51 protein-coding genes (2 of these 51 only partly in view) are annotated in these 56,852 nt (G+C 58.4%); 27 read left to right on the top strand and 24 right to left on the bottom strand.

Features of this window, described 5'->3' with window-relative positions; genetic code table 11:
- The 3 genes from ACO07T_RS10240 to ACO07T_RS10230 form a co-directional block, all read right to left on the bottom strand.
- Positions 1-1,432, bottom strand: the 5' portion of a protein-coding gene (locus ACO07T_RS10240) for an acetate--CoA ligase family protein (protein WP_422049313.1). Its footprint begins 596 nt before the window's first position; the window shows 1,432 of its 2,028 coding nt (coding positions 1-1,432); the start codon lies at positions 1,430-1,432; the stop codon falls past the left edge of the window.
- 241 nt (positions 1,433-1,673) lie between these two features.
- On the bottom strand, positions 1,674-1,949 hold the full coding sequence (locus ACO07T_RS10235; protein WP_422049312.1) for a SelT/SelW/SelH family protein: 276 nt from the start codon (positions 1,947-1,949) through the stop codon (positions 1,674-1,676).
- Positions 1,950-2,015: 66 nt separating this feature from the next.
- Positions 2,016-3,176, bottom strand: a complete 1,161-nt coding sequence (locus ACO07T_RS10230; protein ID WP_422049311.1) for an acyl-CoA dehydrogenase family protein — start codon at positions 3,174-3,176, stop codon at positions 2,016-2,018.
- A 78-nt stretch (positions 3,177-3,254) separates the two neighbouring features.
- Here ACO07T_RS10230 and ACO07T_RS10225 point away from each other — a divergent pair, with 78 nt between their 5' ends.
- Complete coding sequence (locus ACO07T_RS10225) at positions 3,255-4,199, top strand: GlxA family transcriptional regulator (protein WP_422049310.1); 945 nt, start codon at positions 3,255-3,257, stop codon at positions 4,197-4,199.
- On the opposite strand, the gene ACO07T_RS10220 is transcribed toward ACO07T_RS10225, so the two are convergent.
- Positions 4,200-5,195: a sterol desaturase family protein gene (locus ACO07T_RS10220; protein ID WP_422049309.1), complete on the bottom strand. Its 996-nt coding sequence runs from the start codon at positions 5,193-5,195 to the stop codon at positions 4,200-4,202. It lies immediately after the preceding gene.
- A gap of 30 nt (positions 5,196-5,225) precedes the next feature.
- The gene (locus ACO07T_RS10215; RefSeq protein WP_209085307.1) at positions 5,226-5,981 is read right to left on the bottom strand and encodes a class II aldolase and adducin N-terminal domain-containing protein; all 756 of its coding nucleotides are present in this window, start codon (positions 5,979-5,981) and stop codon (positions 5,226-5,228) included.
- Positions 5,982-6,172: 191 nt separating this feature from the next.
- Here ACO07T_RS10215 and ade point away from each other — a divergent pair, with 191 nt between their 5' ends.
- From ade to ACO07T_RS10200, 3 genes are all read left to right on the top strand, one after another.
- A complete protein-coding gene (gene ade, locus ACO07T_RS10210; protein ID WP_422049308.1) occupies positions 6,173-7,981 on the top strand; it encodes an adenine deaminase in 1,809 nt (602 codons plus the stop codon).
- Positions 7,978-9,456 (top strand): AMP nucleosidase, encoded by a 1,479-nt coding sequence (locus ACO07T_RS10205; protein WP_422049307.1) that lies wholly within the window; start codon positions 7,978-7,980, stop codon positions 9,454-9,456. The genes ade and ACO07T_RS10205 overlap by 4 nt, the downstream gene beginning before the upstream one ends.
- 132 nt (positions 9,457-9,588) lie before the next feature.
- Positions 9,589-9,876, top strand: a complete 288-nt coding sequence (locus ACO07T_RS10200) for an HU family DNA-binding protein (protein WP_209058508.1) — start codon at positions 9,589-9,591, stop codon at positions 9,874-9,876.
- Positions 9,877-9,962: 86 nt separating this feature from the next.
- Here the strand turns inward: ACO07T_RS10200 and cysK are convergent, their stop codons facing one another.
- Complete coding sequence (cysK, locus tag ACO07T_RS10195) at positions 9,963-11,027, bottom strand: cysteine synthase A (protein WP_422049306.1); 1,065 nt, start codon at positions 11,025-11,027, stop codon at positions 9,963-9,965.
- Positions 11,028-11,439: 412 nt separating this feature from the next.
- Here cysK and ACO07T_RS10190 point away from each other — a divergent pair, with 412 nt between their 5' ends.
- The 3 genes from ACO07T_RS10190 to ACO07T_RS10180 are packed head-to-tail and all read left to right on the top strand — an operon-like array spanning position 11,440 to position 13,663.
- Positions 11,440-12,144, top strand: a complete 705-nt coding sequence (locus ACO07T_RS10190; RefSeq protein WP_209058514.1) for an ABC transporter permease — start codon at positions 11,440-11,442, stop codon at positions 12,142-12,144.
- On the top strand, positions 12,138-12,857 hold the full coding sequence (locus tag ACO07T_RS10185; RefSeq protein WP_422049305.1) for an ATP-binding cassette domain-containing protein: 720 nt from the start codon (positions 12,138-12,140) through the stop codon (positions 12,855-12,857). Before ACO07T_RS10190 ends, ACO07T_RS10185 begins: the two co-directional genes overlap by 7 nt.
- Positions 12,854-13,663, top strand: coding sequence for a substrate-binding domain-containing protein (locus ACO07T_RS10180; RefSeq protein WP_422049304.1), 810 nt, complete (start codon positions 12,854-12,856; stop codon positions 13,661-13,663). The genes ACO07T_RS10185 and ACO07T_RS10180 overlap by 4 nt, the downstream gene beginning before the upstream one ends.
- A gap of 20 nt (positions 13,664-13,683) precedes the next feature.
- Here ACO07T_RS10180 and ACO07T_RS10175 read toward each other — a convergent pair whose 3' ends face one another.
- Genes ACO07T_RS10175 through ACO07T_RS10160 form a run of 4 tightly spaced genes read right to left on the bottom strand, consistent with a single transcriptional unit; the run spans position 13,684 to position 16,156 of the window.
- A complete protein-coding gene (locus ACO07T_RS10175; protein ID WP_209058520.1) occupies positions 13,684-14,169 on the bottom strand; it encodes a DUF6505 family protein in 486 nt (161 codons plus the stop codon).
- Positions 14,169-14,894, bottom strand: a complete 726-nt coding sequence (locus tag ACO07T_RS10170; RefSeq protein ID WP_422049303.1) for a biotin/lipoate--protein ligase family protein — start codon at positions 14,892-14,894, stop codon at positions 14,169-14,171. Before ACO07T_RS10170 ends, ACO07T_RS10175 begins: the two co-directional genes overlap by 1 nt.
- Entirely contained in the window at positions 14,891-15,955 is a 1,065-nt protein-coding gene (gene apbC / locus ACO07T_RS10165; RefSeq protein ID WP_422049302.1) for an iron-sulfur cluster carrier protein ApbC, read from the bottom strand. Before apbC ends, ACO07T_RS10170 begins: the two co-directional genes overlap by 4 nt.
- On the bottom strand, positions 15,956-16,156 hold the full coding sequence (locus ACO07T_RS10160; RefSeq protein ID WP_422049301.1) for a DUF6494 family protein: 201 nt from the start codon (positions 16,154-16,156) through the stop codon (positions 15,956-15,958).
- Between the two features lie 92 nt (positions 16,157-16,248).
- On the opposite strand from ACO07T_RS10160, the gene ACO07T_RS10155 reads away from it, so the two are divergent.
- The gene (locus tag ACO07T_RS10155) at positions 16,249-16,998 is read left to right on the top strand and encodes a hypothetical protein (RefSeq protein ID WP_422049300.1); all 750 of its coding nucleotides are present in this window, start codon (positions 16,249-16,251) and stop codon (positions 16,996-16,998) included.
- On the opposite strand, the gene ACO07T_RS10150 is transcribed toward ACO07T_RS10155, so the two are convergent.
- Positions 16,992-18,965, bottom strand: a complete 1,974-nt coding sequence (locus ACO07T_RS10150; protein WP_422049299.1) for a 4Fe-4S binding protein — start codon at positions 18,963-18,965, stop codon at positions 16,992-16,994. The genes ACO07T_RS10155 and ACO07T_RS10150 overlap by 7 nt on opposite strands.
- Before the next feature lie 323 nt (positions 18,966-19,288).
- On the opposite strand from ACO07T_RS10150, the gene ACO07T_RS10145 reads away from it, so the two are divergent.
- The 11 genes from ACO07T_RS10145 to ACO07T_RS10095 all read left to right on the top strand — a co-directional run bounded on the left by ACO07T_RS10145 (position 19,289) and on the right by ACO07T_RS10095 (position 31,139).
- Complete coding sequence (locus ACO07T_RS10145; RefSeq protein ID WP_422049298.1) at positions 19,289-19,846, top strand: DUF3305 domain-containing protein; 558 nt, start codon at positions 19,289-19,291, stop codon at positions 19,844-19,846.
- The gene (locus tag ACO07T_RS10140; protein WP_422049297.1) at positions 19,843-20,526 is read left to right on the top strand and encodes a DUF3306 domain-containing protein; all 684 of its coding nucleotides are present in this window, start codon (positions 19,843-19,845) and stop codon (positions 20,524-20,526) included. The genes ACO07T_RS10145 and ACO07T_RS10140 overlap by 4 nt, the downstream gene beginning before the upstream one ends.
- A complete protein-coding gene (locus tag ACO07T_RS10135; protein ID WP_422049296.1) occupies positions 20,523-21,131 on the top strand; it encodes a TorD/DmsD family molecular chaperone in 609 nt (202 codons plus the stop codon). The genes ACO07T_RS10140 and ACO07T_RS10135 overlap by 4 nt, the downstream gene beginning before the upstream one ends.
- A gap of 49 nt (positions 21,132-21,180) precedes the next feature.
- Positions 21,181-21,372, top strand: coding sequence for a ubiquinol-cytochrome c reductase iron-sulfur subunit N-terminal domain-containing protein (locus ACO07T_RS10130; protein ID WP_422049295.1), 192 nt, complete (start codon positions 21,181-21,183; stop codon positions 21,370-21,372).
- 105 nt (positions 21,373-21,477) lie between these two features.
- Positions 21,478-24,372, top strand: a complete 2,895-nt coding sequence (locus tag ACO07T_RS10125) for a formate dehydrogenase subunit alpha (protein ID WP_209058540.1) — start codon at positions 21,478-21,480, stop codon at positions 24,370-24,372.
- A 12-nt stretch (positions 24,373-24,384) separates the two neighbouring features.
- A complete protein-coding gene (gene fdh3B / locus ACO07T_RS10120; protein ID WP_209058542.1) occupies positions 24,385-24,978 on the top strand; it encodes a formate dehydrogenase FDH3 subunit beta in 594 nt (197 codons plus the stop codon).
- Positions 24,979-25,098: 120 nt separating this feature from the next.
- Positions 25,099-26,295, top strand: coding sequence for a formate dehydrogenase subunit gamma (locus ACO07T_RS10115; RefSeq protein WP_422049294.1), 1,197 nt, complete (start codon positions 25,099-25,101; stop codon positions 26,293-26,295).
- A gap of 2 nt (positions 26,296-26,297) precedes the next feature.
- A complete protein-coding gene (locus ACO07T_RS10110) occupies positions 26,298-27,593 on the top strand; it encodes a c-type cytochrome (protein ID WP_422049293.1) in 1,296 nt (431 codons plus the stop codon).
- Between the two features lie 4 nt (positions 27,594-27,597).
- Positions 27,598-27,723: a hypothetical protein gene (locus ACO07T_RS10105; protein WP_280637703.1), complete on the top strand. Its 126-nt coding sequence runs from the start codon at positions 27,598-27,600 to the stop codon at positions 27,721-27,723.
- Positions 27,724-27,727: 4 nt separating this feature from the next.
- Positions 27,728-29,110 carry a sigma-54-dependent transcriptional regulator gene (locus tag ACO07T_RS10100; RefSeq protein WP_209058548.1) on the top strand — a complete coding sequence of 461 codons (1,383 nt, stop codon included), beginning with the start codon at positions 27,728-27,730 and terminating at the stop codon, positions 29,108-29,110.
- On the top strand, positions 29,103-31,139 hold the full coding sequence (locus tag ACO07T_RS10095) for a sensor histidine kinase (RefSeq protein WP_422049292.1): 2,037 nt from the start codon (positions 29,103-29,105) through the stop codon (positions 31,137-31,139). The genes ACO07T_RS10100 and ACO07T_RS10095 overlap by 8 nt, the downstream gene beginning before the upstream one ends.
- 6 nt (positions 31,140-31,145) lie before the next feature.
- Here ACO07T_RS10095 and ACO07T_RS10090 read toward each other — a convergent pair whose 3' ends face one another.
- Positions 31,146-32,816 (bottom strand): sulfatase-like hydrolase/transferase, encoded by a 1,671-nt coding sequence (locus ACO07T_RS10090; protein ID WP_422049291.1) that lies wholly within the window; start codon positions 32,814-32,816, stop codon positions 31,146-31,148.
- Between the two features lie 201 nt (positions 32,817-33,017).
- On the opposite strand from ACO07T_RS10090, the gene ACO07T_RS10085 reads away from it, so the two are divergent.
- Positions 33,018-34,736 carry a cyclic peptide export ABC transporter gene (locus ACO07T_RS10085; RefSeq protein ID WP_422049290.1) on the top strand — a complete coding sequence of 573 codons (1,719 nt, stop codon included), beginning with the start codon at positions 33,018-33,020 and terminating at the stop codon, positions 34,734-34,736.
- Positions 34,733-35,521 carry a hypothetical protein gene (locus ACO07T_RS10080; protein ID WP_422049289.1) on the top strand — a complete coding sequence of 263 codons (789 nt, stop codon included), beginning with the start codon at positions 34,733-34,735 and terminating at the stop codon, positions 35,519-35,521. Before ACO07T_RS10085 ends, ACO07T_RS10080 begins: the two co-directional genes overlap by 4 nt.
- Here ACO07T_RS10080 and ACO07T_RS10075 read toward each other — a convergent pair.
- From ACO07T_RS10075 to ACO07T_RS10030, 10 genes are all read right to left on the bottom strand, one after another.
- Positions 35,491-36,108, bottom strand: a complete 618-nt coding sequence (locus tag ACO07T_RS10075) for a CDP-alcohol phosphatidyltransferase family protein (RefSeq protein ID WP_422049288.1) — start codon at positions 36,106-36,108, stop codon at positions 35,491-35,493. The genes ACO07T_RS10080 and ACO07T_RS10075 overlap by 31 nt on opposite strands.
- Positions 36,109-36,118: 10 nt before the next feature.
- The gene (locus tag ACO07T_RS10070) at positions 36,119-37,639 is read right to left on the bottom strand and encodes a xylulokinase (protein ID WP_422049287.1); all 1,521 of its coding nucleotides are present in this window, start codon (positions 37,637-37,639) and stop codon (positions 36,119-36,121) included.
- A gap of 122 nt (positions 37,640-37,761) precedes the next feature.
- Entirely contained in the window at positions 37,762-38,886 is a 1,125-nt protein-coding gene (locus ACO07T_RS10065) for a glycosyltransferase family 4 protein (protein ID WP_422049286.1), read from the bottom strand.
- A complete protein-coding gene (locus ACO07T_RS10060; protein ID WP_422049285.1) occupies positions 38,883-40,031 on the bottom strand; it encodes an LptF/LptG family permease in 1,149 nt (382 codons plus the stop codon). Before ACO07T_RS10060 ends, ACO07T_RS10065 begins: the two co-directional genes overlap by 4 nt.
- Entirely contained in the window at positions 40,028-41,164 is a 1,137-nt protein-coding gene (locus ACO07T_RS10055; RefSeq protein ID WP_422049284.1) for an LptF/LptG family permease, read from the bottom strand. The genes ACO07T_RS10060 and ACO07T_RS10055 overlap by 4 nt, the downstream gene beginning before the upstream one ends.
- Positions 41,165-41,204: 40 nt before the next feature.
- On the bottom strand, positions 41,205-42,083 hold the full coding sequence (locus tag ACO07T_RS10050) for a phosphatidate cytidylyltransferase (RefSeq protein ID WP_422049283.1): 879 nt from the start codon (positions 42,081-42,083) through the stop codon (positions 41,205-41,207).
- The gene (locus tag ACO07T_RS10045; RefSeq protein ID WP_422049282.1) at positions 42,080-42,877 is read right to left on the bottom strand and encodes an SDR family oxidoreductase; all 798 of its coding nucleotides are present in this window, start codon (positions 42,875-42,877) and stop codon (positions 42,080-42,082) included. The genes ACO07T_RS10050 and ACO07T_RS10045 overlap by 4 nt, the downstream gene beginning before the upstream one ends.
- Positions 42,877-43,986 carry an inositol-3-phosphate synthase gene (locus ACO07T_RS10040; RefSeq protein WP_422049281.1) on the bottom strand — a complete coding sequence of 370 codons (1,110 nt, stop codon included), beginning with the start codon at positions 43,984-43,986 and terminating at the stop codon, positions 42,877-42,879. Before ACO07T_RS10040 ends, ACO07T_RS10045 begins: the two co-directional genes overlap by 1 nt.
- Complete coding sequence (locus ACO07T_RS10035; protein WP_422049280.1) at positions 43,983-44,651, bottom strand: DUF4833 domain-containing protein; 669 nt, start codon at positions 44,649-44,651, stop codon at positions 43,983-43,985. The genes ACO07T_RS10040 and ACO07T_RS10035 overlap by 4 nt, the downstream gene beginning before the upstream one ends.
- Positions 44,652-44,655: 4 nt before the next feature.
- The gene (locus ACO07T_RS10030; RefSeq protein ID WP_422049279.1) at positions 44,656-45,882 is read right to left on the bottom strand and encodes an aminotransferase class I/II-fold pyridoxal phosphate-dependent enzyme; all 1,227 of its coding nucleotides are present in this window, start codon (positions 45,880-45,882) and stop codon (positions 44,656-44,658) included.
- Between the two features lie 312 nt (positions 45,883-46,194).
- Here ACO07T_RS10030 and ACO07T_RS10025 point away from each other — a divergent pair, with 312 nt between their 5' ends.
- Genes ACO07T_RS10025 through ACO07T_RS10010 form a run of 4 tightly spaced genes read left to right on the top strand, consistent with a single transcriptional unit; the run spans position 46,195 to position 52,056 of the window.
- The gene (locus ACO07T_RS10025) at positions 46,195-47,973 is read left to right on the top strand and encodes a dipeptide ABC transporter ATP-binding protein (protein WP_422049278.1); all 1,779 of its coding nucleotides are present in this window, start codon (positions 46,195-46,197) and stop codon (positions 47,971-47,973) included.
- The gene (locus ACO07T_RS10020; RefSeq protein ID WP_422049277.1) at positions 47,966-49,870 is read left to right on the top strand and encodes an ABC transporter substrate-binding protein; all 1,905 of its coding nucleotides are present in this window, start codon (positions 47,966-47,968) and stop codon (positions 49,868-49,870) included. The genes ACO07T_RS10025 and ACO07T_RS10020 overlap by 8 nt, the downstream gene beginning before the upstream one ends.
- Before the next feature lie 9 nt (positions 49,871-49,879).
- On the top strand, positions 49,880-50,908 hold the full coding sequence (locus ACO07T_RS10015) for an ABC transporter permease (protein ID WP_422049276.1): 1,029 nt from the start codon (positions 49,880-49,882) through the stop codon (positions 50,906-50,908).
- Entirely contained in the window at positions 50,905-52,056 is a 1,152-nt protein-coding gene (locus ACO07T_RS10010; protein ID WP_209058584.1) for an ABC transporter permease, read from the top strand. Before ACO07T_RS10015 ends, ACO07T_RS10010 begins: the two co-directional genes overlap by 4 nt.
- Before the next feature lie 58 nt (positions 52,057-52,114).
- Here the strand turns inward: ACO07T_RS10010 and ACO07T_RS10005 are convergent, their stop codons facing one another.
- Positions 52,115-52,579, bottom strand: coding sequence for a J domain-containing protein (locus ACO07T_RS10005; protein ID WP_422049275.1), 465 nt, complete (start codon positions 52,577-52,579; stop codon positions 52,115-52,117).
- A gap of 129 nt (positions 52,580-52,708) precedes the next feature.
- The gene (locus ACO07T_RS10000) at positions 52,709-55,183 is read right to left on the bottom strand and encodes a mechanosensitive ion channel family protein (RefSeq protein ID WP_422049274.1); all 2,475 of its coding nucleotides are present in this window, start codon (positions 55,181-55,183) and stop codon (positions 52,709-52,711) included.
- A 157-nt stretch (positions 55,184-55,340) separates the two neighbouring features.
- Here ACO07T_RS10000 and ACO07T_RS09995 point away from each other — a divergent pair, with 157 nt between their 5' ends.
- Both ACO07T_RS09995 and ACO07T_RS09990 read left to right on the top strand, forming a co-directional pair.
- Positions 55,341-56,657 carry a nucleotide sugar dehydrogenase gene (locus ACO07T_RS09995; RefSeq protein WP_422049273.1) on the top strand — a complete coding sequence of 439 codons (1,317 nt, stop codon included), beginning with the start codon at positions 55,341-55,343 and terminating at the stop codon, positions 56,655-56,657.
- Positions 56,658-56,693: 36 nt separating this feature from the next.
- On the top strand, positions 56,694-56,852 hold the 5' end (the start) of the coding sequence (locus ACO07T_RS09990) for a glycosyltransferase family protein (protein WP_422049272.1). 1,065 nt of this gene lie beyond the right edge of the window; 159 of the gene's 1,224 nt are visible here — the first part of the coding sequence; it begins with the start codon at positions 56,694-56,696; its stop codon lies beyond the right edge, outside the window.

Here is a 56,852-nt window from a genome sequence, read left to right as displayed (position 1 = left end):
GCTTTGCTTCCACTTCACTGAGCACGGTGGCATTTGATGGTGCGCCTGGCAGTGCGAGAGGGAGGGGTTCTGGGGCAGTTATGCTGGCCGCCGCATCTGTTGCTGCGAGCGCTTCGTGCAGGCCAAAAAAAGGCACTACTTTACCTGAAATCAGCTCATTTGCCACGTCAGGGGGCATGAGTTCCGGCAGGCTTGCGACCACGGAGATGGGACATCCTGTGCGTTTGCGTGCGCCAATGGCTGCTGCGGTTGCGCAGTCCCAATCCGTGCGGTTTTCATGCGGGTAGTCGACCACTGTGAACGTCATGGCGGTGTCGGGTGCCATCATCGCGGCCCAGGCGCGTGTCATCGCCGCTTCGTCGCGCCAGATGTAGGTGTGATAGTCCAGTGGATTGGCGAGCGCGACCATGGGGCCAAGCACATCGCGCAGCTCTTGGATTTGGCTTTGCGTGAGCGGGGCGAAGCGCAGATTTGTGCCAAGCGCGGTGTCGGCCATCAGGCTGGCCTCGCCGCCCGAACAGCTGATCGAGGCAATGTTGCGCCCTTTCGGTACGCCGACCATATGCAGGAGCTTGAGGGTTTCGAGAAACACGGGAAGCTCTGTCACACGGGCAAAGCCAAGGCGCGACAACAAAGCGCGTGCGCCGGCGTCACTTCCGGCCAAGGAAGCGGTGTGGGAGATGGTTGCAGCCTGTGCTTCGTCGCTGGCCCCCACTTTGAGGGCGACGACGGGGACGTCTTTTTTATAGGCCTTGTGCGCAAAGGTCTCCCAGGCGCGCAGATCGGTGAAACCCTCGATATGCAGGCCAATCGCGGTGACGCGTGGGTCATCCAGAAAAGCAGAGGCAATTTCCGCCTGATTGAGCTGCGCCATGTTTCCGCAGGTGGCGACATAGGCGATGGGCAGGCCGCGGCGCTGGTTGGTGAGATTGATGGCGATGTTTGAGCTTTGTGTGAGGATGGCCACGCCCTTGTCGACAGGGCGGCAACCGTGTTGGTCGGGCCAAAGCGCGGCGCCATCCAGCGCGTTGATAAGCCCGTAGCAGTTGGGGCCAAGAATGGGCATATCGCCTGCGGCCGTGATCAGCGCGTCCTGAAGGTTGGCTCCTGTGGCGTCCTCAGACGCGGCCTCGGAAAAGCCAGAGGCAAAACAGACCGCGCCGCCTGCACCGCGACTGGCGAGCTCGGCAACCGCTTGGATGGTGGCGTGGCGATTGATGCCAATGAAGGTGGCGTCAGGTGGTACTGGGAGGGCAGCGATTTCAGTGTAGGCAGGCAGGCCCAACACAGACTCGGCTTTGGGATGGACCGGCCAGATATCTCCGGAGAAGCCAATGTTCTCACATTGGCGAATGACCTCAGCACACCAAGCGCCGCCGCCGATCACGGCAATAGATTTCGGGCGGATCAGCCTTGAGAGATCGCGGGTCATGATACCGCCCTCTCGCACTGACTTTTGGCCTCCGGCGGGGATATTTGCAGCAAGAGGAAGTAAGGTTTTGTTAACCAGTTTTGCGCAGATTTTTGGGGCGGTACAGGCTGGGAAGCCGATGACCGTGCAAGGGGAAGCCCGAGAGGGGCTTTCTGGAGGGGGTGGCCGCGCGTCGCCCCCTTTCCTCTTGCTCTAAATATCCCGGGGGTGCGGGGGCTGGCCCCCGCTGCAGCAGTTGCCTCTAGCGATCCGAGTGGCCGAGATCCCTTTCCGGTTCGATCACATCGCGCAGGCGTTGTTTCAGCTCTTTGGCTTCCGGGAAACTTCCGTCGCGTTTGCGATCCCATAGGATCGTGCCATCCACAGTGATCTTGAAGGTGCCCGGCACTTCGGCTGGTGCGATGGTCACGCCGCCGAGGGTTTCGCCAAATGTCTGCAACAGTTCCTGCGCCATCCAGCCGGCGCGCAGAAGCCATTTGCAGCCCACGCAATAAGTGATTGTGACGACAGGTTTCATGTGGCTTTCCCCTCGGATCTTTTCCGAGGTTGTGCCGCAGCCGCGAAGGTAACACAACGCTTTCCATCATGCGCCGAGTGGCCGCAGAAGATCGCGGCTGATGATGTGGCGCTGGATTTCGCTGGTGCCATCCCAGATGCGTTCCACACGCGCGTCGCGCCAGAAACGCTCGATTGGGAAGTCATCCATCAGACCCATGCCGCCAAAGATCTGCAGGGTGGTGTCGGTGACACGGGCAAGCGCCTCTGAGGCATAGAGTTTGGCGGAGGCGATTTCGCGGTTCGACGGCAGGTTGTTGTCCAGACGCCAGGCCGCAGAAAGGGTGAGCCAGTCGGCAGCATCGATTTCGGTGATCATATCGGCGATCTGAAAGCTGACGCCTTGGAATTTGCCGATGGGTTGGCCGAATTGTTTGCGCTCAGACGCATAGTTTAAGGCATAATCAAAACAGCGGCGGGCGCGGCCCACGGAGAAGGCGGCAACGGTGAGACGGGTGGCGTAGAGCCATTCGTTCATCACGGCAAAACCGCCATCGACCTCGCCAAGGACCTGCGCATTTGGCAGGCGGCAGTCATCAAAGGATAGGATGTAGTTTTTGTAGCCCTTGTGACTGACGGAATTGTAGCCCTCGCGCACATCAAAGCCGGGCGTGCCGCGATCCACGAGGAAGGTGGTGATGCGCTTTTTGGGGCCTTTGGGCGTGTCATCGACGCCGGTGGCGATGAAGACGATGAAGAAATCCGCATGTTCTGCGCCGGAGATGAAATGTTTGGAGCCGTTGATGACCCAATCCTCTCCGTCGCGCTGGGCCTGACACTTCATGCCGCGCACGTCGGAGCCTGCATCAGGCTCTGTCATGGCCAAAGCGTCCATTTTTTCGCCGCGCACAGCGGGCAGAAGATAGCGTTCGCGCTGCTCGTCGTTGCAGGCCATCAGGATGTTTTGCGGGCGGCCAAAGAAATGGGTGAGCGCCATGGAGCCGCGGCCCAGTTCGCGCTCAACCAGTGTGAAATCCAGATGAGACAGTCCGGCGCCGCCGACCTCTTCAGGGAAGTTGCAGGCGTAAAAGCCAAGGTCGATGCACTTCTGTTTGATCTCCTCGCCGAGCTCATGTGGCACCTGACCCGTGCGTTCGACCTCCGCCTCATGGGGATAGATCTCGTTCTCCACAAAGCTGCGGACGGTGGAGACAATCATCTCCTGTTCTTCGGTCAGGCCAAATTGCATGTGCCACGCTCCAATCCTGTTTCGCAGAAATCGTCCTTTGGCTTGACGGAGAGTATCATGCAGAAATATCCCTGAATCATGCGAATTTGGGAAAATCATCACGCCGCAGCGCAGAGGGTCGGGGTTCTGCTGTTTGATGGATTTTCCAATCACTGCCTTGCCAATGCGATTGAGCCTATGCGTGCGGCCAATATGCTTTCCGGCAAGGCGCTGTTTCTGTGGCAGTTTTTCTCTCTGGAAGGGGAGCCGGTGGAGAGCTCCTCTGGCCTGTCTGTTGCGCCGCATGGGCGTATCGCAGAGGCCACGGGGGATATGTTGATTGTGATGCCCTCTTACGGGTTTCGGGATCTCGGTGGGTGGGCCACACAGGCAGCTTTGAGGGCGGCGGACAAACGCTTTCCGGTCATCACGGCCATGGACACGGGCAGTTGGCTGCTGGCGGAGGCCGGGCTGCTGGAGGGGCGGCGTGCCACGATCCACTGGGAAGAGCTGACGCCCTTTGCGGAGCGGTTTCCAGACGTTGAGGTGTTGCGCGAGCGGTTTGTGGTCGACGGCAATCGCATCACCTGTTCGGGGGCGATGGCGGCGTTTGATTTGGTGTTGCATTTGATTGGGCAGGCGCATGGACAGGCCTTGGCGCTGGAGGTCGCGCAGCTGTTCATGACGCGCGACAGCGCGCGCTCTCACAGCGGGGGTGCCAGCCCGGCGGGGCGGTTGGTGAGCCGCGCGCTGGGGGTCATGCAGGAGCATCTGGAAGTGCCGCTCAGCATCGGGCAGGTGGCGGCGCGCGCTGGAGCCACACAGAAGACACTTGAGAGCCGGATGCGTGCAGAATTGGGCGCGCCACCGACAACGGTGTATCGGCGTATGCGGCTCAATCTGGCGCGCAAGCTTGTGGCAGAGACAGACCTGAGCGTGGCTGAAATCGCCCTGCGCGCGGGTTATCAGACTCCTGCCGCCATGACGCGGGCGTTCAAAGAGACCTTTGGCACAACGCCGCGCGCGGTGCGCCAAAGCAGCTGATTACCGCGTGTACATCTGCTTCTTGTGGGCACGCGTGCGGCGGGTGCCTTCGGCGGAGCCGTCATGGAAGGTGCCAAACCACTTATCAAACGGGATCTCAGAGGTGCCGTAGTTGCATTCAAAATAGCGGTGGTGCAGCTGATGAAAGAAGTCTCCGGATTTGGCGACTTCGGCGTCTTTGGCGATCAGCTTTTCAAAGCCGCAATGGGAAAACACCGGGCTGATTTGCTGAAAATAGCTGTGAAAAAGCAGGTGCAGGGGGCCTGATGGAATGATCAGGTGAATAAAATATGTGGTGAAATAGAGACTGTTTTCATACCAGTGATTGGAAATGCCGGACCATGGGCCGACGTTGACATTGCGGTGGTGCACCGCATGCACGTGTTTGTAGAGCTTGGGATGATGCTCGAGCCTGTGGACCCAATAAAAGTGCAGGCCGGACCACATGGGGATCAGCGCGAGCCAGAGCACAAAGAGCACTGGGGCCTGGGCGAAGCTGAGGGTTGGCACCCATCCATTGGCCATGACCCAGAAAATCAGGCACTGGTACAGGGTGGCGATGGTCATGGCGCTGCCCAATGTCCACCAGATGTTGTCGAGCACCTGATTGTTGAAAGTAAAGGTGCCGTTTTTGCGGGTGAGGTCGCGCTTGTCGAATTTTTTGCGCATGCCCTGGCCTTTGCGCATGTAGAGCCACCAATGCAGTCCGCCCGCGACCACGGTTTGAGGGACGACATTCATGAGCCAGACGGTGAGCACCCAGGACCAATGGAACTGTGCCATATCCGCGAGCGGTGGCAGAACCATCACATAGATGAGCACGGCGATCAGGAAGGGCACCGTGAGCGCGGTGAGCATGAGCCATGCGCCGCGGTACCATTGCAGGATGGCGCGTGGTTTCGGGGGCCATTCAAACAGCGGGTTCAGGCGCACCGGCTGTGGCGGGCGGTAGTGCCAGCGTTGGGCTTCATCATCAGTGGTGTAGTCATGTGGCATGGCGCTGGCTCCCTTTGATCTTGGCGAGGTTCAGGTGGCGTAGGGATCGCCCTCTCCGTCCAGAATGGCTTTGAGTTCCTGCAGGTGGCGCACATCCTGCTCCGGGTAGGCTTCAAGCTCCTGCGCGGTTTTCTCAGCGATCTCGTCAGACAGCACTCGCAATGGCTGGCCGGTTTGCAGCGCGCGGATGTAGGTTTCGGCGGCGCGTTCGAAATAATAGAGCCTGTTGAAGGTGTCTGCGACCGTGTCGCCAATCACCAGGACACCGTGGTTGCCCATGATCATGACCTTCTGTTTGGGGTCGGTCAGAAGCGCGGCACAGCGTGCGCCTTCGTCCTCAAAGGCCAGACCGCCATAGCCATCATCAATCACATAGCGGTTGAAGAAGGTGGCGCAGTTCTGGTCGATCGGGGGCAGGCGGGAGTCGGCCAGGCTGGCCAGCACTGTGGCGAAGATCGAATGCACATGCATGACGCAACGCGCGTGCGGGCAGGCGCGGTGGATGCCGCCGTGCAGGCCCCAGGCGGTGGGGTCTGGCGCATCAGGGCCGGTCAGTGCATCTGGGTCATTGGCGTCGACTTCGATCAGATCACTGGCGTTGATCCGCGCGAAGTGGCGCTGGTTCGGGTTCATCAGAAAGCGGGTGCCGTCCTCGTTGATGGCGAGGCTGAAATGATTGGCGACGCCTTCGTGCATATTGAGGCGGGCCGTCCAGCGGAAGGCGGCGGCGAGATCCACGCGTGCCTGCCAGTGTTCCATGTTGGGTCGAATGTTGGTGATGGCCATGATGTCTCTCTCCCTAAGGTCACCTCAGCATGGCACAAATTTGCCGGTCTAAGACATTTGCGACGTCGCAAATGCACCTTGAGCGCATGTGAAGTGCGCGTGAGCCTTTCAAAATTTGCGAGAAACATCTTTTACAAAAGCTTCAAACGACAGCCGCTTGAACCTCCTGAAAACGCGTGGCACCTTGGGCCATGGAACATATGCAATTTCAAAGCTGGGCTGATGTGGCCCCACAGCTTGTCGCCGTCGCCGCAGGGCGCTCCCCTGCAGATCTCGTTATTCGCAAAGGCCAGTGGGTGAATGTGCACACCCGCGAAGTGCTGCCGGATCATGACATTGCGGTCATCGCCGGGCGCATTGCCTATGTCGGGCCGGATGCCAGCCATTGTATCGGCTCAGATACAGAGATCATTGAGGCGGAAGGGCGCTTTATGATCCCCGGTCTGTGTGACGGGCACATGCACATCGAAAGCGGGATGCTGACGCCAGCGGAGTTTGCCCGCGCGGTGATCGGGCATGGCACAACAACGATGTTCACCGACCCGCATGAGATTGCCAATGTGCTGGGTCTTGAAGGTGTGAAAATGATGCATGATGAGGCTCTGATGCAGCCCATCAACATCTTCACGCAGATGCCAAGCTGTGCGCCCTCAGCTCCTGGACTTGAGACCACAGGCTATGAGATTGGTCCGGATGATGTGGCGGAGGCGATGAGCTGGCCGGGGATCATCGGGCTTGGGGAGATGATGAACTTCCCGGGCGTGATCAATGGCAGCCAGCAGATGCTGGCCGAGATCGCCGCCACGCAGAAGGCGGGTAAGACCGTGGGGGGGCATTATGCCTCGCCTGATCTGGGCAAAGATTTCAATGCCTATGCGGCGGGTGGACCTGCGGATGATCACGAAGGCACCTGCGAGGCGGATGCGATTGCGCGGGTGCGTCAGGGCATGCGCATTATGATGCGGCTCGGCAGTGCCTGGTATGATGTTGAGACCCAGATCACGGCAGTGACCGAGAAGGGTTTGGATCCGCGCAGCTTCATTCTGTGTACCGATGATTGTCATTCCGGTACTCTGGTGAATGACGGGCATATGAACCGCGTGGTGCGCCATGCGATTGACTGTGGATGTGATCCGGTGGTGGCGCTGCAGATGGCCACGATCAACACTGCCACACACTTTGGCTTGGAACGTGATTTAGGCTCTATTGCACCCGGAAGACGGGCGGATGTAATCCTGACAAGCGATCTGAAGACGCTGCCGATTGAACATGTGATCGCGCGGGGCGTGACGGTTGCCAAGGCGGGGGAAATGCTTGTGGATTGCCCGCATTATGATTGGCCTGCGCATGCGCGCCAGACTGTGAACCTTGGCCGTGCGCGCGGCGCGGAAGACTTTGTAGTCAGCGCTCCGGATGGTGCGTCCCAAGTTACAGCAAATGTGATTGGCGTGATCGAGAACCAAGCCCCAACCAAGGCGCTGACCGCGGAGCTTTCCGTGGTCGACGGCGTGGTGGAAGGTGATCTCGCACAGGATGTCTGTCAGATCGCTTTGGTGGAGCGCCACCTTGGCACCGGCGGCGTGACCAACGGCTTTGTGTCTGGCTTTGGCTACAAAGGGAAAATGGCGATGGCTTCGACAGTGGCGCATGACAGCCACCATATGATCGTGGTCGGCACCGACCGCGAGATGATGGCGAAGGCAGCCAACCGACTGGGCGAAGTTGGCGGTGGTGTGACCGTTTTCAAAGATGGCGAAGAGATTGCCTTGGTCGAGCTGCCCATCGCCGGTTTGATGTCCGATGCTCCGGCAGTCGAAGTGGCCGCCAAGGCGCAGAACATGGTTGAGGCGATGGAGGCTTGCGGCTGTACGCTCAACAACGCTTATATGCAGCATTCCCTATTGGCTTTGGTGGTGATCCCGGAACTCAGGATCTCTGACCTCGGGCTGGTGGATGTGACCAAATTTGAAATGACCGACGTGATTAAGGCTGCGCAATGACACCACAGAGTATTCCTGTACATTCCCCCGCTGTGCCAGCTCATGAAACCTTCACTGATGCCAAGGCGGCGGTGGATCGGTTGGAAGAGCTGTATACCATTGCGACCACATATCTGTGCGACCAGTTCCGCCGCGCGCTGCGCAAAGGGCCGGACGGGCATCGCATTCGTGCGTTTTATCCGGAAATCCGCATCACCACGACAAGCTTTGCGCAGGTGGACAGCCGTCTGAGTTTCGGCCACGTGGCGGAGCCCGGTGTGCATGCGGCGACGATCACGCGGCCGGATCTGTTTCGGCATTATCTGGAGCAGCAGATTGCGCTGTTGTTGAGCAATCACAAAGTGGGCGTGATGGTGGGTGTTTCCAGCACGCCCATTCCGGTGCATTTCGCCGTGGCGGTGCGGACCGATATGACCGTGCCACAGGACGGGGCTGCGGATTTTACACTGCGCGACATCTTTGATGTGCCCGATTTGTCGACCACCAATGATGACATTGTGAATGGTACCGCCGGGCCCGACGAAAACGGCGTGGGGCATCTGGCTCCGTTTACGGCGCAGCGTGTGGATTACTCGCTTGCACGTCTGAGCCATTACACGGCGACGGACCCGGAGCATTTTCAGAACCATGTGTTGTTCACCAACTACCAGTTCTATGTGACCGAGTTTGAAGCCTATGCGCGCGCTATGCTGGCGGATGAAAAGAGCGGCTACATCAGCTTTGTCAGCACCGGAAATGTGGAGATTTCTGATGCAGAGACCCCAATTGCGCCGGTAGACAAGCAGCCGCAAATGCCGACCTATCACCTGAAGCGCGCAGATGGCTCTGGCATCACGCTGGTGAACATCGGGGTTGGGCCATCCAATGCCAAAACCGCCACCGACCATATTGCGGTTTTGCGTCCGCACGCCTGGATCATGGTGGGGCATTGTGCGGGTCTGCGCAATTCGCAGAGCCTTGGGGATTTTGTGCTGGCGCATGCCTATCTGCGCGAAGATCACGTGCTGGATGACGACCTGCCGGTGTGGGTGCCCATTCCGGCTCTGGCCGAGGTGCAGACCTCTTTGGAAGAGGCGGTGGCCAATGTCACCAAACTGTCCGGTTATGAGCTGAAGCGGGTGATGCGGACGGGCACCGTGGCGACAATCGACAACCGCAACTGGGAGTTGCGGGAGCATACCGGGCCGGTGCAGCGTCTGAGCCAGAGCCGTGCGATTGCGCTGGACATGGAAAGTGCCACAATTGCTGCAAATGGGTATCGCTTTCGCGTGCCATATGGGACATTACTGTGCGTGAGTGACAAACCTCTGCACGGCGAATTGAAGCTTCCCGGAATGGCCAGTGACTTCTATAAGACCCAGGTGGCGCGCCATTTGCTGATTGGAATTCGTGCAATGGAGCGTTTGAGGGAAATGCCACTTGAGCGGTTGCATTCGCGGAAATTGCGGTCATTTGACGAGACTGCCTTCCTTTGACCCTACGGAAACCTGTGGAAAACCCATAAAAAACACGGTTTTTGGCATCACAATTTGTTGTGTTCACCCACCATATCCCGTTAAATGCCCGCCATGAGGCCCAATATTCGGGCAGACTAATGGAGACCTGAAATGGCAAAACCGATGACCAAGACCCAACTCGTTGCTGCTCTGGCCGAAGACATGGGCTCTGACAAGAAATCCGCAGGCGCAGCTCTGGAAGCCGTTTGCGCGTTGATCACCCGCGAAGTTTCCGCAGGTGGCGCAGTGACTCTGCCGGGTGTTGGCAAAATCTACTGCCGCGAGCGTCCTGAGCGTATGGTTCGCAACCCAGCGACCGGCGAGCAGATCAAGAAAGAAGCCGACAAGGTTGTGAAAATGACCATCGCCAAAGCGCTGAAAGACAGCGTGAACGGCTGATCGCTTCGATCACTGATTACGGAAAGGGTCGCCCCGATGGAGCGGCCCTTTTTGTTTGTGCGGTTCGATGTGCGAGGTCTTAGATTTTAGAGCTGTGCGCTGGGCGTGGATTTGGAGATTTCGATCTCTGCGTCACTCATCTCCTCGGCAATGCCGTCAAAGAGGGGTGTGGACAGATAGCGCTCTCCGGTGTCGGGCAGCATGACAAGAATGTTTGCGCCTTCGGGTGCATCTTTGGCAGCCTCAATCGCTGCGGCCAAAGTGGCGCCGGCGGAGATGCCTGTGAAGATCCCCTCTTCAGCGGCGAGGCGCTGGGACCATTTGATGCCATCCGGCCCTGACACTTTGATCAGCTGATCAAAGCCATTGTTGTCGAGCGCTTCCTGCAGCACCCATGGGATGAAGTCCGGGGTCCAGCCCTGTATTGGATGCGGCTCAAAGGAGGGGTGGCTTTCGGTGGCCTGATGCGCGTCGTTGCGGGTGTTCACATAGCCGGAGTCCACCAGCGCAGCGTTGGTTGGCTCAGACAGGATGATCTTGGTCTGCGGGCTTTCGCGGCGCAGCACGCGGGACACTCCGGCAACCGTGCCACCGGTGCCATAGCCCGTGACCCAATAGTCTAGTTGCTCACCAGCAAAATCATTGAGAATTTCGCGCGCGGTGGTGTTTTCATGCATGTCGGCGTTGTCTGCGGTCTCAAACTGACTGGCCAGGAACCAGCCATTTGCCTCTGCCAGTTCTTTGGCCTTGGTGTACATGCCAAAGCCTTTTTGCGCCTTTGGGGTCAGCACGACTTTTGCGCCCAGAAACCGCATCAGGCGGCGACGCTCGACAGAGAAAGCCTCGGACATGGTGATCACCAAAGGGTAGCCTTTTGCGGCACAGACCATGGCGAGACCAATGCCGGTGTTGCCAGAGGTCGCCTCAACAACGGTTTGCCCGGGTTTCAGACGGCCGTCTTTCTCTGCGGCTTCAATGATATTGAGGGCCAGACGGTCTTTCACGGAGCCCGCCGGGTTTGCGGCTTCAAACTTGACGAACATGTTCACATGGTCTGGCGCGATGCGATTGAGACGCACCACTGGGGTATCGCCCACCGTGTCCAGAATGCTGTCATATCGCTGTCCGCGTCCTTTGGTTTGTCGGGTCATGGGCCTCTCCTCGGGTTTGAACCATGCCAAAAAGGTAAGCTCTGTCAGCGCAGAGCGGTAGGCGTGTTGCGGTGATCACCCAAATTAGGGACGCAAACGGCGAAGCCCCGCCAGAGCCGCGACGGCATTCCACCGCGAGCTAAAGAAGTGGAACCCTGCGATGTGTTTGCGGGCAGATCAGGGCGATTGTTTTGTCGGCGGACAGGACCGTTTGGGACACAAGGACAAAATGACGGGATGCCCGCACTGTACTGAGACATTTTGGGTCGAATTTCCCTAAGGTCGCAGGTGGCGGGTATTTTACTTTCGCTCGGACTTGCCAACTCGTAAAAATGCTCAGATCAACACAAAATTCCGAATTGGCGGTACCTAGCGCTGTGTTGAGTGAGGGAGGCGGTCTCAGACCGGGCGGATGAACGACATTCTGGCAGGGCTGTTGCATGCAGCCCATCTGATTTTCACCTTGGATGCGGATCTCATCGAGATCTCTTTGCGCTCTCTGCGGGTCACGCTGAGTGCGGTTTTGGTGTCTTCGTTGATTGGCTTGCCGCTGGGATGCTGGCTGGCCGTGCAGCGCTTCCGGTTTCGCCGTTTGGTGATTGCCACACTCAATGCATTGATGGGGTTGCCGCCGGTTGTGGTGGGGCTGATAGTTTATCTGCTGCTGTCCCGCTCCGGGCCATTTGGCGTCTTTGGGCTGTTGTTTACACCAACCGCAATGATCATTGCGCAGGTCGTCATTCTGACCCCGCTGATCGCCTCGATCTCACATCAAGCGATCCGCGATCTTTGGGCGGAATACCATGATCTGTTGATTTCGCTGAACACCACGCGGCGTCAACGCATTATGACCTTGCTGTGGGACGGGCGACGGGCCCTTCTGACCGCGTCGCTTGCCGGCTTTGGCCGCGGCATTGGCGAGGTGGGGGCAATCATGATTGTGGGTGGCAATATCGACCACGCCACAAGGGTTCTGACCACGGCGATCTCCCTAGAGACGGGCAAAGGCAACTTCGCGCTGGCGTTGGCGCTTGGCTTCATTCTGATCGGCTTGGCGGTGGCGGTGAACCTGATCATCCACAGTCTTTCACGCACGGAGGTGAGTGGACGATGGTAGAGACGATCCTGCCTCTAAGTGTGGAGAATGCGGTGGTGCGCCGCCGTGGCAAGGTGCTGGTTGGCCCGATCAATGCCGAGGTATCCGAGACCGGGCTGACCATTGTCATGGGGCCAAATGGCGCTGGCAAAACCACGCTTTTGCGGCTGTTGCACGGCATGGAGCGATTGGCACCCGGGGGGCAGCTCAAATGGCAGGTGCCAGAGCCGCAGGCACGTGGGCAGCAAGGGTTTCTGTTTCAGGCGCCAATCATGATGCGCCGCAGTGCGCTTGAGAATGTGGCCTATCCTTTGACAGTGCATGGTGTGTCCCGAAAGGACGCGCGAAAGCAAGCAGTTGAGTGGCTTGCCCGTGTTGGTTTGCAGGACAGTGCAGACAAACAGGCGACGGTGCTTTCAGGAGGCGAGCGGCAAAAGCTGGCGCTTGCCCGCGCTTTGATCCGCCAACCGCAAATTCTGTTCTTGGATGAACCCTGTGCCAACCTTGACGGGCGCGCGACGCGCGAGTTTGAGGCCTTGCTGCACAGTGTTCATGAAGAGGGCACTCGGATCGTGATGTCGACACATGACATCGGACAGGCCCGCAGACTGGCGCAGGACGTCTGGTTCATACATCATGGCCAGATATTAGAAGCGACCTCTGCAGAGTTATTTTTTGAAGAGCCAAAATCCAAGGAAGCGCGCGCTTTCCTTCAAGGAGACATTATCGAATGAAAATGGGACCACTTTTTGCGCTGACACTCTGGGCATTGAGCACCGTGTCCGCGCAAGCCGAGAGCCTGAAAATGGCTGTCACAACGTCTTTCCACAATTCCGGTTTGGCCGAGGTGCTGCTGCCGGAAATTCAGAAAGACACCGGGATCGAAGTGCAACTGCTCGTGGTGGGGACCGGGCAGGCTTTGCGTCTCGGGGAAGCCGGAGACGTGGATGCCATTTTGGTGCATTCCAAAGCGGCGGAAGAGGAATTTGTTCTAGGCGGGTTCGGCGTGCATCGCCGCGAAATCATGTTCAATGATTTTGTGTTTGTTGGCCCGTCTGCTGATCCGGCCGGTATTGCAGGCGCGGCTTCTGCAACGGATGCGCTTGGCCTGATTGCACAAAACGGCGCTGCGTTTGTGAGCCGTGGGGATGACAGCGGCACCCATAAGAAAGAGCTGGGGCTTTGGGCGGATGCTGGTATCGATGCCGAGGCGCGTGCCGTATCCTGGTACAAAGAGGCCGGCGCGGGCATGGGGGCTTCGCTGAACACGGCCTCGGGGCTGAACGCCTATATCATGACGGATCGCGCCAGCTGGTTGAAGTTTGGCAACAAAGGCGATCTTGCACTGCTTTATGCGGGCGATCCTGCTCTGTTTAACCAATATGCCTACCTGCCGGTGAGCCCGGAGATGCACGGCCATGTGAAGGCGGAGCTGGCGCTCCAGCTTGAGGATTGGCTGGTCAGTGACCGCGCACGTGACCTGATTGATGGGTATGTGCTGGAAGGCGGGCGGCTGTTCGTTTTCAACGCCAAACGCTGAAGTATTTTAGGGGGCTTTGATCAAGCCCCCTCATCCGGCACGGAATGTATCGCAAACTGCTCCAGTTCAGCCTCTGCCGGGGCGATGGAGCGGAATTGTTCGCGCACGCCAGCTTCGGTAAGCTCGCGCACCACTGTCAGCAGGGTGTTGGGGCTGTGATCGGCGCAGAGATCAGCCATATGCGCGAGCTCTTCGGCCGCCACCGGTCGGGCGGCTTCCAGAGAGGGGGCGCCGTAGATCTCGACAAAATGCTGCGCAAGGGCATCTGTCAGGGCTTCGAGTTCGGCGGGTTCGATGGCTGTTACGGCCACGAAGGTCACGCGCCCGAAAGTTTCCACACCCAGCCAGCCATTGGTGAAGGCCTGACGGGCCTTGCCGGTGAGATCCGCGTCCGACCAATTGGAGAATTCAAAGCCGCCGCTGATGGCCCATTCGCCGGTGCGGGCGGGGCTGTGGTAGACCCTCTGGTCGCTTTCATCAAAGTGGATGGCGCGTGCGAGCAGCATCAGGTGTTTCCTTCCAAAAGCGTTGTCAGCGGGAGCAGGCGGGTGTCTTCGTCACTGCGCAGCATGGCGCCGAAATGTTCGTCGGTGCCGACAAAGGTGCCGGTCTCTGAGTCGTCACCGATCGTCCAGCTCACGTCTTCTCCAAGATTATGCGCAAGGCCACGCCACTCGCTGTTGAGCGGTTTGAGGCCGTCTTCTTCCATGCGGTTGACCCAAACCAGCGTGTGGCGCACCCAGGCGCTGAGCAGGTCTTCGGGCGGGATATCGATACAGCCTTCCTCATAGAGCGCGGTTTGGTCAGGTGTGTCCCCCGGCGTGTCTGCGTTGGCCGGGATCAGGGGCAGTTCGAGGCCGACCACAATCCAGTCGGGCATGGCGTTGGCCTCTTCTGTCGAGGCCGCCACGCGCAGTTGACCGCAGCGCGCACCGTTGACCAAAATACCGCCCGGCCATTCCAAGTGTACGGCAACCTCGGGCGGGGCCAAGGCACCAAGCGCATTCTGAAAGCCGATGGCGCAGCTGATCAGCACCGGCATGGCTTCGCTCAAGGAAACCTCAGGGGCAAAGACAATCGCTGCGCGCAGCTGGTCGGCGGCCAGATTGTAGACCACCAACCCTGCGTCACAGCCCATGATCGCCTGCGTTTGCGCCTTGGCAAAGGGGTCCGCCGCGCCCGAAAGCGCGAGGCCTTCAAAGAGCGGCGGGAATTGCGGTGCTGCCCTCATGCGGTGCCATCCGCAATAAGTTGACGCGCCAGTTTGCGGAAGACCTGTGCTTGCGGCGAGTCCGGCTTGGAGACAACAATCGGTGCCCCGCCATCCGCGGCCAGACGGATGTCCATCGCCAGAGGAATTTCCGCCAAGAGCGGCACGTTCAGCTTCTCAGCTTCCGCTGCGACGCCGCCATGGCCAAAGACATGTTCTTCGTGCCCGCAGTTGGAGCAGATATGGGTGCTCATATTTTCGATCATGCCCACAATGGGCGTGCCGAGTTTCTCAAACATGTTGATGCCTTTGCGGGCATCCAGAAGCGCGATGTCCTGCGGGGTGGAGACCACGAGCGCACCGGTGAGCTCTGCTTTTTGCGCCAGCGTCATCTGCACATCGCCGGTGCCGGGGGGCAGATCGACGATCAGCACGTCAAGCGCGCCCCATTGCACCTGATTGAGCATCTGCTGAAGCGCGCCCATCAGCATGGGGCCACGCCAGACCACGGCCTCTTCTTCGCGGGTCATGAGGCCAATGGACATCATGGTCACACCGTGGTTGCGCATGGGGAGAATGGTTTTGCCATCCGGGCTTGCCGGACGGCCGGAAACGCCAAGCATACGCGGCTGTGAGGGGCCATACACATCCGCATCCAGAAGACCAACACGCCGGCCTTCGGCGGCCAAAGCGGCGGCAAGATTCGCTGAAACCGTAGATTTTCCCACACCGCCTTTGCCCGAGGCGACGGCAAGAATACGGTCGATACCCGGAATTTTTTGCGGGCCTTGCGGCTGGCTGGGACGGGAGGGTTTGAGATCGGGCGGCGGGGATTTCGCCTCATGTGCGGTCATGACAATGGCCACTTTGGAAACCCCTTCAAGCGCGTTCAGGCGGCTTTCAATGTCGGCCTTGATCGGCTGCATTGCCTGTGCGCGAGATGGGTCGATTTCCATCACAAACCGCACCTCGCCATTGTCGACGGAAAGCGCGCGCACCATGCCCGAGGCGACCAGATCGCTGCCGGTGGCGGGGTCAGTGAAGTCTTTGAGAATATTCAGAATGTCGTCGCGGTTGGCCATTCATTCGCGTCCTTTGATATCGCCGGTCACCACGTGCTCCATCTCCAACCCGTCGATGGTGAGCACCACTTTGGCATTGAAGGTTTTTCCTGCGGTGGAATCTTCCCCCGCCGTGCGCATGGCTTCCTCGATGGCCTGCTGGCTTGTCACGCCAACCTGCTTGAGGAACTTGCGCATACTCATGTTGAAATCGTCGCTCATTGCGGTGTCCTTTGCTAAAACGCGCGGCTTTCGCGCGCGTGTTGACGCGAGCCGTGAGCCGCGCCTAGGTTTGCTACATGGTGATATCTCGGATGGCACGATGGGTTTTGGCAATGGCGATCAGCATCGCCGCCATGGCTGGTGCCGCTTTGGCGCAGGGGAAAACCACCACGCTCTACGTCTCGCCGGACCTTATCGAAACCGGTGTGATCAAATTCATGATGCCGCGGTTCATGCTTAAGCACGGGGTGCGGGTCACGCTTGTGGAGGATGCCAGCGCGGGCGCTGCGGCGCTGGTCGAAGATGGTAAGCGCGCGGTTTTTTCCAAAGATGGTGTGACCTATGGGCTGACCGTTTCCAACGCAGATGACGTTCACATGGCCACCTTTGCCAAATGGCTGACCGGAGAGGTCGGCCAGCGCACGGTATTGACGTACAAACGCGACGGCGCAGAGATTTTTGCGCCCCCGCTTGTCACTGAAGCTATGGTTGAGGCGACGGTGTTTGACGGAGACGCCAAGCGCGGGGCGGATCTTGCGCTCACGGCCTGTGGCCGCTGTCATGTTGTAGGCGACGCCAATCGGATGTCGGGCATCGGCTCCACACCCAGCTTTGCTGTGCTGCGCAGCTTGGCGGATTGGGAGGAGCGTTTCGCGGCCTTCTATGCCCTGAACCCGCATCCGGCGTTCACGGTGATCCCGGATTTGACCGAACCGTTTGACGAAACCCGACCGTCGCCCATCAGCCCGGTCACCCTCAGCCTTGAGGAGCTGGAGAACATACTGGCCTATGCCGCGACGGTGGTTCCGGCAGATTTGGGCAAGCCGATTGCGCATCAGTGATCTCGGCGTTTGCTGAAGTAGTCCTCGGATGTGCGCACGCGCGGGCGATCTGCGGCGGCAAAGGGATTGCTGGGCTGATGGAACTGCGCGTTCACACGGCAATCATCACACATCTGGATCATCCGCGCCGCATCTGAGGTGGCGAACATGGCGTGTTTGCCCGCGAGTTTGTCCATGATGCGCTCGATGGTGGATTTCACCCCAAACGGAGTGCCGCATTCCACGCATTCGAAGGGCTCTTCTTCATGCACAACCTGTTGGGTGAGCGCCGCATCAGAGGTGTCAAACTGGGGCACCAGAGAAATCGCATTTTCTGGGCAGACATTGGCGCAGAGACCGCATTGCAGGCAGGCGTCCTCCTGAAAGCGCAGCTGCGGCTTGTCAGGGTTGTCCCCAAGCGCGCCCGCCGGGCAGAGTGACGCGCAGGACAGGCACAATGTGCAGGCGTCTTTGTTTACCAGTACGGCACCGTATGGTGCGTGCTCCGGCAGCGCAATGGGCGCTTCTGCGCTTGGTTGCAAGGCCTTCACGGCAAGACGGGTGACCTGCCTGCGGTTGCCAAGCGGCAGGATGGGGTTTGCCAATGCGGTTTGCGGCGCGGTGTCATAGAGCATGTCGCATAGCGCCGAAGGCTCTTGCGGTTCCAGAAGGCGAAGCGTGTTATCTGCGCCGCTTAGGGCTTGCGCCAGAGTAAGCTCGCTGTCCAAAGCGCTGCGATCTGTGGTGGTAGACACCAGAACGTCCACGCTGGCAAAGCCGCTGGCGAGGCTCGCGAGCATTTCGGCGTGGCCAAATCCGCTGACACGTTCGAGATCCATCGGGATCACATCCGCAGGCAGGCCGCGATCAAATCGTGCGGCGAGGGCGATCATCTCTGCGCCGAAACTGCGGTCATGTACCAGAAGGCGCGGCGCGGTGCCGCCCGCAGAGCGATAGGCCTCCGCCAGAGCGTTGATGCGTGCAAAGAGCGCGCTGGTGGGCGGGTCATCGTAGGTGATTGCGCCAGAGGGGCAAAGGGCTGCGCAGGCACCGCATCCGGCGCAGATATTGGGATCGATGTCCACATGATCGCCGGACGGCTGGATCGCAGACGTGGGGCAGGCATCGAGACATTTGGTGCAAGCGGTCTGCTCTGCGCGTGAGTGAGCGCAGAGGCTTGGCTCAAGTGCCAGATAGAGAGGTTTCTCAAATGTCCCAACGAGATGGGAGGCTTCGAGGATCGCAGCGTGCACGGCGGGCAGGCTGTTTGGATCCGCTCTCAGGTAGCCTTCGCGCTTTTCCGGAGCGGGAACCAGCGTGGGTTCACCACGCAGATCAAGGATGATGTCGCAGGTGGTTTGTGCACCGTTTCGGGCATCGCCAAACTGTAGTAGGCCACGCCCGCCGGGCTCCAATTGCTGCAGAGCGTCGATGTAAACGTCAAACTGTCCGAGCGCACCGGTGACACGTTTGATACGCCCGGCGATGACATCGCATCCACGCTCGGTCGGGGCCTCGCTGCCGCTTGGAACAAGCACTGTGACGCTCAAGAACTCTGAAAGCTTCCGTGCTGCCTCCATGGTCACATCCGGTGCGCCGAGGACCAGACATTGGCCGTCAGAGATAATGTCGTAGGTTTTGGTTTCTGGCGTCGGGCGCAGCGCATCGGCGAGAAGCGCGGCCATTTTGGGGGCCGCTTGATCTGCATTCTCGGACCAGCCGGCGCGGTCGCGCAGGTCAACACAAAGGGGGCTGTCCACCTCAAGATCTTCGGCCAGTTCGACAAAGAAATCCTGTTCCTGCTGACAGGCAATGATTGCATTTTCACCGCCGCCTGTTGCCTTCAAAAGTTCGGCGGCCGCAGAAGCGTCTTTGGTGCAAAGGCCGTTGTGGACTTTGGAGCAGCTCAGACCGCTGGCCGCGGACAATTGCTCTGCGTCCAGAGTCATGCTGTCAGAACAATTACATAGAATCAAAGTCTTGGACACGATTTCCTCCCCTGTTCGGCGGCAATTGGTGCGATCGAACGCACCTAGGAATGCATGAATCTTTGATGCCGTAAAGCCCTGCGAAGACGCGAGAGGCTCAGGAGAATCGGAAGGCTAAAGCCTAGTGATTCTCTTGGTTTTGACCGCAGGTGGACAATCTGACCTAACGTCAGAATGTCGCAGCGTCTCTCGGATCAAAATGTCCAGTTTTGAGAGCGGATTGTCGGCTTTGTGCGTTTTCCTTTGGCAAACGGAGATGTTGGGGGGATCATATCTGTGCCTGCAAAAAAATTTTGTAGGCATGGGAGGAGAACTAGAGCCGCATGCGCCAAGCGCCGGTTTCATTGCCACTGGGCATCGTTATTCGCAGGACACCCTCGGCCAGCCGTTGGGTGCCTTTTGCGTGGCAGGCTGTTGCTGTCTTGCCGGGAGCGGCGCAGGCCGACTGGCAGGTGCTGCGCGAGGAGGGGGATGCAGTGGAGTTTCATGCGGCCACGGTGTCGCTGGAGCTGTGGCACACCGATACGGAGGCGTATCTGACCACGCTGTCATCGCGCGTGCCGTCGATCGGTGTGGTGATGCGGGAGAACGAAGACCCGGATGCAGATCATCCCTACGATATCCTGCTGGCCACGGCCTCTGCCTACGAGTTTCAGGACTACGCGGACAGCGGCGAAGAGCTGCTGGAGCTTGTGCCGATGCCCGAAGGGTTGATCGCCTTCTTGCGCGACTTTGTTCAGGCCCATCACGAGGAAGAGGTTTTTGTGAAGCGGCGGCGTGACAAGAAACGCACCGACCTGACGGAAGATGGCCGCGGGGACGCGCGGATTACGCAGCTGAGCGACGTGTACCGCGCGCCGCGCACGGGGAGGCCGCATTGAGCCGGGGTGGAGATTTCTGGGCGCGCCGCAAGGCGGCCGTTGCAGAGGAAGCTGCTGCAGAGGCGCTGGCTGTTGAGAAAGAAGTGCTGGCAGAAGAGCACTCAGCGCTTGAGGAAAAGACAGACGCGGAGGTTCTGGCAGAACTGGAATTGCCGGATCCGGATGAGATGGAACAGGGCGACGATTTCTCGGTCTTTTTGGCCAAAGCCGTGCCGGAACGCATTCGCCGCCGCGCTTTGCGCAAGCTTTGGCTGACCAATCCGGTCTTGGCCAATCTGGATGAGCTGGTCGATTATGGTGAGGACTTCACCGACAGCGCCATGGTGATCGAAGGCATGCAGACCGCCTATCAGGTGGGTAAAGGCATGTTGAAACATGTGGAAGAAATGGCCCGTCAGGCGGCGGAGAAAGAGGCCGCTGAGGTCAATTCTCTCGCCGAAGCTGAGGCTGCCGATGAAGCGGGCGAAGATGTGACTGCGGTGACGCTCTCTGAGGCGGAAGAAGCACAGGACGGCGGTTTGGAAGACGCCCCTGCCGCCACAGTGTTTGAGGGCAAAGACACAGAGATTGCGGGTGATATGGCCGAAACCGAGGAGCCGGAGCCTGCAGTGCCCGTGCGCCGCCGTTTGCGGTTTGCTTTCGCCGCACAAGAACAGACTGGGGAGATGACACAGGGATGAGTGACGTCGTCAAAGACATCGTGATTGCCGAGGAGGATCTGCTGCGGGCGGATCTATATGATTTTCTGGCGGCGCTTTTGGCGAACCCGCCGGACAGCGGGCTTTTGCAGCGCGCAAGCAGTCTGGGCGGTGACGACAGCGCGCTTGGTCAGGCGATCAGCACGTTGGCGCGTGTTGCCAAGGCCATGAAAGAGCCGGCAGTTGAGCGCGAGTTCAATGCGCTGTTCATTGGCCTTGGGCGTGGCGAATTGATGCCTTTTGCGTCTTATTATCTCACCGGGTTTCTTAACGAAAAACCGCTTGCCACCCTGCGGGCCGACATGGCGGGGCTGCGTATCACACGCGCGCCCAATGTGTATGAGCCGGAGGACAACATCGCGAGCCTGCTGGAGATGATGGCGGGGATGATCCGTGGACGTTTTGGCGAACCGACGCCGCTGACACGTCAGAAGGATTTCTATTTCACCCACATCGCCCCGTGGGCCGAGCACTTCTTCACAGATTTGGAGGGGGCTCAGAACTCGGTGTTTTACGCCCCTGTTGGCACCGTGGGCAAAGCCTTCCTTGAAATTGAGACACAAGCGTTCCGCATGGGGGCGGAGTAAGCGCAAAACGAAACGTCGGGCCCCAACCGACATGAAGAAGGAGCAGACCATGAGCCAGCCAGAGGAAAAAGGCGCCAGCCGGCGCGATTTTCTGAAGCTCGCCACGACGGCAGCCCCAGCTGCAGCCGCAGTGGTGGCCCTTTCGCCTGATACGGCGGAAGCCCAACCGGCTGACCTGTCCAGCGACAAGATGCAGGACACTGCGCACACCCGCGCTTACCTCGACAGCGCCCGGTTCTGATCGGACGTTATCCCCGCCCCCGACCACCGGTTGCGTGACGCCCACCGGTCGGGATCAGAGAGTTACCTAGCAAGTTCCCGTTAAGGGACAGCAAGGGAGGAAACTATGCTTAGGAAAAAGACCAACGGGGTTGCGCGACGCCCCCAGCGGACAAGTATCCTGTCTGTTGCAGCTGAAAAAGCTGTAGACCGCCGCACATTCCTGCGCGGATCCGGCCTCGCCATTGGCGGGCTGGCAGCAATTGGTGCCACAGGAGGCACCGTCACTCAGGCGCAAGCCCAAGACGCCGCAAACACTGCCGTTGAAACTGTCAAATCCGTCTGCACCCACTGCTCTGTGGGCTGTACGGTTGTGGCAGAGGTTCAGAGCGGCGTTTGGGTCGGTCAGGAACCAGGTTGGGACAGCCCGTTCAACCTTGGTGCACATTGCGCGAAAGGCGCTTCGGTACGCGAGCACGCCCATGGCGAACGCCGTCTGAAGTATCCGATGAAAAAAGAGGGTGGTGAGTGGAAACGCATCAGCTGGGAACAGGCGATCAACGAGATCGGCGACGGCATGATGAAGATCCGCGAAGAAAGCGGCCCGGACAGCGTTTATTGGCTCGGCTCTGCCAAGCACAACAACGAACAGGCCTATCTGTTCCGTAAGTTTGCTGCCTATTGGGGCACCAACAACGTGGATCACCAGGCGCGTATCTGTCACTCCACCACTGTTGCAGGTGTTGCGAACACATGGGGCTACGGCGCCATGACCAACTCCTACAACGACATCCACAACTCCAAAGCCATCTTCATCATTGGCGGCAACCCGGCCGAAGCCCACCCGGTTTCGCTGTTGCACGTGCTGCGCGCAAAAGAGCGCAACAACGCGCCGCTGATCGTATGTGACCCGCGCTTTACACGCACGGCGGCCCATGCAGATGAATATGTGCGTTTCCGTCCCGGCACCGATGTGGCGCTGGTTTGGGGCATCCTGTGGCACATCTTCGAAAACGGTTGGGAAGACAAAGAGTTCATCCGCACCCGTGTTTGGGGGATGGACCAGATCAAGGAAGAAGTGGCCAAGTGGAACCCGGAAGAAGTTGAACGCGTCACAGGCGCGCCGGGTGAACAGCTGCGCCGCGTTGCACGCCAGATGGTGAACAACCGTCCCGGCACCGTGATCTGGTGCATGGGTGGCACGCAGCACACCAACGGCAATAACAATACGCGTGCGTATTGTGTGCTGCAGTTGGCGCTGGGCAACATGGGCACAGAGGGTGGTGGCACCAATATCTTCCGTGGCCACGACAACGTGCAAGGCGCAACGGACCTTGGCGTTCTGTCCCACACGCTGCCTGGCTACTATGGCCTGTCCGCAGGCGCATGGGCGCACTGGGGCCGTGTCTGGGGTGAAGATGGCGATTGGCTGAAAGGCCAGTTTGCGACCACCACAGGTGCTGACGGCAAAGAGAAGTCGCTTCAGAACCTCACCGGTATCCCGGTGTCGCGCTGGATCGACGGTGTGCTGGAAGATCCTGAGAACATGGACAACCCCGACAAAGTGCGGGCCATGGTACTTTGGGGCCATGCGCCGAACTCGCAGACGCGCGGTAAGGAAATGAAAACAGCGATGGAGAAGCTGGACATGCTGGTCGTTGTCGACCCGTTCCCAACCGCTTCTGCTGTTATGCAAGACCGCACCGATGGCGTGTATCTTCTGCCGGCCTGTACGCAGTTTGAGACCCGCGGGTCCGCGACCGCGTCCAACCGCTCTTTGCAATGGCGTGACCAGATCATTGATCCGCTGTTTGAGAGCAAGCCGGATCATGAGATCATGGGCCTCTTTGCCAATAAGTTTGGCTGGGCAGACCGTTTCTTCCGCAACATCGAAATGGAAGACGAGAACACCCCGAATGTGGAAAGCATCACCCGGGAGTTCAACGCAGGTCTGTGGACGATTGGCTACACTGGTCAGTCGCCTGAGCGCATCAAGCTGCACATGGCAAACCAGCACACCTTTGACCGCACCACGCTGAAAGCGAATGGAGGTCCGGCTGACGGTGACTACTACGGTATGCCGTGGCCATGCTGGGGCACGCCAGAGATGAAGCACCCGGGCACGCCAAACCTCTATGACATGTCCAAACGTGTCTCTGAGGGTGGTTTGACCTTCCGCGCCCGCTTTGGTGTGGAGCGCGACGGTGACAACCTTCTGGCCGAAGGTGTGGCAAGCCTCGATTCCGAGATTCAGGATGGCTATCCAGAATTCACAATGCAGATGCTGATGGATCTGGGTTGGGATGGCGATCTGACGGATGAAGAGCGTGCTGCGATTGATGCGGTGGCCGGACCCAAGACCAACTGGAAAACCGACCTGTCAGGCGGCATCCAGCGGGTGGCGATCAAGCACGAATGTGCGCCATTTGGTAACGCGAAAGCCCGTGCCGTGGTTTGGACCTTCCCGGATCCGATCCCGCTGCACCGCGAGCCGCTCTATACCAACCGTCGTGACCTGGTGGCGGATTATCCGACCTATGAGGATCGGAAATTCTATCGTCTGCCAACCATGTACGCCTCGATCCAGAAACAGGACTTCAGCAAGGACTATCCGCTGATCCTGACCTCTGGTCGTCTGGTGGAATACGAGGGCGGCGGGGATGAAACCCGTTCCAACCCGTGGCTGGCCGAACTGCAGCAAGACATGTTTGTCGAGATCAACCCGCGTGATGCGAACAATCTCGGTGTGCGTGATCAGGCGCAGGTGTGGGTCGAAGGTGCCGAAGGGGCCAAGGTCAAAGTGATGGCCATGGTGACTGAACGTGTCGGCGAAGGTGTGGTCTTCATGCCGTTCCACTTTGCGGGCCATTTCGAAGGGGAGGACCTGCGGAGCAAGTATCCGGCAGGGGCCGATCCATATGTGTTGGGCGAAGCCACCAACACGGCGCAGACCTATGGCTATGACAGCGTGACCCAGATGCAGGAGACCAAAGCGACTCTCTGCAAAATCTGGGCAGCATAAGGAGGAAGAGAAATGGCACGAGCGAAATTTCTCTGCGACGCGGAACGCTGCATCGAATGCAACGCCTGCGTGACGGCCTGTAAGAACGAGCACGAGGTGCCTTGGGGCATCAACCGGCGTCGCGTTGTGACAATCAACGACGGGACACCGGGTGAACGTTCGATTTCTGTGGCATGCATGCACTGTTCAGATGCGCCTTGTATGGCGGTCTGTCCGGTGGATTGCTTCTATCAGAACGAAGAAGGTGTGGTGCTGCACTCCAAAGACCTGTGCATTGGCTGTGGCTATTGCTTCTACGCGTGTCCGTTTGGCGCGCCGCAATATCCGCAGGCAGGCAACTTTGGCAGCCGTGGCAAGATGGACAAATGCACCTTCTGTGCAGGTGGTCCGGAAGAGAACCACTCCACTGCGGAATTCGCCAAATATGGCCGTAACCGCATCGCGGAAGGCAAGCTGCCGATCTGCGCGGAGATGTGTTCAACCAAAGCCCTTCTGGCGGGTGACGGGGATGTTGTCTCCGCGATTTACCGCGAACGCGTAGTGGCGCGCGGTTTTGGCACCGGCGCTTGGGGCTGGGGCACCGCCTATGAGCAAAAAGGCGGCTGATACCGTCAAAATCACCGGCGGCGGGTTTCCTTGCCGCCGGTTTGATGTTTCTAGGAACTCTTTCATGCGCGGTTACGGGCAGAGCCCTGACCCCATGGTTTCAGATGATATGAGGATGTGATGCGCGCGCTTCTCTGGATGGCTCTTTCGTTCATGTTGGCATGGCCAGCTTTGGCTCAGGACACGGCACCTGACCGCAGTTCAACGGGCGGCGCTCAGACGCTGGAAGATATCATGGCGCGACAGCGTGGTGAGAAACTGGACGACAGTTTCCGGCGCGATGCGACCGGGCAGGGCAATGTCGAAGCGTTGATTGGCCAGCTGGGCACGCGCGGCGTGGCGTCAGATTCCGAAGTGTTTCGTGCATTGCGCTATGGCAGTGCCAACACCACCACGCAGGCCAGCGGACCGACTAGCACATTGCTTATTCAAGACAGTGGCATGGCCTGGCTGACGTTCCGCGAAGGGCCGCTGCTCACCTATGGGCTTTATCTGCTGGGCGGCATGACGGCTGTTATTGCATTGTTTTGGCTGATCCGCGGCAAAATCATGATCGAAGGGGCCAAGACCGGGCGGAACATCATCCGTTTCTTGGCGATTGAACGGTTTGCCCATTGGCTGATGGGCGTGTCCTTCATCGTTCTCGGAATCACCGGACTTGTGCTGATCGCTGGTCGTAAGTTTATCCTGCCCTGGATGGGGCACGAAGCCTATGCCACCATCGCATTGGTCGGAAAATGGGGGCACAACAACATCGCTTGGGCCTTTATGCTGGGACTGGCGATGGTCTTTGTCATGTGGGTGCATCACAACATTCCGGACCGCACGGACATCAAGTGGCTGGCCAAAGGCGGTGGGTTGTTTTCCAAAGGCGTGCATCCGCCTGCCAAGAAATTCAACGCGGGACAGAAGATCATTTTCTGGTCGGTGATTGTGCTGGGCGTTTCGATCTCGGCGTCCGGCCTCGCGCTGCTGTTCCCGTTTGAGCTGCCGATGTTTGCCAAGACGTTCAATATTTTGAACATGACTGGTCTGCCGCAGCTGCTGACGGGCGGTGCATTGCCGGAAGTGCTCTCCCCTTATGAAGAAATGCAACTCAGCCAGCTCTGGCATGGGATCGTGGCCTTTGTCTTTATCGCCATCATCGTGGCGCACATCTATCTTGGGTCTGTGGGTATGGAAGGTGCGATTGAGACCATGGCGACCGGTGAGGTGGATGAGCAATGGGCGAAGGAGCACCATTCAATCTGGTATGAGGAGGAGCTTGCCAAAGCGCAGGCAAAATCTGGCGCTGATCGAGCGACACCAGCGGAGTAATCATGCGGGCTGTCGCGCTGTTTCTTGGTTTCCTGGGTTGGGCCACCGGTGCGGTGGCTGGGGAGTTCTTTCAACTGACTGGCCACGGAGGCCCGATTAAAGGCATCGCGGTCTCTCCGGACGGCCGTCAGATCCTGACCGCAAGTTTCGACAATTCCCTTGGTTTTTGGAGAGATCAGGAACCGCTGTGGCTGGAAGGGCATGAGGCAGCGGTCAACTCGGTGGTGTTTGTGACTGACACTCTGGCGGTTTCCGCCGGGGATGATTTTGCCGTGCGTCTGTGGGATCTGAGTGCTGGAACGTCACAGCTCCTTGGGCAGCATAAGGGCAAGGTAATGGCGCTGCGGGTGGCACCTGATGGGGGCAGTGTGGCAAGCGCCAGCTGGGATGGGACGGTTGGCATCTGGCCGCTGAGCGGTGGTGCGTCACGATCTATTCAGGTGGACAGCAATGTGAATGACGTTGCCTTTGCACAGGACGGTGCTGCGCTGTTTTCTGCCTCTGCAGATGGCAAAATCCGTCTCTATGACACCGCGACTGGCGATTTGAGGCAACTTTTCCTGACCAATGGGTTTGGCGTGAACACTTTGGTTTTGCGCGAAGATCTTGGTTGGCTGGCTTTTGGCGCCGTGGACGGTGTCACAAAAATTGTCACCCCTGACACTGCGGAGCTGATCAAGGACATCACGCTAGAGCGGCGGCCGATATTGGCCATGACCAGCAGTCGGGATGGCCGTCATCTCGCTGTGGGCGACGGCGAAGGTTATATTCTGATGCTGAACACTGAGGATTGGTCGATTGCCAATGACATCAGGGCCACCCATCGCGGGCCGATCTGGGCGTTGGCTTTTTCGGCTGATGGGGAAAATATTCATGCGGGTGGGTTGGATGAGGCGATGTTCAGCTGGCCGCTGTCTGATCCGGATGACACCCCCCGGATGGTGGCGGAAGGCCGTGCGTTTTTGAACGGCAACGACAGTGCCTCCAATGGCGAGCGCCAGTTTCAGCGCAAATGCTCCATTTGTCATACGCTGACCGGAGACAGTGCCAGACGGGCAGGGCCGACGCTCAAGGATGTTTTTGGACGCGAAGCGGGCACGGTTTCTGACTACAGCTACTCCGACACCTTGCTGACATCTGATGTGATTTGGACAAGCCAAACCATTGATGCGCTTTTTGATTTGGGGCCGGACGTGTATATTGCGGGAACCAAAATGCCGGTTCAACGCATCACCCGCGCCGAAGACCGCGCAGATTTGATCGCCTATCTGCGCCTTTACAGCGACTTTGAGGACTAAAGATATGAGAGTGTTTTTCCTGGCCTGCGCAGCTGTGGCTGCCATTTCCGTGGGCGCCTACTACGGGCTGCATGCCATCGGGTTTTCTGCCAGTGATGTTGCCAGTGGAACAGCCGTAAGGTTGGATTGACCACATGAACCAAATAGACCGTGCGTCTGCGCAAACCAAACGTCCTTCTGAATTTGGCATTGGCCTGTCGACAGCTTCGGTGCTGGTGGTGGATGACGAGCCGGGCATCCGCAACTTCATCGTCAAAATTCTCGACCCGGTGGTCGGACGCATAGAGCAGGCGGCCAATACGGATGTGGCTAGCCGCCTGTTGGATCAGAACCATTTTGACATCGTCATTCTTGATAATGTGATGCCCGGAACCTCGGGGCTTGAGTGGCTGAGCGAGCAGCGCAAGCTTGGGTTCTTTGCTGACACCATTTTGATCACCGCATTTGCAGATATGGACACCGCGATTGAAGCGATGCGCGCGGGGGCCGTCGACTTTGTTTTGAAGCCTTTCCGCTCCAACCAGATTTTGAACGCGGTGGCACGCTGTGTGGATCGGGTGAACCTGCGGCGGGAGAATTACCTGCTGAAGTATGAGCTTGCTGCGGGCAACGAGCATGTGCGTGCGCGCCTGCTTGGCAGTTCGCCGCAGATTGAGACCATACGCTCCACGATGGCCCGTGCCGCGCCTTTGCCAACGCCGGTCTTGCTGACGGGGGATACCGGCACGGGTAAAGAGGTTGCCGCACGTGCCTTGCACATGATGTCGCCGCGCGCCGACAAACCTTTTGTGCCAATCAATTGCGCGACCATTGCCGGTGACATGATTGAGCACGAGCTTTTTGGTCACATCCGGCAGGACGCAGGCGGGCGAACGGTGCGTCATGATGGTGTGTTCATGAACGCCAATGGCGGCACGCTCTACCTCGATGAAATCGTGGAACTGCCGCTTCCGGTGCAGGCGGCACTGCTGCGTGTGGTGGAGCATCAGAAAATCCGGCCTGTTGGCTCCTCGCGGGAAGTGCCGCTGGACCTACGGTTTCTCTTTGCCACCAACGCCGATCTTGAAGCGGCGGTCAAAGATGGGCGCCTGAGAGAAGACCTGTATCACCGCATCAATGTGCTGAATATTCAGATGCCACCTTTGCAAAACCGCGAGGGGGATTTGAAAGAGCTGGCTTTGATGTTCTTGCAGCAGATCTCAAAGTCACTTGGCGTGCCGCCCCTGACCCTGTCTGAGGGGGTGCTTTTGAACCTGGCGCGGTATGACTGGCCGGGGAACGTGCGCGAGTTGCGTAACCTGATTGAGCGGTCGCTGATTGTGGGCGAATGGCCGGCGGAGTTCGCAGCCAACGGCGCCGAAGAAGAGGTTGCGGCGGTGGACAGCCTCGCGGCGGTGGAGCGTCGGCATATTCTGACGGTGCTGGCAGCCTGCGACGGCAATCGTGCGGAGGCCGCACGGCGATTGGGGATTTCCCGCAAGACCATCGATCGGAAATGCGCGATGTGGAATGACTGACACAAGCGCCAAAGGGTCGCCTTCGGCCTCTAAGTCAACCTGGGCCTGGCTGCCTAGACGCCGCTCCGCCTCTGTGCGGATGCGGCTGTTGGCCATCGCGCTTTTGCCAACGCTGGTCATCATGCCGCTGTTCTTCATCATTACGGCGGTGAATTGGTCTTCGCGGTTTGATAACCTGCTGATTGCCAAAGTGAATGGCGAGCTGACCATTGCGGATCAGTACCTGTCTCAGTTGCTTGAAAACAGTGACCTGCGGATGCAGGCGTTGGCGGCCTCGGCGGATTTTGTGGATCATGTTCGCTCTGACGATCAGGATGGCATCGCGCGTCTTCTGCAGGTGCAGCGGGTCCAGCTTGGGTTGGATTTCCTTTATTACCTTGCCGCGGATGGCTCTGTGACCGCCTCTCCCCGCTTGGTGGATGACAGAAATCTGGCGCGGTGGCCTGTTGTGTCTCAGGCGCTGGCCGGGTTTGGTTCTGCCCAGATTGACGTCTTTTCAGGTGAGGATCTGGCTAAAGTCTCCTCTGATCTGACTGAGCTCGCAAGGATTAAGCTGGTGCCCACGCAGGCTGCGGTGCCAACAGAGCGTGTCGAGGAGACCCGGGGCATGATGGTGCATGCGGCCACGCCGGTGTCAGAAGACGGACGCCACGGTGCTTTGGTCGGGGGCGTTCTGCTCAATCGCAATCTCCCGTTTATTGATACGATCAACGACTTGGTCTATCCGACCGCGAGCTTGACCGAAGGCAGCCAAGGCACCGCCACGCTGTTTTTGGATGATGTGCGCATCTCCACCAATGTGCGCCTCTTTCAGGATGAGCGTGCTTTGGGAACCCGTGTTTCCGCCGTGGTACGTGAGGCTGTTTTGGATCGCGGTGAGGTCTGGCTCGATCGTGCCTTTGTGGTGAACGATTGGTACATCTCAGCTTATGAGCCGGTCACGGATAGCTTTGGCAATCGCGTCGGGATGCTCTACGTCGGCTTTTTGGATCAGCCGTTTCGGGATGCAAAGTTTTCGACCATCCTGACCTTTGCGGTCGCTTTTGCGGTGATTGTGCTGATTTCCGTCCCGATCTTTTTGCGCTGGGCGCGACAGATATTTGCGCCGTTGGAGCGGATGCTGCGCACGATCACGCGGGTGGAAGGCGGTGATCTGGGGGCGCGGACTGGCGTTGAGAACAGTGATGAGGAGATTGCACGTGTGGCGGCACAGATGGATGCGCTGCTGGAGCAAATTCAGGAGCGCGATCGGGAGTTGAACCGGCGGGTGGCCGCAAGGACGCAAGATTTGGCAGAAGCAAACCGGCGGTTGGAAGCCACGACGCGGCAGTTGGTTGTGTCCGAGAAACTGGCGGCTGTGGGTGAAATTGCGGCAGGCATCGCGCATGAGATCAACAATCCCATTCAGGTGATCCAGGGGAATCTGGATGTGATACGCGTGCAGCTTGGGGATCGGATCGAGGATATTCGGACCGAGCTGAAACTGATTGATGAACAGACGCATTCGATTTTTCTGATTGTGAACAAGCTTTTGCAGTTCACCCGCCCAGATGAATACGCGCAGGGGAGCGAACTTCATCAACCCTCGGCAGTGATGGTGGATACCGTGCCGCTGGTGCAGCATTTGCTGAACAGCGGCGACATCGCGTTGCAGTTGGAGCTGGAAAGCGAAGGGGCGGTTGCGATCAACCGTACCGAGCTGCAGCAGGTGTTGATCAATCTGATCGTCAACGCCATTCACGCGATGCCTGAGGGCGGATCTTTGCGGGTCTCTACCGATGACGACACGCGAGACGATCAGGCTGGTGTGTTGATCGAGGTGGCGGACACAGGTGTGGGCATGACAGACGCGCATCTGAGCCGGATTTTTGACCCGTTTTTCACCACCAAACAGGGGGAGGGCACCGGGCTAGGTTTGTCGATCTCGCGCAAACTGGTGGAGCTATATGATGGCACCATAGAGGCGGACAGCACCATTGGCGAAGGCACAGTGTTCCGCCTCTGGTTCCCATGCGCAGATCAAGGTTAGGGCATTTTAGCCCTTCAAGTATTCCTCATAGGGCCTGGCCTTCAGACCGCGATATTTCACCGTCAGCTCAAGCGGCGCGTCGTTTTCATCATAGATCCCGATCACAACACCTTTGCCTCCAGATTTGGTGCGCATCTCGTTGAGCTGTTCCTCTGAGCGTGTTGTGCGTTGGGATTGGCGGCGGGTCCAAGTGAAGAGGTGGTCATACATCATCGCGATGATCTCGGCATGCTCCGCGCTTTGTCCGAGATCGGCGAGCTCATTGGGGTCGTTGACCAGATCAAACAGCAGCGGAGGGTAACCGCCCTCGCAGTGGATGAGCTTCCAGTCTTTTGTGGCGACCATGAATAGTACCGCATCCCGAACCGATGCGTTGAGCCGTGTGGCGATGGGGCTCGCGGAGTAGTCGTATTCGCAAATTACGAATTCGCGGTCTGTTGTCTCCTTTTGCCCATGGATAATGGGCAGCAGGCTTTCCCCTTCCAGAATGTGATAGGCGGGTTGCTCGCCTGTGACGTCGACAAATGTGGGGGCAAGGTCAATGGACTCTACCAACGCATCACATACGGTACCGCGTGTGGCATCTGCCTCCGGGCTGGGATCGTAAATGATCAGAGGCACCTTGGTGGCTGCGTCCTGAAAGAAAGTCTTTTCTCCCATCCAATGATCGCCCAGGAAATCGCCGTGATCGGAGGTCAGCACAATCATTGTATCGTCCATCCGGCCAGTTTCCTCCAGCCACGCAAAGAGGCGTCCCATCTGGTCATCGGCCTGTTTGATCAAGCCCATATAGGCAGGGATGACGGCGTCGCGGACATCTTGGCGTGAGAAGGTTTCTCCAATTTTGGTGTCCATGAAAGCTCTTAGAACGGGGTGGGCCTTCTGCCGTTCGCTGTCGGAGCGGACAACAGACAAGACGTGTTCAGGGCCAAACATGGAGGCGTAGGGCTCCGGGACGATATAGGGCCAATGGGGCTTGATGTAGCTGAGATGACAGCACCAAGGACCGTCAGCTTGAGCGATGAAGTCCATGCCGCGGGTGGTCAGATAAGGCGTTTCGCTGTCCTCTTCGGCGATATTCGCCGCCTCTGAAGAATTCTTCAGAAACCAGCCAGAGAGGACGTTGCCCTCGTCATCCAGACCGGAGTTTGCGAAGTCATGCCAGGGGTTGTCGCTCTCGTATCCTTTGTCTTGCAGATAGGCGTTGTAGGCTTTGGCGCCGTCAGGGTCATAGCTGCCCTCGGGGCCTTCGGGCTTCATTCCGTCATCGCGTTCAAAGACATCAAAGCCGCATTCGGCAACACGGGCGCCAATCAGGCTGTCAGGTTCCAAGCCCAGTCGCGCCATGCCTTCGGCGTCTGCGCGCATGTGGGTTTTGCCCACCAACCAGCAATCCATGCCCGCCTTGCGCAGGTGATCTCCGATGGTCATTTCGCCGACTTTCAGGGGAATGCCGTTCCAACTTGCGCCGTGGCTGTGGACGTAGCGCCCTGTGTAAGTGGACATGCGGGAGCTGCCACAGATTGGGGACTGGATATAGGCGCGTGTGAAGCGGACGCCTCGGGAGGCCAGCCGGTCGATGTGCGGGGTTTGCAGGTGCGGATGGCCGTAGCAGCTGAGGTAATCCCAACGGAGCTGGTCAAACATGATGAATAGGATGTTTTTGGCTTTTGCCATTGTTCCGCTCCCCCAAAGTCTTTGCGCTATCTTGAGGGGCAGGGCAGCTAGGTCAACCAAAGAAGCGGGTAAGGCCTGATCTTCGGCGTCGCCTAAAATGCCACGTTGTCTGTTGGCAGTATCGGGATGGTATTGCGTCGGCGCCGTTTTCCGGGTGAAAAGCGGGCGAGGGGACCGGATTGACCGGCATAAGTGAGCTGTGTGAGCATCAAAGCCAAGACCAATATCGCGTCTCAGACGGCGGAACCTGATGGAGCCTTTGCCCGTCGCCTTGAGGTCGTGCGCTTTCTGCTGGATGCGGGTGCTGGCATGCGCGATCCAATTGTTTTTCTCACGCTGATATCCGGATTGAGCCGCGCTGGTATGATCTTTGCGATCAATGAAACCGCGCAACGCTACAGCGAAGGACCTGGATGGTCGGTTGCGATGCTGCTGATCTGTGCCGCGGCGATGGTGGTATCGGGCTATTTTCAGAAGGTCCGCGCCTTTACCCTCATCACCCGGATTGAAGCGCAGATGCGCAATCGGCTTTCCGCACTTCTGCTGCGTGCCAACATCGATTTTCTGATCTCGCGCCGTCACGGCAAAGTCTATGGCGCGATGACGGCAGAGGTGAACCAGCTTGCGCAGGCGGTGATCCATCTGGTGGAGGCCATTGGGGCAGCATTGGTTTTACTGTTTGCGATCCCGTATCTGTTTTATGTGAGCTGGATTGCTGGTGTCGCGGCAGTGGCGGCGATTGGTTTGGGGGGCATTGGCTTTGCCCTGATGGATGGCCCTGCAAGGCGCTGGGCGATCAATGCCTCAGAGTCCTTTGCAGCGTATTGTGACCGTGTGACGGATATGTTGAGCGGCTGGAAGGAACTGCGCTTGCGTGGCAGCCGTCGCGATGCGCTTGAGGGTGAAACCAAAGCCGTGATCGCAGCGCAGGTGGCCCACAAGATGCGCTCAGAGCGCTTGTTTGCTGCGAGCACCGGTGGTGGGCAACTGGCTGTCGCGCTGCTCATGTGTTTTGTGGTGATCATTTTGCCGATGCTTTCTGGCGGTGATGCGATCGTGATGTTTCAGGTGCTGACCATCATCTTCTTGGTCAATGGCCCGACCGAACTCGTTTTCAACACTCTGCCGATTTTGAGCCGCGCGGAGGCGAGTTACTACAAGATCAAAGGGGTCGAGGCCGAACTGGCTAAGGCGCAGAGCCAAGCGCTGCATGTGGTGTCCAAACCGCTGGATCGGTTTGACAGTATTGCGCTGCGTGGTGTGGAGGCCAATGTCGGCGAAATCGGGCGAGCGGATGTGACGCCGTTTCACCTTGGGCCGATTGATCTGACGTTTCACCCCGGGGAGACGGTCTTCATCTGCGGGGGCAATGGCTCGGGCAAAACCACTTTGCTGTCTTTAATCACCGGCATGCGCCATCCGGAAACAGGTGACATCCTGCTCAATGGAGCGCCGTTGACGGATGACACGACCGCAATGTATCGCGAGCTGTTTTCGGCGGTCTTTGCGCAGTTCCATCTGTTTGAACATGCCTATGGCATGCCGGAAGCGGAGTTGGCGGCCTTGGAAAGCCGGATTGCGCAGCTTGGACTGGCAGAGCGGGTACAGTTGTTGGGGGATAAGTTCTCCAACACTTCGCTTTCTGCAGGGCAGAGCCGCCGCCTCGCACTGGCAGTGGCCCTTGCAGAGCAAAGGCCGATCATTGTGCTGGACGAGTTTGCTGCGGATCAGGATCCCGCCAATCGGGCGTTTTTCTATGATGTGCTGATTCCGGAGCTGTCAGCATCCGGGCGGTTGGTGCTGGCGGTGACACATGATGATCACCAATTTGGCAAATGTGATCGCTTGATCAAAATGGAGGCGGGGCGCATCGTATCGGACGAGCGCATGCGCGCACGTAAAGAGGCTTTGGGCAGATGACCAATACGCAATGGACGCCGTCACGCGGCACAGGATTGGCGATGTTGATTTCGCTGATCTGCACCGGGTTTGTCACGCTGGTGGTGAATGCACAGATTTACCCGGCGCGTTGGCAATACGCTCTGTTCTACCCTGAAAAAACCGCCGAGCGCCCCTATACCATCAGCGAGTCCATAGGAGATCCGCGCATTGGCGAGCCGTTTGCGGATTGGATGCTATTGTGTGCGCCGATCTTGTTTGTTGGTGTGGTGCTGCTGTGTCTGCCTGCTTTGTGCGAGCTGCGGGTAAGCGCGCCCGATGCCAAGATGGTGCGGCGTATCACGCTGCTGACCTGGACCCTGTTGGTTTTGCAGGCGATGGCCTGTGTGGGGCTGGTGGTTCTGAGCCAGTATCGCTTTCCGCATTTTCGCGATGAGCACATGTTGGGCAGCTATCTGTTCTTCTTTAGCCAAGCCCTGGTGGTGGTGTGTGGTGAGTTCCTGTCGCGCAGCTATGCACAGCTGGGCGCAGAAGGCCGCGTTCTGACCCCGCGCTTTGCGGCTTGGCGGCGCGCCTATGTTTGGGTGCCGATCGCGCTGGGTGTAAGCTACCTGGTTTTCTTTCTGGGCAAAGGGTACGCGCCAGCGGGGCTGCGCTACGAGGTCTATTATGTCTACACAGGGCTTGAGCTCTTGCTGCTTTCCTCGTTCTTGCTCTACCTCATGACCTTTGCGCCTGACATGTGGCGGACGTTGCGTGTGAGCCGAAGCGGCGCCTATGTTTCAGCAGAGTCTTCAGCATCCTGAGCGCGCAGCATTTGCGTGGCGCGATGCGCACGCTGCAGGGCCGTGAAATGCGACAGGAGCGCAAAGCCGCCTAACCCCCAGATCACCACCCAGCTGCCAAGCGCGCCTGCGATCAGGAGCATGGCGCAGAGGTAGATCACGCGTTCCATCCGCTCAAAGAAATCGGGCCAGTCCGTGTTGGAGACAGGAATTTCAATGGCTGTGCGCGCCTTTGCGTAAGAGGTGATCACCGAGCCTGAGAAACAAGCCAGTGCGAGTGGCCAAGCGTCGTGCATGTGGGCCAGAGTGGCCAGCACAACAAGCTCTTGGTAGCGGTCAACCATGGCGTCAAAATAGCCCCCCGCTTTGGTGGACATGCCGCGTCGGCGGGCAACCGCGCCATCCAATGCGTCAAAGACAAACGCCAGAATAAGAGTTAGGCCGTAGGCTACGGGCGAGCCGTGCCAGAGGTAAGCCAGTGAGACTGCGATCACGAGCAGCAGGCCAATGAATGTCACCTGATTGGGCGTTAGCTTGGCTTTCACCAAAGGTGTGGCCATTGCCTCCCACAGCGGGTCGATTGTCGATTTCATGAGCCCGTCGATCATGGTGTGTCCTTCAAGTGTAGCTGCGGATGAGGCGGCGGCGGATTTTGTCCAGTTTTTCGGCGCGTGCGGCCAGGGCGTCTGCGCGATCCGGGTTTGGCGAGTAGAACGCTGAGCTGCGCAATTTGAGTGTGGCAGCGGCATCGGTCACCGTAGGTGCCCAGCCCATAAATGGCGCGGCCAGAGTGGCCGTGCCCAACATGCCGGCGTGGCGTGCGCTGCACACGCGGATGTCGCGGTTCAGCGCGTCGGCGAGTGTCTGGGCAAAAATCGGGTTGGCGGCCACACCGCCTACGATGGATAGCGCCCCGGAAGTTTGAACGCCTTTTTCGCGCTGCACCTTGGACATGGCCCACCGCAGGTTCAGCGCAACACCCTCGATGGCCGCGCGGCGCATGGCGGCGCTGTCGTGATGCAGGCTGAGCCCGTGGAAGGTGCCGCGCAGGCTGTCATTGTCCACAGGCACGCGCTCTCCGGCGAGCCAAGGCAGGAAGAAAGGATCATCCGCTTGAGGCGCTCCGAGATCATTAAAGCCGGTATCAACCGCGCCGCCACCGGTGACGCTACAGACCCAATCAAGCGCGGAGCCCGCGTTTTCTTGACTGGCGATCAGCAGAGGGCGGAAGTCGAGGCCGGTTGTTACTGTGGCGTAGGAATGAGGCACGCTCAGGCGGCGGTTGGGGAAGAAGCCTGCGATCCAGGCCGAGGTGGCGATGGAGATATGCAGAGCGCCATCGGCAACTTCGCCAGATCCCAGCGCTGAGGCCATCACATCGGATGTGCCGCCAAGCACCTGTACCTCCGGTGGCAAGCCGAGTTCTGCCGCGGCCTGCGCGGTGAGCGGACCCACAACGGAATCTGCTTGGGTGATCGGGGCGAGCTTGCTGCGGTCTATGCCAGTGAGCGCGCAAAGCGTATCGGACCAGCCTTCACGGCCCTGTCTGGTGTCCATCACCCAGCTCAGGTTGGCGCTTTCGGGGCTGGTGGTGAACTCGCCTGTGGCACGATGGATGAGCCAGTCTTTTACGTCCAGCATCCAACGGGTGCGGGCGTAGATCTCTGGCTCCTGTTGCATCACCCAGAGCATTTTTGCGGTGGGGTCCATGCCGTTTTTGGCCGGAGCGCCATTGGCGATGCGCAGCCATTTGGCCAGTCGCGGGATGTTGTAGCCGAGCACCTCGGGGAAGCCACCGATGAGTTTTTGACCCAAAGGGGCTGCGCGTTTGTCGAGCCATGTGAGGCATGGGCGCAGCGGGGTGCCATTCTCATCACAGCAAATCAGGCCGAGAAGCTGGGAAGAAAACACAAGCGCTGACGCGCGTTTGGAGAGATCAGGCACGTCACGGCGAAGAGCGGCGAGCGCATGCGCCAGAGCGCCCCACCAGTCTTCAGGCGTTTGTTCAGCCACACCACCGGAGGCCAACGACAGCGGATAGGTTTCGGTAACGCGTGCGAGCACGGTGAGAGAGCTGTCCACCACACCAACTTTTACGCCGGATGTGCCAAAATCTGCCGAAATAACCAGATCGCCCATAGTCGCTCTCACATGCCTCAAAGTCTTTTAACCTGTGTTGCCCCAAACGTCTTAGAAGACTTCGTCGAAGGGACGGGAATGGGTCTGTCATGCTCCGGAATGCTTGGCAAGTTCAGGTTGCGTCAGCTGCGCTGTTGCAGAGCGTCTTGGAGGAGCGTGATGTAATCTTGCCCGACAGTATCAACGTCAAAACGATGTGCGTGATCTGCTGCCCAGCTCTGAAGTGTCGCGCGCTTGGGGGCATCGGTGGCCAGTGTTTTGATCTTATCAGCGAGCGCTTGGGCATCTCCGGGTGGCACGAGAAGGTCTTTGCCCCGGCCGGTCATAACGGTGCGGAAGCCTTCGTTATTCGCGGCGACAGGGAGCGCGCCAGCGGCCATGGCCTCAATCAACACAAGTCCAAAGCTCTCTCCGTGCAAGGCAGGTGCCGCGAAGATATCAGCGCTGGCAATCAGAGCGCGGGCCTCGGCATTGTTGGGGGCAGGTTGGAACGACAAGTTGTGTAGGTGGTGCTGTTGCGCATAGGCGCGCAGGCTGTCTTCTTCATCTCCGGCGCCGGCGATGATTAACTCAGCATTGGGCAGTTGGTTTTGCAACTCCCGCCAGGCCTGAAGCAGGACGGAAACACCTTTGCGCGCCTCAAGGCGACCCATGTAGACAACCCGAAATGTTTCAGAGGGATTGGTTGCCTCTGCGGCTGCGCGCCAAGAAGAGAGATCTATGGCGGGTGGCAAGATCAACGGCAGCGGGTTTGCTTTGTCGGCTTTCCATTGCGCGTAGGGAGCCTCGGACGGCACAACGATGCGGTTGATCCGGCGGTTGAAATAACGCCCCACGCGCCGCAGCGCCCAGGACATAGGATCAAAGCTTTCATTTTCAGGCAGGGTTGCATGGAACGTGGCGATGGCGGGCAGTTTCAGTGCGCGCCACATCTGCCAAGGCAGAAGCGGAGTCCAAGGGGTGTGCATATGCACGACTTCAGCGCCCCAGCCCCGCAGCTCTGCAACAGCCTGTGCGCGTTGGAGGCGGGTGGCGCGGCTGACCTCAAAGGCGGTGCCATGGATTGCGAAGGGCCGGGCGGTGCCAACTGTCATCAGGCCTTCTTCCGCATGATTTGGTTGGCCGGGGGGGGCGACAATGCGCACCTCATGGTCTTGGCTCCGCAACCAAGCGGAAAGGTCGCGCACGTGGGATTGCACTCCGCCGGGGCGATCCATCGCGTAGGGGGTGAGCTGCACAATTTTCATGACGCGACCTTAGGGGAGTTCTTGAAACGGACTGTGGGCAAGTAACCAGCGAGCCGAAGTTGGAGGAGTATGGCGAGACCAAGCGCGAAGGCGGCGGGCAGAGAGGCGGCAAGCATCGGGTGCAAGACACCGTGAATGCCGAGCGCCCAGAAGACTTTGACCGAAACCACGGAGAGATAGCCCACGGCCGCGAGCGCCAGAAGCAGGAAGGGCGACAGGCGGCGCCCGACCGCGCCCTGACCGGCCAAACTCACGCCAAGCAAAGCGAAGATCGCGGGCAGAAAAATCGCAACTTTGCGCACCGCAAGAGCGGTAGCGGCATCAGAGGCCGCCGGGCTTTCTGGTGCTGAAGCGATGGCGCGCAGGGAGGTGTTGGGGAGATAGTAGGCATCCACCCCGAACCAGCGGACGGTTTCGGGGGCCAGCTCAAAGGGCATATCAAGGCGCTGTTCCAATTTGGGGGTAGCGGCGTTTTTGACGTCCCAGTAAGTGACCTGCTCAAAGGTCCAAATTCCTTCACGAAAGCTGGAGCGCGCGGCTTGGGCGTGAAGAACGTGGCTGAGTTCTGGCTCTGACAATCCCTCAAACAGCATCACGTCGCTCAGGTGGGCGGCGTCGCCCCGGGTGAACGTGGCCCGCAGCGCGCGATTGTCCGAGACCACCCATTGGGTGCCCAACTCATTGTAGTGGTAACGCTTGCCATAGTCGCCAAGATTGGCGGCCACCTGTCGGGACACTGCTTCTGGTCGCAGCCAGTTTTCTCCAGCCATTTGAACAAGACCCAGCAGCAAGCCGGAAATCAGCAGCGCGGTGATGCGGAAGCTTGGTCCAGCACCGGAGGCGGCGAGGATCACGTCGTCCTGTCGTTGGTGGCGCAGCAATGTGACGACAAAGCCGCCCGCAAGGCATGCCATGGTGAGCAGACGGGTGATGATGTCGACGCTGCGGTAGCCAATATAGGGAAACAGGACCGACCAAAGTGGGGCATCAGTGGCTGCGGCCTGCGTCTGAACAGAGCCAAGCCATTTCGCGAGATCAATGGCCAAGGCCACCACAAGCAGGGTGAACATCATGAAGCCGATGGCAGCGAGGTCCCCGCGCACCATGGCGCGTACCGCTAGCCCGGTGTGCCGGCGACCAATCATCGGCGCACCTCCGGTTTCATGAGGGCTTCTCCCCGCCAGATCAGAAATGCTAGCGGTGGCCCAAGATAGAGCAGGGCTGCGGCTGCACAGATCAGAAATGTAGGCAGGCTGGATGCGAGCCCAGAGAGGATCGCGCCGCTGGCGACATCGCTGCTCATCATGATGAGCGCGGCCATTGGCAGGGCGGCAAATCGCAGTGGTCCACCACCGCCTGCCACCAGTGCCGCCAAGGCCAGCAGCCCAGCCATGGGCACCATAAGCGCGCGCGACAACAGGCGGGTGATCTGACTGGTTTCGCTGTCTGACAGGCTGAGAAGCCGTTCAGCCGCACTGCGTTCTGTGTCGGTTTCCGGCAGCGCATCGGACATGGAGAATGCAAAATCCGCGGATTTGGTAGCGAAGCTGTTGAGCGGTCTGGGTGTCAGATCTGCTGACGGGTAGGGACCTTCGAGCACGTTGAGCTGTTGCAGCTGGATTTTATGGGTGTCGGAGACTTCCGGATCGGTGACGTGCCAGTTCTCTGAGTTTGCTGCACGCCAACCTCCGTTGATGTCGGGTTGAAACACAAACAGATGGCCTCGTTCCTCGGTACGCTCAGACGTCGTGGCTGGTGGGTTGGCAATAAAGGTCGTGTCGCGCAGGGTTTGCAGGGTGGTTTCCTTGCCGCCTTCCTGAATACGGGTGAGGACAAAGTCTTTTTGCAGCTCAATCAGCGCCAAGCGCTCGCCAAATTTGGCGCTGGGCAGGATCAGGCCTGCGTTGGCAAAGCTGAGCGTGCCGCCGATGAGGCCAAAGACCAGCACAAAACTCACCACCCGCCCCCAATGCACACCGGCGGTTGCTAGGATCATCAATTCGCCCCGGTTGCGGGCATCCTGCGTGGCAAAATACGTGGCGATCAACAGGCTCATGGCAAGCGCGAGGTCGAGGATTTCCGGAACCTTGAAGCCCAAAAGATGTGCTACATCCACAGGGCCGCCACCCAGGCGTAGGGCGTGTTCCATCAATGTGGTGAAGCTTTCAGCAAGAAAGATCGCCTCGATCACGAGCAACAGAAGCAAAAGCCGCAGCAAAAGCGGTTTGCCCAGCACACGCAGCACCGGAAGGCGCAGGAAGGTTCCCAATCGGCTCATGGGCGGAGTGTCACCATGTGTCGCGCCGCTGGCAAGATGCTCACCACAATGCGGTGAGGAAGTGAACCGCCACAAGGCCAGCGCTCGCGGCAATCCAGCTGTCCAGACTGTCCAGAAGTCCGCCTTGGCGCGCAAGGACGCGGGGATAGTCCTTCACGCCAGCGATGCGCTTGTGTCGTGAGGCGGTGAGATCTCCGGCTACGGCGAGCGCGCCGACCAAAAGCGCGGTGGCGGCGGCTTTGAGCGGGGAAAAGCCCCAGATCGTTGCGGCCACAACAAGTGCGATCACAAGTGCCATTGCGCCACCGGCGAGGCCCTCGATGGTTTTGTTGGGGCTGAGGATCGGGAAGGCTTTGGTGCGCCCCAGAAGGCTGCCAATAAGGAGGGCGAAACTGTCAAAAATCTCAACCAGAACGTAGGCAGCCAACATCAGCGCTGTGAGTTCCGGGTGTGCAGCGCCATATGCCAGCAGCGCCATGGGCAGTATGGGAAATAGAAGCACATCAACAGCGGCGTTGGACGATGTTCCGCGGGCTGCCAGTTGGCGGGCGAACAGCAGGAACCACAGGCCAGCGCATGCGATCGCGACCGGGGTAAACAGCGCGCTGATCACAGTGAGACCAGCGGCAGCAAGAGCCGCCAGAATCACGTGAGTTTCTTTTGCAAGACGCAACGTGGCGACCTCGTAGCCGATCCGGGCAGCGGCGAGTGTCAAACCAGCGATCAGAGCCTGCGGCCCCAGAAGGAAGAGCGCGAGCAGACAGATCAGGATGAGGGTGGCACTCAGCAGAGTGACGACAAGGTCGAGGCTTTTGCGGCGGATGTTTGGGATCAATGCCAGCAAAAGCAGCATGACAAATCCCGCGCCGATGATGACCGCTGCGGCCATGGCAATGTCTTGGACAGTGGGCGTGGTCATTGGTTGCCGTGCTGGGAAATGATACGTTTTTGGTGCCAGCGCAGCAGCGGAGCAATCAGGCTGCCAAGGCGGTTGAGCGCGGCCATCTGAAAGCCCGGTGCAACCGTGGCGTGGCCCGCTTTCATGCCAGCAATAAGGCGCGAGGCGATGTCTTCAGGCTGCCAGAGGCCTCCCCCTTCGGTGATCTTCTGGGTGGCCATGGGCTTGGTGCGTTTCTCTTCGATCAGCTGAGGCGTATCGGTGTCAGGCGGATAGATCACCGTTGTGGTGATATTGGCAGGAGCTAGTTCGAGATGCAAAATCTCCGCTAATCCGCGCAGGGCAAATTTGGACGGAGCATAGGCGCCATAGCCATAGATGCCAAAGAATGCCGCGCCGGAGGAGATCAGGCCGATGTGCCCGCCACCTGCGTCCTGCATCGGTTTGGACAACGCTTGAACAAAAGTGAGCGTGCCAAAGTAGTTCACGTCCATATGTCTGCGGTGGAGGTCTGCGCTTTGCGCGTGAAAGAGCCCCGGCTGGGCGATGCCCGCGCTGGCGATGGCCATTTCAGGAGCACCCAGCTTGAGGACAGCATCGGAAAGCGCCTCTGCCAGCGCGATCTCATTGGCGACGTCGACGGCATAGGTCTCCACATTTATGTCGGGCGCTGCCTGCAACAGGGCGTCGCGCGCGGCCAGCAATCGGCTGGCGTCACGCGCAAACAGTGCGAGGTCGTGCCCCTTCACCGCAAGCTGCATCGCCGCGGCAAACCCGATGCCGCTGGAGCCGCCTGTAATGAAGGCGGCACGCATCAGCTGGCCTCATTGACGAACCGCAACACCACGTCATGCGCGTCGGTGTCTTCGATCTGTTCTGGCGGATGCTTGAACAGGAAGGCGCTTGCTTCGGTGATGGGGCCGGTCAGGCCACGATCACGTGCGATGCGTGCCAGACGGATCGCCACCAGCGCTTCGGCGGCGGCATTCGGGCTGTCTTCCACATCTAAACGCACTTCGATGTTGGTGCGCGCGCCCCCAAAGAGACGGCCTTCAAGGCGCACATAGGCAACCTTACGGTCGTTCAGCCATGGCACATAATCTGAGGGGCCGATGCGGATGTCATTTTCGTGCAGGCGCTCTTCCATCGCGGATTGCACCGCCTCGGTCTTGCTTTCCCGCTTGTTGGCCAGACGAGCGTTCTCGCTCATGTTCAGGAAGTCGGTGTTGCCACCCACGTTGAGCTGATAGGTGCGATCGATTTCCACGCCGCGCATTTCTGCCAGATTGGCAAGCGTACGGTGCAGTACGGTTGCACCCATTTGCGCTTTGAAATCATCGCCAAGGATCGGGATGCCTGCAGCGCGGAATTTGTCCGCCCATACCGGATGAGACGCAATAAAGACTGGGATGCCGTTCACAACGGCCACGCCTGCTGCAAGCGCGCACTCTACATAGAACTCAACCGCTTTCTGAGAGCCGACGGGGAGGAAGATGATCATGATTTCCGCTTCAAGCTCTTTCAGCTTGGCGACGATCTCTTCCTTGTTGAGCGCGTCATCTGAGGACAGGCGGAAGCTGCGATCTTCTGGGTTGGCCAACATGTGAGCAGCCACTCCATCGAGATCGGGGCCGCGCAGGACGGGGCCGGTTTGCTCTGCCAGATCGGTGTGGAACTGCTCTGTGCAGTTGGGGGCAGCAAAGGCCGCTTCGCCCAGCGTTTTGCCAACCTTGCGGCTGTCCACGTCAAAGCCGGCGACCAGTTCAACATCCGCAGGCGTATAGCCTGCCAGGTCCGGGAAGCTTACGCCAACGGCCTCATCGCCAAGAGCGCGGCAGTAGGAGACACCTTGGATCAGCGAGCTGGCACAGTTGCCAACACCAACAATCACTGTGCGGATCGGAGAAGAAGGGGATTTTGTCATTCGTTGAAAGCTCCACCGGAAACGGCAATAGTGTGGGTCACATAGAGCCCCGTTTGGGGGTCGGTTGTATAAAGACGCAGACGGGTGACTTTGGGCAAGAGCCCACTTTCGTCAACATCGAGATAGCCATAAATCAGCTGGTATTCGCGGCCGTCCTGTTCTGTAAACAGGGCTGCTTTGAAAGGTGCAATCTGGCGCAGTTCCAGCTTTTGAGATTTCAGTGCATTGAAGGCCAGAGTGCGCGATGTGGCGGAAGCGTGCGATTTCAGGCGCACGCCAAAGCCAAACACGCGCTCATACCAGCGCAGCGCCATGGTCTGGCCCTCATCGGCATAACGGCGCCAGAAGACTGACACGGGTGACTTGTCAATCAGGCTGCCGGCGTCGTCAAAACGCGCGCTGTAGACCACGGTGTTGGCGTTCATATTGCGTTGCAAAAAGAACAGCTGGCCGGGCTCATCAGGATGCGGGAAGTCCGGATTGGCCAATGGCAAGACGTCGCTTTGCTCTGAAGAGGTGAGCGCGAGGTGCGGCTTTGCGTTGGCGGCGGTGGCCTGCAGTGTCAGGTAGAAGGCGGCAAAAAATGCCAACGCCATCGCAAAGGTCGACCCGTTGCGATGCGTCAGGGAAGTGCCCTGAAAGCCCGTGTGAGCAGTCAGGTGCATGGGATTATTCCGCGCTCATACGTTGCCGCAAAGCTGCTGCAGCCTCAGAGGCCTTCGCGACCGCATCGATCACGCGATCCAGATCGGCTTCGCTATGGGCGGCGGAGATGAAGAACCGGATGCGTGGCATGTCTTTGGGCACGCCCACATGCACCACGGGCGGCGCATAGATACCTTGTTGCATCAGGGCTTCGGCGACAAAAACGCAGTCTTCGGGCGTTTCAAACAGGATCGGAACAACCGCTTCACCGATGGCGGTGCCGGTATCCAGGCCTGCTTCGGCCGCCTTGGTGAGGAAGCGTCGCGAGTTGGCGCGCAGCTTGGCAACACGGCTTGGCTCATCCTTAAGGAGGTTGAGCGCTGCGTGAGCGCTGGCAACCGTCGCCGGAGGCAGGCCTACGGAGTAGACAAAGCCCGGAAGACAGAACCGCATCCATTCAATGACGTCGGCATTTGCGGCGATGAAACCGCCAGAGGAAGCGAAGCTTTTGGACAGTGTTCCAATAGCGATTTCAACTCGGTTGGGGTCTTCGCCGAAGTGTTCGCAAAGACCGCGGCCGGTTTCACCGAGAACGCCATAGGAATGAGCTTCGTCCAGCAAAAGCCACGCGTCATAGGCGTCTTTCATATCCAGCAGACGGGGGAGGTCGGTGATGTCACCGTCCATGGAGAACAGCCCATCGGTGCCAATCAGCACACGCCCGTGCTCGGCGCGGTTTTCGCGCAGAATGCTCTCCAGATCATCCAGATCATTGTGCGCATAGGTCTCAAAGCGCGCTTTTGTGCCGCGTGCGCCCATGATGATGGAATTGTGAGCAAGTTCATCGACAATCACGAGGTCGCGCGGGCCAAGCAGGAGGCCAATCACGGAGACATTGGTGAGGTAGCCCGAGATCACCGAAAGCACGCCACCGACACCGAGGAATTCGGCCATGTCGTTTTCAAGCGCACGATGGGCGAGCCGTTCACCGCCTACAAGACGGGAGGCGCCCACACCTGTGCCCTGCGCATCAATGGCCTCTTTGGCAGCACCTGTCGTTTCCGGATGATGCATAAGGCCGAGGTAGTCATAGTGCGACATGGACAGGAAACCATGTGGCCATTGTTCTGCCTTTGCTTCCAGATCATCGGTCGGAACAAAATAGGGATGGCCGTTTTCGATCAATGCGCGGCCGCTCAGGCGAAAACGGCGTTCAGCAAAAGTGAGAAAGCTGGTGTTTTTGGTTTTCATCCAAGTCTCCGCAGCCTGCGCTGCGCTTATTTTTTAGAATTCAAAAGTGATCCAACAACGCGGCCTCCGCGATGGGTTGGTCACGAAATTGCAATATGACCGCTTCGTGGCATCCGGTCCAGCACAATGCAAGGGCAGAATTCTTTGGGCGCATTGCTTTTGCGCTTGTGTGGCTTGGTGAACGCCATTTGGGCAGATCGTGAACAGAAGCTGTTTCTAGATGCTTGCTCCGACAAGAATAATCATGTTCAGATGAACCAGAACACGCCGCCGCAAGGTGGATTAAAAAGAGCGTGGCAGGGGACTATTGCTTTGACAGCACTATTAACTGTGCGAAATCTTACAATTGGCTTTGAAAAAGCCAAACCTGTGGTGGATGACGTCAGTTTTTCAGTCGCCGCCGGAAAGACCCTCGCGCTGGTCGGAGAAAGCGGGTCGGGGAAGACCTTGAGCTGTCGCGCGGCTTTGCGGATTTTGCCTGCGGCGGCCCAGTTGCGCGGTGGTCAGATCGAGTTTGCGGCACGTGGCGGAGATGCGCCGATCGACATCACCAATTTGAGCGAACGCAAGATGCGCAGCATTCGCGGCAATCGGATTTCGATGATTTTTCAGGAGCCGATGCGCTCGCTGTCCCCGCTGCACCGGATTGGCAACCAGGTTTCTGAAGCGCTGAAGCTGCATCATGATTTTGACGCTGCCAAGCGCAAGAAACTGGTTCTTGAGAAGTTTGAACGCGTTGGCTTCCCAAGCCCTGAGCGCGTCTACAATTCCTATCCGTTTGAGCTCTCAGGTGGGATGCGCCAACGTGCTATGATTGCGATGGCGATGGTTGGGCGGCCTGATCTGCTGATTGCGGACGAGCCGACAACCGCGCTTGATGTGACAACGCAGGCGCAGGTTTTGGGGCTGATCAAGGATCTTCAGGCCGAGACCGGCATGGGAGTGATTTTGGTGACCCATGACCTTGGCGTGGTGGCCAATATGGCGGACGATGTGGTGGTGATGAACCGTGGCCGCGTCATGGAGGCGGGGCCAGCCCCTCTGATCCTTCGCGATCCGCATCATCCTTACACGAAAGACTTGATGGCAGCGGCACCAGAAATTCCGGCCACGCCAGCAGATCGTCCTGATGAAGAGGAGCGCGACTACATCCTAGAGATGCGGGACGTGAATAAAACCTATGAGCTCAAAGCCTCCTCGCCTTGGGGTGCCAAATCCGTGGTGAACGCCGTGCGAGGTGTGGACTTTGGGGTGGAGCGCGGCAAAACACTGGCGGTAGTGGGTGAATCCGGATCCGGTAAAACAACATGTGCGCGTATGGCGCTCGGTGCGGAACGTGCGGATAGCGGGGCCTCAATCCTGTTTCGCGCAGAGCCCGGCGCTGAGCCGGTCAACCTTCAGGATCTGAACCGCGCGGAACGTTTGGCGTTTCAGCGCAAGGCTCAGATGGTGTTTCAGGACCCCTACAGCACGCTTAATCCGCGTATGCGGGTGAAAGATGCGCTTTGTGAACCTCTGGAGATTCACAACATTGGATCTCCGTCAGAGCGTGTTGATCGTGCCGTGGAAATTCTGCGCTGGGTTGGGCTGAATGAAAACATGCTCACACGCTTTCCACATGCCTTCTCCGGCGGGCAACGCCAGCGTCTCTCAATTGCTCGGGCGTTGATGCTTGGGCCGACGTTTTTGGTATGTGATGAGCCGACATCAGCACTGGATGTTTCTGTTCAGGAGCAGGTGCTGCGCCTGCTTGAAGACATTAGAGACCGTCTCAACCTCAGCTACCTCTTTATTAGCCATGACCTTGCTGTTGTGGCGCGGATTGCGGATGAAGTCGCGGTTATGCGCGCAGGGCTTGTGGTCGAGCAAGGTCCGCCAGAACAACTCTTCTATAATCCGCAACACCCCTACACCAAGGCGCTCATTGCGGCTCAGCCTGAGCCAGATATTGCGCGCCCCATCAACCTCAAGATCGTGGCACAGGGGGCAGGCGCGCCTTCCAGTTGGCCCGATGCTTTCCGCTTTGACGGTGTGAATGCGCCGCCGTTGCGAGAGACCGAGCCAGGACACAAGGTGCGTTACCATGCCTAAAAGACTGATCATTGCCTGCCTCTTTGCGGCCTGTTCGTTGCTAGGTGTCCACGCTGTCTCGGCGATGGAGCTTCAGGAAAGCGGTTTTTGGCAATCAGATGTTTCTGCCGGAAATTTGCCGCCGGTTGCAGAACGTGTGCCAGAGGCGCCAAAGACCGTAGATCTGTCTCTGCGCAACCGGGAGTTCGGAAAACAGGGTGGCACTTTGCGCACCATGGTCACGCGCTCCAAAGATGTTCGGCAGATGGTTGTGTACGGCTATGCGCGGCTTGTGGGCTACAACGAACGGTATGAGTTGGTCCCCGATATTCTTGCGGGTCTCGACAATGAGGACGACAAGAAATTCACCATGCGCCTACGCCCCGGCCACAAGTGGTCGGACGGTCATCCGTTTACATCTGAGGACTTCCGCTACTGGTGGGAGGATGTTGCAAACAATCCGTTGCTGTCCCCCTCAGGTCCCGTCGATTTCTTGAGAGTTGAAGGAGAGCTGCCAAAGGTCAGCTTCCCGGATGCACATACGGTTATCTATGAGTGGAGCAAGCCCAACCCGCAGTTTTTGCAGATGCTGGCTGAGGCGCGCCCGCCGTTCATCTACCGCCCCGCGCATTTCATGAAGCCGTTCCATGCGGACTATACGGATGAAGAAGAGCTGAGTGAGCGGCTGTATGAGGCGCGTGTGCGTAGCTGGGCCGCGCTGCACAATCGTCAGGACAATATGTATAAGTTCGACAATCCGGATCTGCCTACGTTGCAGCCTTGGATCTTGGCGACGAAAGACGGCAAAAGCCGGTTCCTGTTTGTCCGCAATCCCTTCTATCACCGGATCGACAGTAATGGGGTGCAGTTGCCCTACATTGATGTTGTTGAGATGCAGGTGGTTGCGCCGGGTCTTGTTGCGGCAAAAGCCAATGCAGGCGAAGTGGATCTGCAGGCGCGGGGATTGGACTTCAAAGACACTGCGATCCTGAAAAAGGGTGAGGCGCAAGGCAACTACAGCACCATGTTGTGGGGCAATGGCACGGCCAGTCAGATCGCGATCTATCCCAACCTGAACTACAACGATGAGGGCTGGCGGGAGACGCTGCGCGATGTGCGTTTCCGTCGGGCGCTGTCTCTGGCAATCAATCGCAAGATCATCAACCGCGGCCTTTACTTTGGCTTGGCCAAACAGGGTGGCATGACGGTTTTGCCGGTGAGTCCTTTCTTCAAAGAGAAGAACCGCGATGCGTGGGCCATTCGTAATCTGGATCAGGCCAATGCGCTGCTGGATGAGATGGGCCTCGATAAGCGCACCAAAGAAGGATATCGCACGCTGCCCGATGGCCGCCCCGTATGGGTGGTGATCGAGACAGCAGGCGAGCGTCAAGAAGTCGAAAACGCGCTGCAGATTATCACCGACAATTGGGCGGAGATTGGCGTGAAGCTGATCATGCGCCCCCTGGAACGCGATATTTTGCGCAATCGGGTCTACGCCGGAGAAACCATGGCCTCCACTTGGTTTGGCTGGGACAACGGGCTGCCTCAGCCCTACACTTCACCGGGCTATCTTGCGCCGTGGGATCAGGCATTCCTCTCTTGGCCAAAGTGGGGGCAGTACCATCAGACACATGGAGAAGTTGGTGAGGCCCCTGATCTTCCAGCCGCGATTGAACTGAACGATCTCGCGCATCAGTGGACACAGGCCTACACGTCGGTGGATCGCGCTGTGATCTGGCAGCGTATGGTGGACATTCATGCTGACAATGTTTTTGCCATTGGCCTGTTGAACGGCGCGCCACAGCCGGTTGTTGTATCCAATCGCTTGCGCAATGTGCCGGAGAAAGCCATTTGGGCTTGGTCTCCTGGTGCCCATTTCGGGGTGCATCGCCCCGATGAATTCTTCTTTGCGGAATAGGAGCAAGGAATGGCTCTGCTGCGGTTCGCGGTTTTCCGGTTTCTGACCATGCTAGCGACACTTCTGGTGGTGTCGGTTTTGGTGTTTGTCATCATCAACCTGCCGCCGGGGGACTACCTGTCCAACCAAATCAACGAGCTGCGCGCGACCGGGCAATCCAACGGGATCGCCAAAGCGGAGTTTCTTCGGCAGGAGTACTCGCTCGATCAGCCTTTGTGGAAGCAATATCTGATCTGGGCGGGGTTCCTGCAGGGGCCGCATGGTTTTGCGGGGCTGTTGCAGGGCGAGTTTGGCTGGTCCTTTGAGTTCGACAAGCCGGTGGCTGATCTGGTCGGCGGCGCGCTTTGGATGACGGTGCTGGTCAATCTGGCTGCGGTGCTTTTCATCTATGCTGTGGCGCTGCCGCTGGGCGTTTTGGCAGCGGCGAAATCCAAAACCTGGATTGACTATACCTCTGCGTTCATTGGCTATCTTGGTCTCGCGACGCCGAACTTCTTGCTGGCGCTGATCCTGTTTTACTACGGCAACCGCTATCTCAACCTGCCGATTGGCGGGCTGATGGATCCGCAGTTTGAAGGTGAACCGATGAGCTTTGAAAAGATGAAATCGGTGCTGGTCCACTTGATCATTCCAACCTTTGTGATCGGCACCTCCGGTGCCGCGGCGATGATGCAGCGGTTGCGCGCGAACCTGCTCGATGAACTTGGCAAGCCCTATGTGGAAACCGCGCGGGCCAAAGGTATGAGTGAGCCGCGCATGCTCACCAAATATCCCCTGCGCGTGGCTTTTAACCCGTTTGTGGCCGACATCGGCACGCTTTTGCCGTCACTGGTCTCTGGCTCGGTTCTGGTGTCTGTGGTTTTGGGATTGCAAACCATCGGGCCGCTGCTGCTTTCAGCGCTTAAGTCGCAGGATTTGTTCCTGTCTGCTTTTGTGTTGATGTTTGTGGCGCTTCTTACGCTGATTGGCACGCTGGTGTCTGATCTCTTGCTCGCGCTGCTTGATCCGCGCATTCGATTTGGAGGGCGGGACCGATGAGCATTCAGCCAGACGGACGTTTTGTCGATCAGGCTCCGTATAATCCGGAAGCGGCTGCAGAGGCGCGCAGCGCCGAGTTGGACATGTCGAACGCGCGGTTGCTGTGGCTGCGTTTTAAACAACATAAGCTTGGCTTGATCTCAGCGATCTTTCTGCTTCTTGCCTATCTGTCGCTGCCTTTTGCTGGCTTCATTGCGCCTTATGGGCCCAACGAGCGTTTGGAAGATTACATCTACGCCCCTCCGCAGCGGATGCATTTCATTCATGACGGCCGCTTCATAGGCCCGCATGTTTATCCGACCACGGCGGAAATGGATCTGGAGAGCTTCAGTTGGAAATATGTGCCGGATACCGACACACCAATGATGCTGGAGTTCTTCTGCGAAGGGGCTGACTACAAGCTCGCAGGGTTCATTCCGGCCAACACGCATTTCTTCTGCGCTCCTGAGGGAGCAACCCTGTTCCTCTTTGGTGCGGATCGATTGGGGCGCGATGTGTTTTCACGTATCCTATACGGCGCGCAGCTTTCCTTGACTGTCGGGCTTGTGGGTATCACCGTTTCCTTTGTGATCGGGATCATTCTGGGGTCGATCGCTGGCTATTTTGGCGGCTTTCTGGATTGGTTCATCAACCGCGTGATTGAAGTATTGCGTAGCCTTCCAGAGCTGCCCCTCTGGCTCGCGCTGTCAGCGGCTGTGCCCTCTCACTGGGGGCCTGTGGCGGTGTTTTTCATCATCTCGATCATCCTTGGTATTCTCGACTGGCCGGGATTGGCCCGTGCTGTGCGCTCCAAATTCTTGAGCCTGCGTGAAGAAGAGTTTGTGAAAGCCGCTGAAATGATGGGAGCGAAGCCAAGCCGGGTGATCAAAAAGCACCTTTTGCCCAACTTCCTCAGCCACCTGATCGCAAGTGCGACGCTCTCGATCCCGGCGATGATTTTGGGGGAAACGGCGCTGAGCTTCTTGGGGCTGGGGCTGCGCGCGCCAGCGGTGAGCTGGGGTGTTATGCTGAACGATGCGCAGAACCTTGCGTCGATTGAGATCTATCCCTGGACGGCGATTCCGATGCTGCCAATCGTGATTGTGGTTTTGGCGTTCAACTTCTTTGGTGATGGTTTGCGGGACGCCATGGACCCGAACCGAAGTTAAAACTGAAAGAGGGTGGTACCGGACCACCCTCAGCGTTTTGGACTAAGTCGAGACAGCTCTAGTGGCAGACGGAAAAGAGTGGTCGCCGGGCGGCTGCGCTCAGCTTGCGACGGGTTTCTTCAAAGAGAGAAGAGGCTGCATTCACCAGAGTCTGCTCTTCGCTATTCCACTTGGTCTCAGGTTCCTGAGGCGCTTCAGGTTCGGGTTGCGGTTCTTCCGCTTTTTCACGTTTGGTATTGGTTTGCGCGCGTGGTTTGGACTTGGCTGAACGACGTGCCTTTTCTTTCTTTTTGCCCGTTTCTTGGGGCATCTCTTCCGCTTCAGTCTTCGCGCGGTGATAGGCTAGCGCGTCAAAGGCTGCGTTGATGTCAGCCATGCGTTGGCTGGCTTCTTCAGGGTCGTCTTTGGCGAGGTCCGGATGGTAGCGTCTGACAAGTTTGCGCCATGCGGAGCGCATCTCCTTGTCAGAGACATCCGGAGTCACTTCCAACAGCTCATACGCGTGCTCAATCTCAGGCGACATTCCACCCCCTTCGCGGACCGATCCCATGGTCCGCAACAAATCCCACCATTTTTCTAGCGCATTTACCCTTTGTTTAAAAGCGCAGACGGGGCAAATGGTTAATCGTGGGGTGCTGGCTCATGGGCGCTATCAGCGGTCATCCCCGCCGCCAGAGGCCTCTTCCAGCGCATCCTCGTCAATGGCTGCTTCTACTGCGCCCACAACGGCGTCACGTTGTTTGGGGCTAAGCTCTTCGCCTTTGTCATCATCGGCAATCCGCACCGTGACTTCGCGGTGGGCAAATTTGATGCCTTCGCGCGCAAAGAGCTCGCGGATTTCCTGATAGACCTTTTTGCGCACCAGCCATTGATCGCCCGGTTTGGTCATGAATTTCACACGAATGATCATCGCGCTGTCCTGCATCTCGATCACGCCTTGTGATTTCAGCGGCTGGATGAAGTTGTGGCCGATCACCGGATCATCAAGCAATTCGACGCCGAGCTTTTTGACCAGCTTGCGCACCCGCTCTACGTCGGTGTCGTAAGTGACACGCAGCTTGAGTTTCATGATCACCCAATCGCGGGAGTAATTCGTGAGATACTGGATTTCGCCAAAGGGAATGGTGTGCAGTGGCCCCAAGTGGTGGCGCAGTTGGAAAGACCGGACAGAGATCTTTTCGACCGTGCCTTTTACAGAGCCAATGTCGATGTATTCGCCTTTGCGGAAGGCGTCATCAAACAGGAAGAAAGCGCCGGAAAAGATATCCCGCACCAGGGATTGAGCGCCAAAGCCCACGGCAAGACCGATAACACCGGCACCGGCGAAGAGCGGGCTGACGTTCACCCCCATTTCCAAGAGCGCGATCAGGACGATGGAGACCACGATGATCACCAGAATGAAGCTGCGGAACAGTGGAAGCAGCGTTGCGAGGCGGCTGGCACCGGTTGCGCCCCCCTCATCACCGGGCGTTGCGCTTACCGCATCGCCGCCTTCATCCTTGATTTTTGTGTCGACCCAGATGCGGAAGGCATGAAACACGATGTAGCCAATGAAGCAGATCACGGCCACATCCAGCGTCTGATCAAAGATATTGGTCTGGACCATCATTTCTTCGGCGCCAAAAATATTGACCGCAGCATACAGGCCGGAAACAAGCGCCAATATACCCGCAATCCGGCGCGCGAGATCCTCAAAGGTGTGAATGCTGCTCGATTGCATGCGTTCCTGAAACGCACGCAGTTCGGCATCGTCATCCTCGCTTTCCATGATGTCGCCGTCCAGAACCAGACCGGAAACCGTCTCTGTTGCAATGCCGTCAATGGTTTCCTGTGCAGCTTCGGCGGCCAAGCGGGCGGCTTCCTGTTCTGCCTCGGCGCGTTCCGCCGCTTCATTGGCTGCGCGGATTTTGCGGGCACGGTCAAAGTAGCGCTCGATGATGAAATTGAAGGTCGCATAGACCACAATTGTGGCCGCGAAAATCATATAGGCACCGGCGATTGGCGGAATCGACAGCTCATTGCCCAGCACAATGTCAAAGGCCTGCTCAGTGAAGCCATAGATCACGTAGAGCAGGAAAACAGGTGCCCAGAGTGTGCTGATCAGCCGGATGGGCAGGCTGGCTTCAGGCAAGGCTTTGCCGTTGCGAATGGCATTGGATATGGCTTCGCGGTTCACAACCACCATCGCGAGGTTGCCGATGGCAAAGACGCTCAGCAAAATAAGCGTCATGGCTGCAAAGACATCGTAGTTCAGACCAAGTTGCTTCAACCATTCCCCGAACACTGCGGTACAAATGTTGAGAGCACCTAGCGTAAACATCCAGCGGTGCAGGCGTTTTGCATCGCGCGTGGAAAAGCTAGGGATACGATACTGGTCCAGGTAGGGGGACAGGATCATGCGCCAGATCAGCGCGACAATACGGCTGAGGGCGTAGGCCACAAAGATCGAGATCAGCGTGAAGCGGATGGCGCTGTCTTCTTCACCTCCGATGACCGCTGTGATGATGAAGCCGAGAATAGCGGCCACAACCATGGAAAACGCCACGCCAATCACCCCGCCGACAAAGCGCACCACGAGGAAGGGCAGTTTTTCGGAATAGCCTTGCGGTGCCTTTTGCACCATCGGCATCACAAAGCGGGCCGCGATTTTTGGGCCGTAGATTCTGCGCTCGGCGAGGGCTCCGAGCAGCAAGAAAACCAGTGACCACAAAAGGGTTCTGACAAAGGCCATGATGGTGCCATCGGGGCTGGAGGCGCGCAGGATAAAGCGGACCTCGTTGATGGCCGCGGGCAGGGCCTGCAAGCGCTTGAAAAAGATGCTCCGCACTTCATCGACTTCTGACTGCGCGCGCATGATGAGGGTGGCACCGTCAGTGGAGGTGCCGGAAGTTTGCGCGTAGCTGCTGGACGCGGTACCCGCGCCAACAGTTTGCGTTGATCCGTCCGGCTGCAGGATGATGACTTGCATGCCGGTGTTCGCGGCTTCCTGCAAAAGTTGGCTCATGGCTGCGTTTTCTTCGGGCGCGGCGCTTTGAGCGGTGCTGGGCAAAAGAGAGGTCGCTTGAGCTGTTGCCATCAATGGCATCAGCAAAATGATGAAGATCATTGCAAACAATTGGCGCAACATGGCGAATAACCCTCTCAAATCAGTCTTCTTTTGGTCTAGCCTTTGAGGCGGCGTCACGCAAATGAGATCATCTCACGTGTGCGGGTGTGGGCGAAACCACGCAGCCAGCGCGTTTTGGCGTGACAAGGGGTGGCAAACAGTTTAGCGGCTGAAACCAATGATAAAAGGTGCAGGCGAGCGGAAGGACCGGTTACAGGTGACCCTCAACACATCAGAAAAAATCGCTGTTTTGGGCTTGGGCTATGTGGGCTTGCCTTTGGCTCTGGGCCTTGCACGCGCTGGATTTGAGGTGGTTGGCTTTGACACCAATGCCAAGCTGATTGCAGGGCTAACTTCTGGGCGCGATCCAAACGGCGAGGTGGCGGCTGAGTCACTGGCGCAGACCACTGCGGTTTTCAGTGACGCCCCAGATGCTTTGGAAGGCTGCACGGCATTCATCCTTTCAGTGCCGACGCCGATCACGGATGCAAAGGCGCCTGATCTTGGCCCGGTACTGGGCGCTTGCGCGACCATCGCGCCGTATTTGACTGCGAATGCCTTGGTCGTTTTGGAAAGCACCGTGTACCCCGGCGTGACCGAAGAAGTTTGTGGCCCTGCGCTGGCGCAGGCCAGCGGGCTGGCAGCAGGCAGCGAGATCAAGCTTGCCTATTCGCCGGAACGTGTGAACCCGGGAGATGCTGAGCACACGCTGGAAAATGTGGTCAAAGTGGTGGCGGCGCAGGATGCGGAAACGCTTGCCCGCGTTGAGGCGATCTATGGGCCTGTGATCAAGGCAGGGTTGCACAAGGCCAGTTCGATCAAGACGGCAGAGGCTGCAAAGGTCATCGAGAACACGCAACGCGATCTGAACATCGCTCTGGTGAATGAATTTTCGCTGATCTTTTCCCGTATGGGTTTGGATACTCTGGAAGTGCTGGAAGCTGCCGGTACCAAATGGAACTTCCTGCCGTTCAAGCCAGGTCTTGTGGGAGGACACTGTATCGGTGTCGATCCTTACTATCTGACTTTCCGAGCGGAGCAATTGGGCTATCACCCCGAGGTCATCTTGGCCGGGCGTCGGATCAATGATCACATGGGGCGTCATGTGGCGCAGGAGATGATCAAGGGCATGCTTGCCAAAGGCACCAACCCCTCGGGCGCACGTGTTTTGGTGATGGGGCTTGCGTTCAAAGAGAACTGTGCCGACACGCGCAACACCCGTGTGGCCGATATTGTGGACGAGCTGAAAAGCTACAGCGTCGCGGTTGATGTCTGGGATCCCTGGGTCGATCCGGAGGCTGTAAGCGCCGAATATGGCATCACACCCATTCAAAAGGCTGAAGGCGGCGTCTATGACGGAGTTGTCGTGGCCGTTGCGCATCGCCAATTTGTAGAGATGGGTGCTGCTGCAATAAGAGACCTCGGAAAGCCTGAGGCATTGCTCTACGATATCAAAGGCGTATTGCCCAAATCCGAGTCGGATTTGCGGTTGTAACGAAGGGTGAGGCACGATTTGTCAGAAGCGCATTCGATGAAAGGCAACTTGGCGGCCAATGCGTCTCCGCGTGTGCTGCTGTATAGCCATGACACTTACGGGCTGGGCCACTTGCGCCGCTCGCGTGCCCTCGCGACCGCGATCACGCAGGCGGACAGCCGTATCTCTGCGCTTATCCTGACTGGATCTCCTGTG

The sequence above is a fragment of the Shimia sp. genome (assembly GCF_965227725.1).
Lineage (GTDB): Bacteria > Pseudomonadota > Alphaproteobacteria > Rhodobacterales > Rhodobacteraceae > Shimia.
The sequence above is the reverse complement of the archived record's forward strand: the minus strand, read 5'-3'. Positions and strand labels throughout refer to the sequence as shown.

Coding starts and splice junctions, on each gene's coding strand:
- ACO07T_RS10010 (WP_209058584.1), top strand. CDS start 50,905: ATGAGCATTCAGCCAGACGGACGTTTTGTCGATCAGGCTCCGTATAAT.
- ACO07T_RS10090 (WP_422049291.1), bottom strand. CDS start 32,816: ATGGCAAAAGCCAAAAACATCCTATTCATCATGTTTGACCAGCTCCGT.
- ACO07T_RS10225 (WP_422049310.1), top strand. CDS start 3,255: ATGCGAATTTGGGAAAATCATCACGCCGCAGCGCAGAGGGTCGGGGTT.
- ACO07T_RS10215 (WP_209085307.1), bottom strand. CDS start 5,981: ATGGCCATCACCAACATTCGACCCAACATGGAACACTGGCAGGCACGC.
- ACO07T_RS10020 (WP_422049277.1), top strand. CDS start 47,966: ATGCCTAAAAGACTGATCATTGCCTGCCTCTTTGCGGCCTGTTCGTTG.
- ACO07T_RS09995 (WP_422049273.1), top strand. CDS start 55,341: ATGATAAAAGGTGCAGGCGAGCGGAAGGACCGGTTACAGGTGACCCTC.
- ACO07T_RS10135 (WP_422049296.1), top strand. CDS start 20,523: ATGAGTGACGTCGTCAAAGACATCGTGATTGCCGAGGAGGATCTGCTG.
- ACO07T_RS10050 (WP_422049283.1), bottom strand. CDS start 42,083: ATGACCACGCCCACTGTCCAAGACATTGCCATGGCCGCAGCGGTCATC.
- ACO07T_RS10185 (WP_422049305.1), top strand. CDS start 12,138: ATGGTAGAGACGATCCTGCCTCTAAGTGTGGAGAATGCGGTGGTGCGC.
- ACO07T_RS10005 (WP_422049275.1), bottom strand. CDS start 52,579: ATGTCGCCTGAGATTGAGCACGCGTATGAGCTGTTGGAAGTGACTCCG.
- fdh3B (WP_209058542.1), top strand. CDS start 24,385: ATGGCACGAGCGAAATTTCTCTGCGACGCGGAACGCTGCATCGAATGC.
- ACO07T_RS10125 (WP_209058540.1), top strand. CDS start 21,478: ATGCTTAGGAAAAAGACCAACGGGGTTGCGCGACGCCCCCAGCGGACA.
- ACO07T_RS10100 (WP_209058548.1), top strand. CDS start 27,728: ATGAACCAAATAGACCGTGCGTCTGCGCAAACCAAACGTCCTTCTGAA.
- ACO07T_RS10180 (WP_422049304.1), top strand. CDS start 12,854: ATGAAAATGGGACCACTTTTTGCGCTGACACTCTGGGCATTGAGCACC.
- ACO07T_RS10170 (WP_422049303.1), bottom strand. CDS start 14,894: ATGAGGGCAGCACCGCAATTCCCGCCGCTCTTTGAAGGCCTCGCGCTT.
- ACO07T_RS10205 (WP_422049307.1), top strand. CDS start 7,978: ATGACACCACAGAGTATTCCTGTACATTCCCCCGCTGTGCCAGCTCAT.
- ACO07T_RS10065 (WP_422049286.1), bottom strand. CDS start 38,886: ATGAAAATTGTGCAGCTCACCCCCTACGCGATGGATCGCCCCGGCGGA.
- ACO07T_RS10235 (WP_422049312.1), bottom strand. CDS start 1,949: ATGAAACCTGTCGTCACAATCACTTATTGCGTGGGCTGCAAATGGCTT.
- ACO07T_RS10055 (WP_422049284.1), bottom strand. CDS start 41,164: ATGAGCCGATTGGGAACCTTCCTGCGCCTTCCGGTGCTGCGTGTGCTG.
- ACO07T_RS10040 (WP_422049281.1), bottom strand. CDS start 43,986: ATGACAAAATCCCCTTCTTCTCCGATCCGCACAGTGATTGTTGGTGTT.
- ade (WP_422049308.1), top strand. CDS start 6,173: ATGGAACATATGCAATTTCAAAGCTGGGCTGATGTGGCCCCACAGCTT.
- ACO07T_RS10190 (WP_209058514.1), top strand. CDS start 11,440: ATGAACGACATTCTGGCAGGGCTGTTGCATGCAGCCCATCTGATTTTC.
- ACO07T_RS10045 (WP_422049282.1), bottom strand. CDS start 42,877: ATGCGTGCCGCCTTCATTACAGGCGGCTCCAGCGGCATCGGGTTTGCC.
- ACO07T_RS10155 (WP_422049300.1), top strand. CDS start 16,249: ATGGCACGATGGGTTTTGGCAATGGCGATCAGCATCGCCGCCATGGCT.
- ACO07T_RS10060 (WP_422049285.1), bottom strand. CDS start 40,031: ATGATTGGTCGCCGGCACACCGGGCTAGCGGTACGCGCCATGGTGCGC.
- ACO07T_RS10130 (WP_422049295.1), top strand. CDS start 21,181: ATGAGCCAGCCAGAGGAAAAAGGCGCCAGCCGGCGCGATTTTCTGAAG.
- ACO07T_RS10145 (WP_422049298.1), top strand. CDS start 19,289: ATGCGCCAAGCGCCGGTTTCATTGCCACTGGGCATCGTTATTCGCAGG.
- ACO07T_RS10105 (WP_280637703.1), top strand. CDS start 27,598: ATGAGAGTGTTTTTCCTGGCCTGCGCAGCTGTGGCTGCCATTTCCGTG.
- ACO07T_RS10095 (WP_422049292.1), top strand. CDS start 29,103: ATGACTGACACAAGCGCCAAAGGGTCGCCTTCGGCCTCTAAGTCAACC.
- ACO07T_RS10075 (WP_422049288.1), bottom strand. CDS start 36,108: ATGATCGACGGGCTCATGAAATCGACAATCGACCCGCTGTGGGAGGCA.
- ACO07T_RS10015 (WP_422049276.1), top strand. CDS start 49,880: ATGGCTCTGCTGCGGTTCGCGGTTTTCCGGTTTCTGACCATGCTAGCG.
- ACO07T_RS10030 (WP_422049279.1), bottom strand. CDS start 45,882: ATGAAAACCAAAAACACCAGCTTTCTCACTTTTGCTGAACGCCGTTTT.
- ACO07T_RS10175 (WP_209058520.1), bottom strand. CDS start 14,169: ATGCTGCTCGCACGCGCCATCCACTTTGATGAAAGCGACCAGAGGGTC.
- ACO07T_RS10070 (WP_422049287.1), bottom strand. CDS start 37,639: ATGGGCGATCTGGTTATTTCGGCAGATTTTGGCACATCCGGCGTAAAA.
- ACO07T_RS10080 (WP_422049289.1), top strand. CDS start 34,733: ATGACCAATACGCAATGGACGCCGTCACGCGGCACAGGATTGGCGATG.
- ACO07T_RS10200 (WP_209058508.1), top strand. CDS start 9,589: ATGGCAAAACCGATGACCAAGACCCAACTCGTTGCTGCTCTGGCCGAA.
- apbC (WP_422049302.1), bottom strand. CDS start 15,955: ATGGCCAACCGCGACGACATTCTGAATATTCTCAAAGACTTCACTGAC.
- ACO07T_RS10160 (WP_422049301.1), bottom strand. CDS start 16,156: ATGAGCGACGATTTCAACATGAGTATGCGCAAGTTCCTCAAGCAGGTT.
- ACO07T_RS10230 (WP_422049311.1), bottom strand. CDS start 3,176: ATGCAATTTGGCCTGACCGAAGAACAGGAGATGATTGTCTCCACCGTC.
- ACO07T_RS10035 (WP_422049280.1), bottom strand. CDS start 44,651: ATGCACCTGACTGCTCACACGGGCTTTCAGGGCACTTCCCTGACGCAT.
- ACO07T_RS10110 (WP_422049293.1), top strand. CDS start 26,298: ATGCGGGCTGTCGCGCTGTTTCTTGGTTTCCTGGGTTGGGCCACCGGT.
- ACO07T_RS10220 (WP_422049309.1), bottom strand. CDS start 5,195: ATGCCACATGACTACACCACTGATGATGAAGCCCAACGCTGGCACTAC.
- ACO07T_RS10115 (WP_422049294.1), top strand. CDS start 25,099: ATGCGCGCGCTTCTCTGGATGGCTCTTTCGTTCATGTTGGCATGGCCA.
- ACO07T_RS10000 (WP_422049274.1), bottom strand. CDS start 55,183: ATGTTGCGCCAATTGTTTGCAATGATCTTCATCATTTTGCTGATGCCA.
- cysK (WP_422049306.1), bottom strand. CDS start 11,027: ATGACCCGACAAACCAAAGGACGCGGACAGCGATATGACAGCATTCTG.